This window comes from Stenotrophomonas sp. 24(2023) (genome assembly GCF_030913365.1).
GTDB lineage: Bacteria > Pseudomonadota > Gammaproteobacteria > Xanthomonadales > Xanthomonadaceae > Stenotrophomonas.
In genome coordinates this window covers 1,647,013-1,703,392 of the sequence record NZ_CP133160.1, presented here as the reverse complement: position 1 = coordinate 1,703,392, position 56,380 = coordinate 1,647,013, and the positions used below count along the sequence as shown (strand labels likewise).

The window sequence follows — 56,380 nt, the reverse complement described above, 5'->3', positions numbered from 1 at the left end:
CGCCACTTCGAGCCGGTGTCGGTGCATGGCGGGCGCGCATGTCCGGGTGATGACTGGGATGGGCACTATCTGAACTGGGCAACCACCCAGACCATCGACCCCTTCCGCAAGGCGCTGACCGGTGGCTACCGCGTGCGTGACCTGCCGGGGGAGACATGGCTGGAAAAGGCCGATTTCACCCCGCGCGTGACGGTGTTCTTCCCGCCGACCCGCATTCCCGCAGGGATGGCGGTGGATCCGCTGCTGGTACGAAGTGCCACACCTGCACGATGGCCCAGCTTCATGACACGCGTCGATGGCCTGGGCGCGCGGTTGTACTTCACCGCCATCGGCAATCTGGACGCGGCGAACACCGCCACGGCCTACGACCCTGCAAACCCTGCCCACCGGCTGCAGCCCACCGGGCCCGGTGGGCCGGGCGATGAAGCCGTCATCTATGAACTCAGTGTGCGGGTGAAGGTGTGCGTGGCGGGCGTGGGTCTGGAACGCAACTGCGTACCGTACGCCACCGGCGCAAAGCCTGAGGGCCTGCTGCAACGCCATAGCCGCCAGCTTCGCTATTCGGTGCTGAGCTACATCAACAACGGGATGAGCTATCCCTTCAATGCCGGCGGCCATGAGACAGCCCCGGATGGGGGCGTGCTGCGCGCGCGGCAGAAGTTCATCGGGCCGATGACACCGGACCCCGTGAAGCCGGACGTCGTCAACGCGGCAGCGGAATGGGACCCGACCACGGGCGTCCTGTACCGCAACCCGGATCCGGCCGATGCAGCCGCCACCGGCGCCGGGGTCGCTGACAGCGGAGTGATCAATTACATCAACAAGTTCGGCCAGATGAAGACAGGCCGTTCGCCGAAGAATTTCGACAATGTCAGTGAGCTCTATTACGCAGCGGCCCGCTACGTGCGGGGAATCGGCAACGTCCCCGAGTTCAGCGCGCTGTCATCCGACCCGGTCACGCGTTACCGCCAGGCCGATGGTTTCCCGGTGATACAGCACTGGGATGACCCGATGACCTATCACTGCCAGGGCACCACCCTGCTGGGCATCGGTGATACCGGCACCTGGGAGGACAAGAACCTGCCCGGCCCCACCAGCAGCGCGGGAGAGCACTGGCCAAAACCCGCCGCGGTGGCCGCTGACCTGGACTACGACGTGGTCCGGGCCATGACCCAGCTCTGGAGGATGGAGGGGCACGCGCCTGCCGCTGCAAGGGCACGGGCCGTGGCGCCCAGTTTCGGCACGCCGGCACAGCACAATTCCGCTTACATCGCCGCCCTGGCCTACCTGGCCAACACCACCGACCTGCGGCCGGACAACGCGCCCAACGGCATGCCGGGCATGCAGACCATGCGTACCTACTGGGTGGATGTTGTCAGCAACAAGGACTATGCAACGGGCAGGAACCAGTACGTGCTGGCCACCAAGTACGGTGGGTTCCACGTGCCCGAGGGCTTCGATCCCTTCGATCCGGCCGCGCCGCCGCTCAAGGATGCGTGGTGGTGGAACGGCAAGGACTTGGTCAACGGCGATGCCCGCGAAAAGCGCCCGCGGACCTTCTTCGCCGCCGCCGATGCATCGCGGATGGTGGCCAGCCTGGAAGAGGCGTTCGGCATGATTACCCAGCCCAGGCGGGGGTCGGGCTCGGCCCTGGCCAGCAATGGTGGCGCGCTCGACGCCGACGGACGGGTGTTTTCCGCGTCCTATCGTACCGGCGTCTGGCGTGGTGACCTGGTGGCCCACGCGGTTGACGCAGCCACCGGCACCCCTTCCTCCGGGGCAGCGCTGTGGAGCGCGGCAGCGCGGCTGGATGCCCGCGATTGGCGTACCCGCACGCTGTATACCAGCCGGGGCGGGCGCATGCTGCCGCTGGAATGGTCGGCGTTGGACCAGCCCGCACGGACCGCGCTGGGCAGCCAGGACGTGCTGGACCATCTTGCCGGTGACCGCAGCAAGGAAGGCTCCCAGGGCCTGCGACTGCGTGCCAGCGTGCTGGGTGACATCGTCAACTCGTCACCGGTGCATGCCGGTGCGCCCAACCCGCGCCTGTACGCGCAACGGCGTTTCCAGGGCGCGGACCGTTATGGCGCGTTCGCCGATGCGCAGGCCTCGCGCAGGGCGATGGTATACGTCGGTGCCAATGACGGCCTGCTGCACGCTTTCGATGCCGCTACCGGTGAAGAACGGTTCGCCTTCATGCCGGCCACGGCCATCACCCCGCACCTGCGTGCCTACACCCGCGAAGGGTATGAGCACCATTACAACGTCGATGGCGAACTGACCGTGGCCGATGCGTATGTGCGTGGTGCGTGGCGCACGGTCCTGGTGGGTACGCTGGGGCGGGGCGGGGCCGGCGTCTTCGCGTTGGATGTCACCGATCCCGACCGCCCGGCCCTGTTGTGGGAACGGGGAGCCGCGGATGTCCCGGGGCTGGGCAGGGTGCTGGGCAAGCCGATGGTGGCCCAGGTGGCCGACGGTGATTGGCGCGTGTTGCTGGGCAACGGCGTGGATGCCGATGACGGCAGTTCACGCCTGGTCAGCATCAGCCTGGCGGGGGGCGAAGTGCGGAGCCTGCTGCTGGATGCACGCGGGAACGGCGCGTCGGCTGTCCGCCCTTGGGATGCCGATCGCGATGGCTTTGCCGAAACCGCCTATGTCGGCGACCGGCAGGGGGGTGTCCACCGGGTGGATGTCGTGGCCGGCCGCAGCCAGCGCCTGTTCAATGCAGCTGCCGGCGGCAGGGCGCAGCCCATCACCGCCGCACCGTTGGTCGCGCGCGATCCGGCCACTGCCGAAACCTGGGTGTTCATTGGTACCGGTGCCCTGCTGGAGGTGGCCGATCTGGGCAGGACCGAGGTGCAGTCCTGGTATGGCCTGCGTGACCATGGGCAGATGATCGCCGGGCGTAGCGGGTTGTCCACCACCCGCATCATCGCCGAAACCGGCAACGGGCGCGTCCTGGACAGGCATGCCACGCCGGGCAGGGAGGGCTGGGTGATGGATCTGGTCTCGCCCGGCGCAGGCGCCCGCGGTGAGCGCATGCTGGTACCGGCGCAGTTCCGTGGCCGGGTGCTGCTGGGCACCACGCGCATTCCCGATGCCAGCAACCCGTGCAACCCGGCCGGCTCGGGCTACTACATGGCCCTGGACCCGTTCACCGGTGGCCGGCTGGACAGCAGCTTCTTCGATATGGATGGCAATGGCACGGTGGGCAACCCCGACGACCTGGTGGGCGGTGGCGGCCCGCCGGTGCCGTCGTCCGGCTATCTCGTGGGGCAGGGACCCAATGCGCCGGGCTTCCTCGGCGACTGGCTGGGCGGTGTCGCCGAGGACGGCACCCTGCATGGCCTGGTGACCCAGCCGATCGGCAACCGCATCCGCCGGGCGAGCTGGCGTGAACTGCGGCAGCTGGGCGAAGGAGGGCAGTGACATGGGCATGTCGTCGCAGAAGGGATTCACACTCATGGAAGTGATCATCACCTGCGGGATCATCACCATGCTGGTGGCGATCGCGCTGCCGTCCTATCGGCAGCATGTCGTCAAGACGCACCGCGTGCAGGCGCAGGCCTGCCTGGTCAACCAGGCCAACGTGCTGGAACGGCACTACACGCGCGTGCTGGACTACCAGGGCGCGCCTGTGGCGCACTGCGCCGCCGAAATCAAGGCCTACCAGGTGCATGTCGAACTTGCGCCCGGTGGCTACACCGTTGTCGCCACGCCGGTATCAGGCCATGCCGACCATGCCTGTGGCCCGTTGGGCCTGGACCAGGCGGGCCGCCGGTCACCGGCCGATACGGCCTGCTGGTGACCGTGGAGGGAAGCGCTGCCACCGCGCGCCGGTCGGGGGCGTACCGGTGCTGCGCCAGGCCGTGTCATCTGGCCGCCAGTGCCTGCTGAAGCCTGCCGATGGCTGACTGGCGCACCGGGCGGGTGCGCGCAACGCCCGGGACAGGCGTAAAACAGCGCGCTGGAGCCCCGGGCAGTGCCCGGGCCACGACCGCAGACCGGGGTGTGCCATGCAGTGGACGATGAGGATCGGGGGCGGTGCCGCCGTGTGGATGCTGGGCCTGCTGCTGGCGGCCAGCGCCCAGGCCGCGCCGGTGGTGCAGACGCTGCCGCTGTGGCCGGCCGGGCAATGGCCGCCGGTGGTCCAGGGCCCGGAACAGTCACGGGCGCATGCGGGCAAGCCCGGCGTGGTGACCGGCGTATCGGCGCCGCGCCTGGAGATCTACCGCCCGCAGCACCCCAACGGCATGGCGGTGCTGGTGTTCGGCGGGGGCGGTTATGCGCGCATCGAAGTGGGTGCCGAAGCGCAGCCCGCCGCGCAATGGCTGCAATCGCAGGGCATCACGGCTGCGGTCGTCTACTACCGCCTGCCCGAGGACGGCTGGGCACCGGCAGCGCCCTTCCAGGATGGCCAGCGCGCCATGCGCCTGCTGCGGGCGCGGGCCGGTGAACTGGGCATCGATCCCGCACGCATCGGCGTGATGGGTTTCTCTGCCGGCGGCAACCTGGCCGGTATTGTCGGCACCCGCTTCAATGGCCATTTCTACGCCCCGGTCGATGCGACCGACCGGATCTCCGCGCGCCCGGATTTCATGGCCCTGCTGTACCCGGTGGTATCGCTGCAGCCAGCCCTGGGGCATACCCATGCGCAGAAGGAGCTATCGCGCCAGCCCGATGCGGTAGAGGCCTATTCGGTGGAACTGCACGTGCACCGCGACTCGCCGCCGATGTTCCTGGCCCAGGCCGAGGATGACCCCATCGCCAGCGTGGACAACAGCAAGGTCCTGGACGCCGCGGCCCGCGCGGCGGGCGTACCGGTGGAACTGCACCTGTTCCCGCACGGTGGCCACGGCTGGGGCCTGGGCAAGGCGGGATCGCCGGAGGCGCAATGGCCGGCGATGTTCATGCGCTGGGCCCGCCAGCGCGGCCTGCTGGAGGCGCGCCCCTGATCCTGCCGGTGCGGGCAGGATCGCGCGGAAGGGCCCACTGCGTGTAAGTTGGTCACATCCACCGCGCGCTGTCGTCGTGGTGGCATGAACGTCCACGAGGGGGAGCACCGCACGATGCATGTAAACCACCTGAAGCTGGCCGGGTTGCTGGCCAGCGCGCTGCTGGCCGGCTGCAGCGCCACGCCTGCACCGGAAGCGGGCCGGGATGCCGCCGCCGGGCGCCGCCAGGGCCAGATCGATTTCCAGCCCTGCACGCTGACCAGCAGCCAGGCCAGCGCCAATGTCGAAGCCCTGTGCGGCACGCTGAGCGTGCCGGAAAACCGGGAGGCCCCCCAGGGCCGGAAGATCGACCTGCGGATCGCCTGGCTGGAAGCCGGCGAAAGCGGCAACAGCGCACCGGACCCGGTGTTCTTCCTGGCCGGTGGCCCTGGCCAGGCCGCCAGCGAGGTGGCCTTCGTGGTCGACAACGCGTTGCGCCAGGTACGCAAGCAGCGCGATATCTTCCTGATCGACCAGCGCGGCACCGGCGGTTCCAATCCGCTGACCTGCCAGGACGCACAGGGCAAGGAGCTGCCGTTCGATGAAGAGGCCGCACCGAGCGAAGCGCTGCTGCGCGACTACGCGCAGCGTTGTGCGGCATCGCTGGAAGGACGGGCCGATCCGCGCTTCTACACCACCGGCGAGGCCATCGCCGATCTGGATGCCGTACGCCAGGCCCTGGGCGCGGACACCATCAACCTGATCGGCGTGTCCTACGGCACGCGCGTGGCCCAGCGTTACGCCGGCACCTACCCGCAGCACACCCGCAGCGTGGTGATCGATGGCGTGGCACCGAACGACCTGGTGGTGGGTGGCGAATTCGCCAACACCTTCGAAAACGCCATCACCCTGCAGTCGGCGCAGTGCCGCACCGATGCGGCCTGCAGCAAGCGCTTCCCGACCGATACGCGTGAACAGCTGCGCACCGTGGTGGACACCCTGCGCCGCGCACCGGTGGCGGTGGACTACCGTGACCCGGGCACGAATGCCCCGCGCCGGGACGTGCTGACCCCGGACAGCGTGGTCGGCCTGGCGTTCGCCTTCTCCTACGTGCCTGAGTTGTCCTCGCTGCTGCCGCTGGTACTCGATGAAGCCGCGCACGGCCGGTACTCACCGTTGGCCTCGCTGGCGCGCGGCGCCACGCGCACGATGGGCTTCCAGATCAACCGGGGCATGCAGTGGTCGGTGATCTGCAGCGAGGATGCGCCGCGCTACCAGCCGCCGGCCGCAACCGGTGACACCCTGGTCGGCCCGGAAGTGGCGCGCGCCTTCTTTGCCGCCTGCCCGGTCTGGCCGCACCAGCCGGCGCCGGCCAGTGCCGCTGCGCCGCTGCACAGCGACCTGCCGGTGCTGCTGCTGTCCGGCGAACTGGACCCGGTTACTCCGCCGCGCTACGCCGAGCAGGTCGTGGCCAACCTGCCCCATGGCCGCGCGCTGCTCGCCCGCGGGCAGGGCCACGGCACCTTGAGTGCCGGGTGCATGCCACGCCTGGTCGGCCAGTTCATCGACAAGACCGATGCCAAGGCGCTGGATGCCAGCTGCCTGGACACGCTGAGCAACGTGCCGGCGTTCACCTCGTTCAATGGATGGGAACCATGATCGTCGCCGACAACCTGCACAAGGCATTCAATACCCGCACCGGCCGCGTCCAGGCCGTGGACAACGTCGGTTTCCGCGCCGAGGACGGACGCATCACCGGCCTGCTCGGCCCCAACGGAGCGGGCAAGACCACCACCATGCGCATGCTGTACACGCTGATGCAGCCGGACAGCGGCAGCATCCAGGTCGACGGCGTGGATGCGGCGGTCGATCCGCTGGACGTGCGCCGGCGGCTCGGCGTGCTGCCCGATGCGCGCGGCGTCTACAAGCGCCTGACCGCGCGCGAGAACATCGCTTACTTCGGCCAGCTGCACGGCCTGTCCGACGCGCGCATCCGCGAGCGCACCGAGATCCTGTCGCATGCGCTGGACATGGGCGACATCCTGGACCGGCAGACCGATGGCTTCTCGCAGGGCCAGCGCACCAAGACCGCCATCGCGCGCGCGCTGGTGCACGATCCGCGCAATGTCATCCTCGACGAACCGACCAACGGGCTGGACGTGATGACCACGCGCGCGCTGCGGCGCTTCCTGCTCGGTCTGCGCGAGGAAGGCCGCTGCGTGATCCTGTCCAGCCACATCATGCAGGAGGTGGCGGCGTTGTGTGACCACATCGTGATCATCGCCAAGGGCACCGTGGTGGCCGCTGGCAGTGCCGATGCGCTGCGCGCGCAATCGGGTGAAGCCAACCTGGAAGACGCTTTCGTCAAACTGATCGGCAGCGAAGAGGGACTGCACGCATGAGCCTGGCCACCCTGATCACGGTGATGCGCAAGGAACTGCGCGACATCTCCCGCGACCGGCGCACGCTGGCGCTGACCCTGCTGCTGGGGCCGCTGCTGTACCCGATCCTGCTGCTGGGCATGGGCAAGCTGGCCGAGAGCCGGGTCAAGACCCAGATCGAGCAGCCACTGTCCATTCCCACCATCGGGGCCGAGCATGCGCCGAACCTGGTGCGCTTCCTGGCAGCGCAGGGCCTGAATGCCACGACGGCACCGAAGGACCTGACCCAGGCGATCCGTTCGCAGGACATCGATGTCGCGCTGCGGATCAGTGATGACTTCGGCCAGGCCTGGGCCGAAGGCCGCCCGGCGCTGGTGGAAGTGATCCGCGACAGCACGCGGCGTGCCGGGGAAGTGCCCACCGCCCGCCTGCAGGCGGCGCTGCAGGCCTACAACGGCCAGGTCGGCACCCTGCGGCTGATGGCACGCGGGCTGGATGCACAGGTGGCACGGCCGCTGGACGTGGCCAGCCAGGACTTGGCCACCGCCGAAGCCAAGCGCGGCATGATCCTGTCGATGCTGCTGCCGGTGCTGCTGACGCTCACCTCGTTCATCGGTGGCGCCTACCTGGTGATGGATGCCACGGCCGGCGAGCGTGAGCGCCAGTCGCTCGAACCGCTGCTGGCGACGCCGGCGTCGCGCAGTGCGATCGTCAGTGGCAAGATCGCCGCCGCCTGCGTGATCGGTTTCATCTCGCTGCTGCTGACATTGCTGGCCTTCAAGGTGAGCGCGCAGATCGCCCCGGGCAACATCGGGCGCCAGTTCAACATGGGCCTGCTGTCGATGCTGCAGATGCTGTTCGTGATGCTGCCGATGCTGTTGATCGGCACCTCGCTGCTGACCTACCTGTCGGCCAGCGCCAAGAGCATGAAGGAAGCCCAGAGCCATATGACCTGGCTGGTGCTGCTGCCGATGCTGCCCGGTTATGCGCTGATGGCCTACCCGCTCAAGAGCGAGATCTGGCAGTACGCCATCCCGTTCCTGGCGCAGAACCAGATGCTGCTGAAGGTGATCCGCCACGAGGCGATCAGCCCGCAGATCTGGGGCGTGTACCTGGTGGCCAGCGTCGGCCTGGCCGCAGTGCTGTGGTTTGCCGCCGTGCGCCGCTACCACAACGAGCGGTTGGCGATTTCGGGTTGACCGGCCGTAGGTAGTATTGGCGTGCAATGGCACGGGGCCCGGTTATCCGGGCCCCGTTGCGTTCAGAGGCTGCCATTCCATCGTGGGGCGTCAGCCACGCTTCATGGCCGAATTCGCGAGCGACCCGGCCATCTACGCGCGTGCGCTTGAACGGCACAAGGATCGGGTGATGTGGCGATAGCGCCTGTATGCGTCACCTGTCGTGGTGCATGGCGCGTGTGTAGCCCGTCGGTGTGAGCCCCAGTTCCCGCTTGAACACGGCGATGAATGCGCTGGGCGTGTCATAGCCCAGCGACAGCGCCACCGTGGTTACCGCTTCGCCCTCCAGCAACCGTGGCAGTGCCAGCAGCACCCGCAGGCGCTGTCGCCATTCGGCCAGGCCCATGCCGGTGCTGGCCTGCCAATGGCGGGCCAGGCTGCGCGTGGACAGTCCGGCCAGTGACGCCCAGGCATCCATGCCGCGGTTGTCATGGGGCGTGCGTGCAAGTGCCGTGGCGATCCGCCGCAGGCGACGGTCGGCGGGCTGCGGCATGGCCAGGGGCAGTGGCGTGCTGGCGGCGATCTCGTCGGCCATGACCCCGAGCAGCCGGTGGTGCGTGCTTTGCAGGGGACCGGCAGGCCAGCCCAGTACGCGGGGAATTGCCGCCTGCAGCAGCGCGCTGGGCTGGAAGAGGCGGGCGGTATCCGGCAGCGCCGCACAGCGGTCGGCGCTGAAATACAGGCTCCAGCCATCGAAGGCCCCGATGCTGGCCAGGGCGTGTGGCAGTGCCGGTGGCAGCCACGCCAGATGGCCGGCGGGCAGCAGCCAGTGCAACGGGCCGGCCTCGATGCGCAACAGGCCGCTGGCCGCACCCAGCAATTGGCCACGTGCATGCTGGTGGCGGGGGGTACGCCGGCTGCCGGCCATCGTCAGCCGCGCGCCCACGACAGGGGGACCGCCGGGCGTGTCGGCCAGGCCAGGATCGATCAATGGTGCGGGATTTGGCTGATCTGCCATATTGGTTGGCAGTTATACGGCAGAACGGACGATGGCGGGGCCTCACACTGTGCCCCTACACCTTTGGAGGTACGTTGCCATGCAAGCACAGGACATCCTGCCCGATCACCAGAACCACGTGCAGATCGATGGCGTCACCGTCCGCAAGGGCAGTGTTGGCGCCTTCCTCGCCAACGTACGTCAGTGGCAGGACCCGGCCAGCGATGCCACGGCCCGTGCCACCGCCGAAGCCGATCTGTGCGCATTACTGCCGGCCCTGCGGGCGTTGGGGCTGTTCGAGGTGTTCGCCGTGCGTGATCCGCAGCTGCAGCGCCTGATCGACAGCGGTACCTGAAACGCAACGGGGCCCGGACAGACCGGGCCCCGTGCCGTGCGTGGGGGTGCTTCAGTTGCTGGGTTCGAAGACCAGCGTACGACGGGTCGTGACGGGTGCACCGACCGGCTCGAAACGCCAGCGCTTGACGGCGTTGAGGGCTTCGCGGTCGAAGATGCGGGCGGGCGTGGCTCGCAGCACGCGCGAACTGGTGACCGAACCATCGGTACCCACGGTGATTTCCACCAGCACTTCGCCCGAGGTACCGGCGCGCAGGGCCTCGGCCGGGTAGCGCGGCGCCGGGGTGCTGACCGGGCGCAGCGTCGGTGCTGCCGCCGGCGCCGCCTGGCGTGCCGCCGCCGCCTGCTGTGCGGCGGCCTGCTGCTGCCGGGTTTCGGCTTCGCGGCGGGCGCTGGCCTGGCGTTCGGCTTCGGCGCGTTCGTTGTCGCGACGCGCGGCATCCTGCTGTGCGGCAATCTGCTGGGCCGCTGCGGCCTCACGGGTGCGCTGCTCGGTCAGGCGCTGCTGCTCGGCCTGCTGGCGGGTGCGGTTCTCGGCATCCTTGCGGGCCTGCTCGGATTCATCCTGGGTGCGCTTGGCCGCGTTCTGCTGGCCCTTGGCCAGGCTCTCTTTCAGGCGCGGCAGCGCGGGCGCGGCCGGGTCCATCTTCTCGATCAGCGCCACCAGCCGCTGGGCTTCGGTGAAGTCCTCGCGGGCCAGGTGCTGCTCGGCGGCGATCAGCGTGTACGGCAGCAGATCGGTCAGGGCGCTCTTCACCGCCGCGTCGTCCGGGGTCTTGTCACGCAGCGCCAGGTAGTACTCGATGGCGTTGTCACCGGCCGGCGCGTACATGCGGTTCTCGCGCAGCGCCTGGCTGGCCGATTCGCGCAGCTGCTCGGTGCCCATCGACTGCACCTTGGCGGCCACGACCGGGGCAGCCGGTGCGGCGGCGGTGCTGGCCGGTGCCGCGCCCTCGGCGGCGGCAGGTGCGCTGTCGTCCTTGCCGGAACAGGCGGCCAGCGCCAGCGCCAGGGCAACCGGCAACCACCGGCGTGCGCCGGCATGAAGATTCACGTGCGACATCTTTCTCCCCTATAGAGACGACGGTACGACGGGCCCGGGCACAGCGCCGCGGGCAGTGGCCGGTGGCGTTTCCCGACGCCAGCGGCTGCAACGGCGAGGATGCAATCTAGCATCCCCGCGCGGCCGGTGGGCAAGCGGCCCGGGCGGTACCCCACCGCCGGGCCGGCCGATCAGTGGGCTTCGCCCTTGCCCTTGGCGTGGGCGTTGGACATCAGCTTGTCGGTCCAGGCGATGCCGATCGCCGACAGGATGAACACGCAGTGGATGATGGTCTGCCACAGCACGCCATCGGCGGTCATGGTCGTACAGGTATCGGCACCAGCACCATAGAAGCTGGTCGACGCCGATGACGCCGCCGCAGCCCATTGCTCCGGCTTGCACAGCGGCAGGCCGCCCAGTGCGCTGGTGGCGATGAAGGTCTTCAGCAGGTGGATCGAGGAAATGCCGATGATCGCCATGGCCAGCTTCACCTTCAGCACGCTGGCGTTGACGTGGCTCAGCCACTCGGGCTGGTCCGGGTGGCCTTCCAGGCGCAGGCGCGAAACGAAGGTCTCATAGCCACCCACGATGACCATCACCAGCAGGTTGGAGATCATCACCACGTCGATCAGCCCCAGCACGATCAGCATGATCTGCTGTTCGCCCATGGAAACCGAGTGCGAGATCAGGTGCCACAGTTCCTTGCCGAACAGGAACACGTAGACGCACTGGGCCACGATCAGGCCCAGGTACAGGGGCAGCTGCAGCCAGCGCGAGGCAAAGATCAGCGAGGACAACGGGGACAGGGGTGGGCGGTTTGCACTCATGCGAAGGATGCTGCGTTGCGGGGAAGCGGCGAGGTTACCGGCCCTCCAGGGCGGTGCCAAGCCAACCGACGCACTAGACTGGGCCTTTCCTGAACGCACCGAGCCGCCGCCATGATCGACCTGTATTACTGGCCTACCCCCAACGGCCACAAAGTCACCCTGCTGCTGGAAGAACTGGGCCTGGAGTACCGCATCCACCCGGTCAACATCGGGGCCGGTGACCAGTTCAAACCTGAATTCCTGGCCATCTCGCCCAACAACAAGATGCCGGCCATCGTCGACGCGGCCCCGGCCGACGGCGGTGCGCCGCAGAGCGTGTTCGAGTCCGGCGCGATCCTGCTCTATCTGGCCGAGAAGACCGGCCGTTTCCTGCCCAGCGACCCGCGCGGCCGCATCGCCACCCTGGAGTGGCTGTTCTGGCAGATGGCCGGCCTGGGCCCGATGAGCGGCCAGATGGGCCACTTCAACGTGTACGCACCGGAGAAGATTCCCTATGCGATCGAGCGCTACGACAACGAAGTGCGCCGCCTGCACGGGGTGATGGACACGCGCCTGGCGCAGCACGCCTTCCTGGCCGGTGACGACTACACCATTGCCGACATGGCCAGCTACCCGTGGATCGGTGCCTATGACAGGATCCCGGTCGATTTTGCCGCCTTCCCGAACCTCAAGCGCTGGCACGAGGCCATTGCCGCACGCCCGGCCACCCAGCGCGCCTATGCGCTGCGCCAGCAGGTGAACCCCAATGCGGGCAAGCCGTTGAGCGAGGAAGAGCGCAAGCAGCTGTTCGGCAAGCGCTGAGGGCCGGCCCGGGCCGGTGCGCCCGCCGGGCCATGCCCGGCGGCCTGCGCGCATGGGCAGAAGGTCATGCTGCCTTCCCGCACGGCCTTGGTTAGGATGGGCCGACCGCCGCCGCGCCAGGCGTGGTGGCGGACCTGCCGTTTGCCGGGACCTTCCATGCGCCACCTGTTTGCCTCGCTTGCCCTCATGCTCGCCACCAGCACCGCCGCCCACGCCGAAAAACTGAGCCTGGAAGCCATCACCGGGCCGCTGCCGCTGTCCGGGCCGACGCTGATGAAGCCCAAGGTCGCGCCCGATGGCTCGCAGGTCAGTTTCCTGCGCGGCAAGGACACCGACCGCAACCAGCTGGACCTGTGGAGCTATGACATTGCCAGCGGGCAGACGCGGCTGCTGGTGGATTCGAAGGTCGTGCTGCCGGGCAGCGAGACCCTCAGCGATGAAGAGAAGGCACGCCGCGAGCGCCAGCGCATTGCCGCGATGACCGGCATCGTCGATTACCAGTGGTCGCCGGATGCGCAGCGCCTGCTGTTCCCGCTGGGCGGCGAGCTGTACCTGTATGACCTGAAGCAGCAGGGCACGGCCGCCGTGCGCCAGCTCACCCACGGCGAGGGCTTTGCCACCGACGCCAAGCTGTCGCCCAAGGGCGGCTTCGTCAGCTTCATCCGGGGCCGCAACCTGTGGGTGATCGACCTGGCCAGCGGCAGGCAGCTGCAGTTGACCGCCGATGGCAGTGCCACGATCGGCAACGGCGTGGCCGAGTTCGTTGCCGACGAGGAGATGGACCGCCATACCGGCTACTGGTGGGCACCGGATGATTCGGCCATCGCTTTCGCCCGTATCGATGAAAGCCCGGTGCCGGTGCAGAAGCGCTACGAGGTGTATGCCGACCGTACCGACGTGATCGAGCAGCGCTACCCGGCTGCCGGTGATGCCAACGTGCGCGTGCAGCTGGGCGTGATCGCGCCGGCGGCCGGGGCACCGCCGCGCTGGGTCGACCTGGGCAAGGAACAGGACATCTACCTGGCCCGCGTGGACTGGCGCGATGCACAGCACCTGACCTTCCAGCGCCAGTCGCGTGACCAGCGCCAGCTGGACCTGGTCGAAGCCACCCTGGCCGATGGCCGCCAGCGCGTGCTGGTGCATGAAACCAGCCCGACCTGGGTGCCGCTGCACAACAGCCTGCGTTTCCTGGCCGACGGCAGCTTCGTGTGGTCGTCCGAGCGCACCGGCTTCCAGCACCTGTACCGCATCGACGCCAAGGGCAAGGCCACCGCGCTGACCCACGGCAGCTGGCCGGTGGATGAGCTGCTGGCGGTCGACGAAGCCGCCGGCAAGGTGTACTTCCGTGCCGGGGTGGAATCGCCGCGCGAGAGCCAGATCTACGCCGTGCCGCTGCAGGGCGGTGCACTGCAGCGCCTGTCTGCCGCGCCGGGCATGCACAGCGCCAGTTTCGCGCGCAACGCCAGCGTGTACGTGGACAGCTGGTCCAACAGCACCACCCCGCCGCAGATCGAGCTGTTCCGCGCCGATGGCGGGAAGATCGCCACCCTGGTCGAGAACGACCTGGCCGATCCCAAGCATCCCTATGCGCGCTACCGCGAGGCGCAGCGCCCGGTCGAGTTCGGCACGCTGCTGGCCGCCGATGGCCGCACGCCGCTGCAGTACAGCCTGATCACGCCGGCCGGTTTCGATCCGGCCAAGCGTTACCCGGTGGCGGTGTATGTCTACGGCGGCCCGGCCAGCCAGACCGTCACCGACAGCTGGCCCGGCCGTGGCGACCACCTGTTCAACCAGTACCTGGCGCAGCAGGGGTACGTGGTGTTTTCGCTGGACAACCGCGGCACCCCGCGCCGGGGTCGTGATTTCGGCGGCGCGCTGTACGGAAAGCAGGGCACGGTGGAAGTGGCCGACCAGCTGCGCGGCGTGGCGTGGCTGAAGCAGCAGCCGTGGGTGGATCCGGCACGCATCGGCGTGCAGGGCTGGTCCAACGGCGGCTACATGACCCTGATGCTGCTGGCCAAGGCATCGGACAGCTACGCCTGCGGTGTGGCGGGCGCGCCGGTGACCGACTGGGGCCTGTATGACAGCCACTACACCGAGCGCTACATGGACCTGCCGTCGCGCAATGACGCCGGTTACCGCGAGGCACGCGTGCTGACCCACATCGACGGCCTGCGTTCGCCGCTGCTGCTGATCCACGGCATGGCCGATGACAACGTGCTGTTCACCAATTCGACCAGCCTGATGAGCGCGCTGCAGAAGCGCGGCCAGCCGTTCGAACTGATGACCTACCCCGGTGCCAAGCACGGCCTGTCCGGTGCCGATGCACTGCACCGCTACCGGGTTGCCGAAGCGTTCCTGGGACGCTGCCTGAAACCCTGATCCCCACCCCCGGGAAGGAGCCCGACGATGCCACTGCCTCCGCCGATTCCGCAGCACGTCGCCCGTGGCCGGGGATGGTGGCAGCGCCACTGGCGCTGGGCCATGCCGCTGGCGGTGGTGCTGGTGGTAGCCAGCGCGGGGGCGACCGGTGGCTGGACGCTGTGGCGATGGCACATCAGTGCTCACGCCAGCCCACCGATGCAGGAAGCCATGCGCCGCGCCGGTTGCAGCATCGACCTGGTGGCCGATTTCGGCGAGCCGCTGCGTGCGGGCTGGCTGCCCATCGGCAGCATGCAGACGGCATTGGATGGCCGCCGTGATGTCGCCCTGGTCGTACCGCTGCAGGGCCCGCAGCGCCAGGGCCAGCTGTTCGTGCAGGCCAGCCGCAGCGATGGTCTGTGGGACTACCCGGTGGTGTACGTGCTCGGCCACGATCGCCAGACCTATGATCTGAGCGCGCTTGACGATGAAGAAGCCGCGCAGGAATGCGCGCTGCGCGCATGCCGTGAAGGCGGTGGCTGCGTGGCGCTGTAGGGGACGCGGCGGCGCCTGTGCGCCGTGGCCGGCGCATCGGCCATGACCTCCCGCAGATTGTCCTGCACCCGCTGAGCGCGTAGGGTGCTGGCAACCCTTTCCTGGAGTGCCCCATGAAGCCGATCGCGCTGGCCGTTGCCCTGGCCCTGACTGCCGCCCCGCTGCTGTCCGCCCCGCCGGCCCTGGCGGCACCGGCCGCCAAGGCGGCCCCGGCCAGCCCGGCCTGGGTGGCCCGCAGCAATGCACTGGCGCAGATCCTGCTCGACGCGCAGGGCCCGTTCCAGCCGGAGGAAACCGGCTTCTTCGGTGTGCCCGGCTACGACGACAAGGTGGCCGACCTCGGCCCGGACAACGGCAAGCGCTACCGCGCGGCGATGGCCAAGGCACGCAGCGAACTGCAGGCCAAGCTGGCGGTGGAAAAGGATGCCAATGTGCGCCAGGACCTGGAGATCCTGATCCAGGCCGCCAGCCGCAACATCGAGGGCAGCGAACTCAACGAGAAGTACCTGCTGCCGTGGAGCGACGCCCCGCAGACCGTGTTCAGCGGCCTCAACCTGCTGCTGTCCGACCAGGTGCCGGCCGAGCGCCGCGCCAAGGCGCTGGACCGCCTGAAGGCCTATGCCGGCCTGCAGCCGGGCACCACCGCCCTCACCACGCTGGCACGCCAGCGCTACGAAGAGCGGTTGAAGGATGGCAGCCTGCTGCAGCCGACGAAGATCGAAGTGCAGCAGTCGCTGGACAACGTGGATACCTACGTCCAGGGCATCGAGAAGCTGCTGGCCAAGTACCAGATCGCCGGCAGCGAGGCGGCGATGAAGACCCTGGCCGGGCAGCTGAAGGACTACGCGGCCTGGACGCGTGCGCAGGTGCTGCCGAAGGCGCGTACCGATACCCGCCTGCCGGCACCGCTGTATGCCTACCAGCTCAAGCAGGTGGGCATCGATATCGATCCGAAGCTGCTGATGCAGCGCGCGCAGCTGGAATTCATGGAGACCCGCTCGGCGATGGCCCAGCTGGCGCCGCTGGTGGTGCAGGCCAAGGGCCTGAAGGTGGCCGATGCGGCCGACCCGGTGGCGGTGATCCGCGCGCTGAAGGCCGACAAGATCGCCGACGACCAGCTGGAAGGCCACTACCGCAAGGTGATCGATGCGATCGATCCGCTGATCCGCGAACACCGCATCGTGGATGTGCCGCAGCGTGCCATGCAGATGCGCCTGGGCTCGGCCGCCGAGAGCGCGGCCAGCCCCGCGCCGCACTTCCTGCCGGCACCGCTGGTCAACAACACCGGGCAGCAGGGCACGTTCGTGCTGCCGCTGGGCAACCCGGCCGCGGGTGCGGGCGCACAGTACGATGACTTCAACTTCGGTGCCGCAGCATGGACGTTGAGCGCGCATGAAGGCCGCCCGGGCCACGAACTGCAGTTCACCGCCATGGTCGAACGGGGCGTGTCGCTGGCACGCAGCATGTTCGCGTTCAACTCGGTGAACGTGGAAGGCTGGGCTCTGTACGCCGAAGCGGAGATGGTGCCGTACGAGCCGCTGGAAGGGCAGCTGATCGCACTGCAGTTCCGCCTGCTGCGCGCAGCGCGCGCCATGCTTGACCCGATGCTCAACCTGGGCCTGATCGAGCGCGCCAATGCCGAGCGCGTGCTGATGGACCAGGTCGGCCTGTCCAAGGCCATGGCCACGCAGGAGCTGGACCGCTACACGGTACGCATGCCCGGGCAGGCCGGCAGCTACTTCTATGGCTACACGCGCATCCTGGAACTGCGCATGCAGACCGAACTGGCGCTGGGTGCGAAGTTCGACCGCCTGGCGTTCAACAACTTCCTGCTCGACCAGGGCCTGCTGCCGCCGGACCAGCTGGCCGAAGCCGTGCAGCAGCAGTTCGTGCCGAAGTACAAGTGATCCCGGCGCCGGGTACGCCCGGCGGCCATCACGGTAGCGCCGGGCCGTGCCCGGCGCTATCCACGTTATCGTTGCGGTGGCGGGGTGATGGTCTGCGTCGGCAGGCGCGGCGGCGGCGGCGGGTTCGGCACCCAGATGGCCACACCGGCTGCGCGCTTCTGCGTGGTGGGAATGCCGATGCCCAGGCCACCGCCGACGTGCGACCCGTAGCTGCCGGCACCGACCGACATGCCGACCGGCGAACCACTGCTGCCCACGCCCATCAGCACCACGCCGTTGGCCCCCAGCGCAGCGGCTTCACGCTTGAGCCGCGCCAGGGCCGCATCGGTCTGGCCCTGCGTGCCGAAGCCCACGGCCGAGGCCGATTCGAGCTGGGCGATTTCCACCGACCCGGCCGGCGGCGTGGAATAGACCTGCACCAGCGCCGGGTCCACCGGCGGCCGTGCCTGGCCCAGCATCACCTTGGACGTGCTGGCACAGCCAGCGGCGGCGAGCACCACGGCCGCCACGGCGGCCAATCGAAGTTTCATGGCAGGTACCCCTTGGGACTGGTTGGGATCATCGGTGGGGCCGTCTGAATAGGCGCCAACGCGGGCTGGCGTGGGCGTGGATGCACGCTAGCACGCCCCGGGTGAGGTCGCCGCGACGCTGGCCCGGGCCGTACCGGCGGCGGGTTTGCGCCGGCCGGTGGAACGGCTAAGGTGGGGGCAGGCCAACCGTGGGAGCAGGGCGTGGGCGTGATCAGTCTGTTGTGGGGCGTGCTGGCGCTGGTGTGGATGATCCTGGCGCTGATTCCATTGCTGGGCTGGGGCAACTGGTTCCTGATTCCCTTCGCTGCCGTCGGTGCGGTCATCGCCGCGCTGGGCATCCTGTTCACCCACCCCAGCAAGCGTGGCCGTGCCTGGACCGGCCTGGTCCTCAACGGCATCGTGGTGGTGGTGGGCATCATCCGCCTGAGCCTGGGCGGCGGCGTGATCTGAGCCGTGTGCACGGGTGCGACCGCCTGTCGCAGGTGCGCGGGCGGGGTGCCGGTGCAGGCGTACAATGAGCCGTTGCGCGGGTGTCCCGCGCGTGTGCACCTGCGCCCGGCGCGTCCGTTCCGATGATCATTCGTCCCCGCCCCCACGGCTGGCAACTGCTGTACATCCTGCGCGGCTCCATCGTCCCGGCGGTGGCACCGAAGGTGCTGTCGATCCTGGTGCTGGCCATCGCCGTGGCTGCCGTGGTGGAACTGGCCCGCCCGCCGGGCATCGAGCGCATTTCCGCCGCGCCGTTCACCCTGCTCGGCCTAGTGCTGTCGATCTTCCTGAGCTTCCGCAACAACGCCTGCTATGAGCGCTGGTGGGAAGGCCGCAAGCTGTGGGGGCAGCTGGTGTTCGAGTCGCGCTCGCTGGCCCGCCAGCTGCAGCTGCTGCTGCCTGACGACGGCCCGCGCCGGCAGCGCGTGGCCTATCTGGCCACGGCGTTCGCCCATGCCCTGGCCGCCCGCCTGCGTGGGCGTGATGTGGCGCTGGCGGCGGTGCCGTGGCTGGACGAGGCGCAGCGGGCGGTGCTGGCCCAGCGCCAGAACGTTCCCGATGCCCTGCTGGCGATGATCGGCGCCGAGCTGGTGCAGCCCCTGCGCGCGGGCACGCTCGATCCCATCCTGTATGCGCAGTTCGAAGAGCGCCTGCATGCGATGTCCTCCATCCAGGCCGGCTGCGAGCGCATCCTCAGCACGCCGCTGCCGTTCGCCTACACCCTGCTGCTGCACCGCTGCGCGTGGATGTTCTGCGTGCTGCTGCCGTTCGGCCTGGCCAGCTCGCTGGGCTGGGCCACGCCGGTGCTGTCGGCGGTGCTGGCCTATGCCTTCTTCGGCCTGGACCAGCTGGGCGAGGAAATGGAAGACCCGTTCGGCCTGGAGCCCAACGACCTGCCGCTCGATGCCCTGGTACGCACCATCGAGATCGACCAGCTCGATGCGCTCGGCCAGCGTCCCCTGCCCGACCCCCTGCTGCCGCAGGGTTACCTGCTGCAATAGCCACTCCCCGGAGCCTGCCATGCCTCATCCCCATTACCGCCCGCGGCGCATGCGCCATGACGCGTTCTCGCGTCGGCTGATGCGCGAGAACACGTTGACCACCGATGACCTGATCTACCCGGTGTTCGTGCACGAACGGGCCGGGCGCGTGGCGGTGCCGTCGATGCCGGGGGTGGAGCGGCTGTCCATCGAGGAACTGCTGAAGGTGGCCGAAGAGGCGCTGGAACTGGGCATTCCGGTGATCGACCTGTTCCCGGTCCTCGATGCCTCGCAGAAATCGCTCGATGCCGCCGCCGCCTGGGCCGAGGATGGCCTGGCACAGCGCGCCATCCGCGCGCTGAAGTCGCGCTTCCCGGAACTGGGCGTGATGACCGACGTGGCGCTGGACCCGTACACCACCCATGGCCAGGACGGCATCATCGACGACACCGGTTACGTGCTCAACGACATCACCGTCGAAGCACTGGTCAAGCAGTCGCTGTCGCATGCCGAAGCGGGCGCGGACATCATTTCGCCGTCGGACATGATGGATGGGCGCATCGGTGCCATCCGCCGCGCGCTCGATGCCGATCACCACATCAACGTGCGCATCATGGCCTACTCGGCCAAATACGCATCGGCCTTCTACGGCCCGTTCCGCGATGCGGTCGGCAGTGCCGGCAGCCTGGGCAAGGCCGACAAGAAGACCTATCAGATGGACCCGGCCAACGGCGATGAGGCCCTGCGCGAGATCGCGCTGGACCTGGAAGAGGGCGCCGACATGGTGATGGTCAAGCCGGGCATGCCGTACCTGGACGTGGTGCGGCGGGTCAAGGACACCTTCGGCGTGCCGACCTTCGCCTACCAGGTCAGCGGCGAGTACGCGATGCTCAAGGCTGCGGCCGCCAACGGCTGGCTGGATGAACGTGCCTGCGTGCTGGAGTCGCTGATGGGCTTCAAACGCGCAGGTGCCGATGGCGTATTGACCTATTTCGCGCCGCAGGTGGCGCGCTGGCTGCGTGAGCGCTGACAATAGCGCCCACGATCAAGCGAGGAACACGTGATGGCACCCGAAATGGGCTGGATGCAATGGTTGATCTGGGGCACCGGCACGCTGGTGTTCGGGGCCATCATCGTGGGCGTGTTCATTGCCGCCTGGCGTGCCGGCAGGCGCGCGCCGGAGCAGCTGTCGGCGGCCAGGCACGTGGCCCGCGAACAGGCGCTGCCCGAGGCCGTGCAGGCTGAGCTGGCCGCACTGAACCAGGCCAAGGACAACGGCCGCATCAGCGAAACGGACTACGAACAGCAGCGGGCCCAGGTACTGGCTCGGCCGCGCGGACCAAGCACGGCTGCCTGAACCGGTAGAGTCGACTGTCAGTCGACTGCTGTTCTATTGGATCACCGCACGCACGCCGCCACCGCTGCCACCTTCGGCGCGGCCATGCGGTAGACATCCACGCTGCCGGCGCGTGGCGCCTTCGCGGAACTGCTGGTCAGCAGCAGCTCGGCGGGCTTGGCGTTGTCGATCACCGGTGCGGCGGTGAAACCCGCTTCAATGTTGAACGACAGGCGCAACGGCTGCAGGAAGTCACCCTGCCATGCACAGTCGCTCTGCCAGACCTGCGCGTGGTCGCCCCGCACGCGGGTGAACACCACCGCGCCATTGCTGCCCAGCCAATCCCCATCGGTTTCATCGTCGACGCTGTTGAGCGCGTCCAGCGCACGCGCGGGCCCGCGCTGGCCATCGGCCGTGACCGGAGCCACGAACAGATCCCAGCCTGCGCCGTGCCCCTGCTGGCGGGCGAACAGCAGCGAGCGGCCATCGGCACTCAGGGCCGGCCCGCGTTCGGCGCGGCGCCCACCATCGCCGGTCCACGGCTCGGCCGTGCCGGGCGTGCCATCGGCCTGCAGCGCCGCGCGGTGCAGGGTCCAGCGGCCCTCGCCACCGGCGGCGAACAGCAGCCAGCGGCCATCGTGGCTGAGGTAGGGATCGCGTGTTTCACCCGGTACGCCCAGCGCCAGCGCCTGGGCCTGCTGCCAGCGGCCGTCGACCACGCGGGCCTGCCACAACGCCCAGCCCTGTTCGCCACGACGGGCGAACACGATGCGCTGGCCGTCCGCACTCAGTGAGGCGCGGCCTTCCTCGGCGCGGGTGGACACCACGCCCATGCCTTCGATGCCGTACTCATTCAACGCCACCGCCACGGGGGGGGGGAGTAGACTGGCGGCGAGCACCAGCAGGGGGAGGGCGGTCCGCATCGTCCGGTTCCTTGCAGGAAAGCGTGCAGTCTAGCCAGCCTGAGGATTCCATGACCGATCGTTACGCCGTCTTCGGACACCCCATCGTCCATTCGAAGTCGCCGCAGATCCATGCGGCGTTCGGTCGCCAGGAAGGCATCGCGGTCGATTACCGGGCCATCGACCTGGCGCCGGATGCGTTCCTGGCCGGCCTGGAGGCCTTCGCAGGCGAGGGCGGCGTGGGCGCCAACGTGACCCTGCCGCACAAGGAAGCCGCGTTCGCGCTGTGCACCACGCTGACCGCGCGCGCGCGCCGTGCCGGTTCGGTCAACACCCTGCTGCGCAAGGGCGAGCGCTGGCACGGCGACACCACCGATGGCATCGGCCTGGTGCGCGACCTGACCGACCGCCACGGCCTGGACCTGCGTGGGCGCCGCGTGCTGCTGCTGGGTGCCGGCGGCTCGGCCCGCAGCGTGGCGCCGGCGCTGCTGGATGCCGGCATCCTGGAACTGGTGGTGGTCAACCGCACCCCCGAACGCGCCGATGCGCTGATCGATGCGATGGGCGAGCCGGGCCGCGCGATCAGCCGGTACTGGGAAGACCTGCGTGAACTGGGCGACTTCGAACTGATCCTCAACGCCACCTCGGCCGGCCGCGACCGTGCCAACGAGTTCAAGCTGCCGCTGTCGCTGGTCAATTCGCTGACCACCGCCGTGGACCTGAACTACGGCGAGGCCGCGATCGCCTTCCTGGCCTGGGCGCGCGCGGCGCAGTGCCGCAACACCGTCGATGGCCTGGGCATGCTGGTGGAACAGGCCGCCGAAAGCTTCCAGCAGTGGCATGGCGTGCGCCCGCAGACCGATGCGGTCTACGCGCAGCTGCGTGCCGGTGCGGGCAGCCTGGCCGGGGAGGACTGAGCCATGGACAGCTCGCTGCTGTTGTCGATGCTCAGCCTGATCGGCGTGCGCCTGCCGGCGCTGATCGCCATCACCATCGGCCTGGTCTGGGTGGTCACGGCCCCGCGCAGCAATGTCCGCACCGGGGCGCTGGCCGGCCTGGCCCTGCTGGCGGTGGCCAGCCTTGGCAGCCTGGTACTGTCGGTGCTGCCGATCTGGCTGGTGCAGTCCGGTGATTTCGGCTCGATCAGCCGCCTCAGTGCGCTGCTGGGCATTGGCCACTTCGGCCTGGGCCTGCTGGATGCGTTCGGCCTGGTGCTGGTGATCTGGGCGCTGGTCCGCCTGCTCAGGCAACAGGCTACGCCGTCGCGCTGACCGTACAGGCAGCGTTGGACGTGGCACGACGGCACTGACCCTGTTCAGCCATCGCGCCACGGTAGCGCTGGCCGGCCATGCGACAATGGCCGGCCTGATCCAGCCACGGTAGTTTCCGGCGTGAGCGAAACCGTCGCCGCCCCCCGCCAGCTCGACGATGCCTTGAAGGACGCGATCCGCAAGGCCTACACCGCGCTGCAGGCCAATACCCCCGGCTTCGCCACCCGCCGCTCGCAGAGCCAGATGATCGGCGTGGTCTCGCGTGCGCTCTCGAAAAGCGGTGGCGTGGGCGTGGTCGAAGCCCCCACCGGCGTCGGCAAGAGCCTGGGCTACCTGACCGCCGGCGTGCCGATCGCGCTGGCCAGCAAGAAGAAGCTGGTGATCAGCACCGGCACCGTGGCGCTGCAGTCGCAGCTGGTCGAGCGCGATATTCCCAACTTCCTCAAGGCCACCGGCCTGGACGCCACGGTGGCGCTGGCCAAGGGCCGCACCCGCTACCTGTGCACGCGCAACGCCGCCGAAGCGCAGGGCGAAGGCGCGCAGGGCGGCATGTTCGACGATGAGCAGCCGCTGTTCGACCGGCCGCTGGCACCGATCGAAATGGATATCGCCAAGCGCCTGACCGATGCCTTCACCGGCGGCACCTGGGACGGCGACATCGACAACGCACCGGAAACCATCAGCCCGGGGCTGCGCAGCCGCATCACCACGCCGGCCTCGGCCTGTGCGGGCCGCCGCTGTGCCTATTCGGCGCAGTGCGCGGTGCTGCGCTCGCGCAACGTCGTGCGCGATGCGCAGATCGTGGTGACCAATCACGCCCTGCTGCTGTCGGCGCTGTCCATCGGCGAGAGCGACAACGGCCAGCCGATGATCGCCCCGCCGTCGGACATGCTGCTGGTGCTGGACGAAGGCCATCACATCGGCAACGTGGCCATCGACCAGGGCGCGGCCAGCCTGGCCCTGGACGAGATGGCCAAGCGCACCGGCCGCCTGCAGATCCTGATCGCCGGCGCCTACCGTGCGGTGGACAAGGACCGGCTGGGCAACCTGCTGCCCAACGAGGCCATCGATGTGGCCAGCAACGTGGCCAAGCAGCTGCGTGCCTTCCGTGACCACGTCGAGGCGGTGTGGATGCCGGCACCGGCCGACGAGGAACCGATGTGGCGCGCGGCCAACGGGCGCCTGCCCGAGGCGTGGCGCGAACCGATCGAGGCGCTGGCCGACGACACCCGCAGTCTCTACAACTGGGCCCATGCCGCTACCAGCCAGGTGGCCAAGGGCAAGCCCGATGATCCGGCGCGCGAGCGCCTGCAGCGCAATCTGGGCATGGCGCTGGAAATGATCGAGCAGCAGTACGGGCTGTGGCAGGCCTGGCGGCGCGAGGACAAGGACGGCGCACCGCCGATGGCGCGCTGGGTCACCGCCACCCGCGATGGCGACCTGGTGCTGCACGGCTCGCCGGTGTCGGCCGCGCACGTGCTGCGCAAACTGCTGTGGGATGAGGTCGACTCGGTGGTCATGACCTCGGCCACGCTGACCGGCGGAGGCGATTTCCAGTCGCTGGCGATCGATAACGGCATTCCCGAAGAAGCGGAAATGGTGTCGCTGTCCTCGCCGTTCGACCTGCCCAACCAGGCCGAGCTGATCGTGCCGCCGTTCCCGGTCACGCCCGACGACCGCGAAGGCCATCCGCGCGAAGTCGCCCGCTACCTGGGCAAGGAGCTGGACTGGACGAAGGGTTCGATGGTGCTGTTCACCTCGCGCTGGAAGATGGAAAAGGTCGCTGGCCTGATGCCGGCTGCGCAGCGCAGGCAGGTGCTGGTGCAGGGCGAGATGTCCAAGACGCGGTTGATCGATGAGCACCTGCGGCGTGTGGCCGCGGGCGAGGGCTCGGTGCTGTTCGGCCTGAATTCCTTCGGCGAAGGCCTCGATCTGCCCGGCGAGGCCTGCACCACGGTGGTGATCACCCAGGTGCCGTTCGCGGTACCGACCGACCCGCAGACCGCCACGCTCAGCGAGTGGTTCGAGGCGCGCGGGCTGAATGCCTTCAACCTGATCGCCATTCCGCACGCGCTGCGCACGCTGACCCAGTTCGCCGGCCGCCTGATCCGCACCTCCACCGATACCGGCCGGGTGATCATCCTCGACTCGCGCCTGCTGACCCGCCGCTACGGCAAGCGCATCATCGATGCCCTGCCGCCGTTCAAGCGCGTGATCGGCTGACGGCCGGCAGCGGCTGCCTCGTTCAGAAGGCGGCGGGGCGCAGGCATTCCTCGCTGCTGTAGGCCTGCAGGTAGGGCTTGTCGAAGCAGCGCAGGAAGCCGTCGAGCCGGTCCAGATTCGGCGGCCAGGGCATGTCCACCGCCTGGCCCCCTTCGGTGACGAAGTGGTAGCGACCTTCCTTCACGTTCGCCGCCAGCGCCTCGGGCAGGGGAATGGCCAGCAATGCCGAGCGCGCGCGCTCCAGTGCGGCCCGGTCGTGGCGCAGGAATGCCAGGGTGCCATCGACGTAGGCGTTCCAGTAGCCCGGGTCGGTGCCATCGTTGGGCTTGTAGCTGCGCTGCATCAGGGTGATGGCCTGCGCCGTCTGCCCAAGTTCGGCGCGCAGCTGGGCTTCGTGCCAGATGATGGTGGTGTTGCCGGCGGCCTTGGGCAATGCGCTGTAGGCGGCCAGCAGGTCGGCCGCTTCGCGCCTGCAGCCGCGGTCGGCCAAGGGACGCCAGCCGCCGGCCAGGTCCTGGTCGAACGCGCCCGGTGCCAGTGCGAGCATCGCCGCCCGGTCGAAGGTGCAGTCCGGCGCGGCCGGTCCACTTGTGGTGGTGGCCGCTGCCAGGGCCAATGCGATGAGCATCATTGAAACCTCCGTGTCCCTGGATCCATGCGCACCATAGCGCAGGCGGTGGTGGCGTGGCCGATCAGCGCCGCATCGGCAGGGCACGGCCTTCGCTGGCGCTGCGCCATACCCATTCCACCGGACCGAAGTAGTGGCCGCGCAGCCACCAGGCGCTGGCCCACAGCTGCAGCGGGAACACCAGCGCCGCCACCAGCAGCACCGGCCACAGCCCCTGCCAGGGCCCGATGCCAGCGCCGAAGCCGGCAAACAGCGGCACGCAGATCAGGCTCTGCAGCAGGTAGTTGGTCAACGCCATGCGCCCGGCCGGAATGAACACGCGCAGCACGCGCTCGGCCCAGGGTCGCAGGTAGAGCAGGGTGAAGATCGCGGCGGCGGCCAACCCCAGGGCCAGCGGTGCCACGCGGTAGGACACGCGCAGCAGATAACCGGGCACGCCGCTGCGCAGCGCCGGCCAGGCCTGCTTGAGCAGGTCCGCATTGGTATCCACCCACAGGAACACCGCCGCCAGCACCAGGCCCCACAGGGCGATTCCGCGCAGCAGTGGCAGGTGCTGCGCCGGCTGCTGCAGCACGCCACGGCGGCCGGCCCAGTAACCCAGCAGGAAGCGCCCCAGCACGAACAGCAGCAGGGCCCAGTTGCTCAGCCGCAGCCAGCCGGCCATCTGCAGGTTGTGCCACCACGCCTGGCCCAGGCTGCCGGCCGACAGGGCCTGCAGCGCCTGCGCGTTCATCTGCGCACGCGGGGTCAGCAGGGCCACCCACTCGCGGATCCACGGTGACAGCAGCGGGGGCAGCAGCAAGGCGAAGAACAGCCCGGCCAGCAGCAGGCCGCGGTCGCTGAAGCGGCGGAACAGCGGCAGCAGCAGGCCGACCAGCGCATAGGTCAACAGGATGTCGCCCCACCACAGCAGCGCCGAATGCAGCAGGCCGATCAGCAGCAGCACGCCCATCCGGCGCAGGTGCGCGGCCACGCTGCCGGGCCGGCGCTCGTCCAGCTGCATCGCCACGCCCATGCCGAACAGCAGCGAGAACAGCGCGATGGCTTTCAGGTCCACCAGCCATTCCATGCTGGTGCGGATGGCCTGGTCCAGCAGGGGGTGGGGCAGGCCCTGCTGGGCGGTTTCAGTCAGCAGCGCGTCCAGCGAGAAAAAGCGCAGGTTGACCAGGAAGACACCCAGCAGCGCGAATCCGCGCAGGGCATCGATGAGGGGTTGGCGGGGCGTCCGTGCGTTCATGGCGGCGACCGTAGCGGTCGCCCCTGCATGGCGGGGAGTGCCGATGGTTGGCCAACCACAGGGCAACGGCGGCACCGTTTGTGGTGGGTTCAGATCGGCGGCATGAAGGGCCGCCTGAACCCGGCCCCGGTGCGCCTTCAGTCCCCCAGCAGTGCCGTATTGCGCACCGCACCCTTGTCGGCGCTGGTGGCCAGCAGTGCATAGGCCTTCAGCGCACTGGTGACCTTGCGTGGGCGCGGCAGCACGGGTTTCCAGCCGCGCGCATCGGCCTCGGCGCGGCGTTGCGCCAGCGTGGTGGCGTCCACCAGCAGGTCGATGCGGCGGGCGGGAATATCGATGCGGATGCGGTCGCCATCGTGCACCAGGCCGATCGTGCCGCCACTGGCGGCTTCCGGGGAGACATGCCCGATCGACAGGCCCGAGGTGCCGCCGGAGAAGCGGCCGTCGGTCAGCAGCGCACACTGCTTGCCCAGCCCCTTCGATTTCAGGTAGCTGGTGGGGTACAGCATCTCCTGCATGCCCGGCCCCCCCTTGGGGCCTTCGTAGCGGATCACCACCACCTCGCCGGCCTTGACCTCGTCGGCCAGGATGCCGGCCACCGCCGCGTCCTGGCTCTCGTACACGCGTGCGCGGCCTTCGAACACGTGGATCGATTCATCCACGCCAGCGGTCTTCACCACGCAGCCATCGTCGGCCAGATTGCCGCGCAGCACGGCCAGGCCGCCTTCGCGCGAATAGGCATGTTCCAGGGCGCGGATGCAGCCTTCGGCGCGGTCCAGGTCCAGCGACGGCCAGCGCGTGGCCTGGCTGAAGGCCTGCTGGGTGGGAATGCCGGCCGGACCGGCCTTGAAGAAGGTGTGCAGCGTTTCGTTGTCGCTGCGCATCACGTCCCAGCGGTCCAGGGCTTCGCCCAGGGTGGCGCTGTGCACGGTGGGCACACTTGTATCGAGCAGGCCGGCGCGGTCCAGTTCGCCCAGGATGCCGTACACGCCGCCGGCGCGATGCACATCCTCGATGTGGTACTTGGGCGTGTTCGGGGCCACCTTGCACAGCTGCGGTACGTGCCGCGACAGCGCATCGATGTGGGTCAGGTCGAAGTCCACGCCGGCTTCCTGCGCAGCGGCCAGCAGGTGCAGGATGGTGTTGGTGGACCCGCCCATGGCGATGTCCAGGGTCATCGCGTTGGCGAACGCGGCCGGCGTGGCGATGCCACGTGGCAGGGCGCGTGGGTCTTCGCCGCCGTACCAGCGGTGGCACAGCTCCACGATCAGGCGGCCGGCGCGGCGGAACAGCGCCTCGCGATCGGCGTGGGTGGCCAGCGTGGTGCCATTGCCGGGCAGCGACAGGCCCAGTGCTTCGGTCAGGCAGTTCATCGAGTTGGCGGTGAACATGCCCGAACAGGAACCGCAGGTCGGGCAGGCGCTGCGCTCGAACGCGGCCACCTTTTCGTCCGATGCGCTGTCATCGGCGGCCACCACCATGGCATCGACCAGGTCCAGCTTGTGCTCGGACAGCCGGGTCTTGCCGGCTTCCATCGGCCCGCCGGAAACGAACACCACCGGGATGTCCAGGCGCAGCGCGGCCATCAGCATGCCCGGGGTGATCTTGTCGCAGTTGCTGATGCACACCAGCGCATCGGCGCAGTGCGCGTTGACCATGTACTCCACCGCATCGGCGATGATCTCGCGGCTGGGCAGCGAATACAGCATGCCGTCATGGCCCATCGCGATGCCATCGTCCACGGCGATGGTGTTGAATTCCTTGGCCACGCCACCGGCCTGTTCGATCTCGCGCGCCACCAGCTGGCCCAGGTCCTTCAGGTGCACATGGCCGGGCACGAACTGGGTGAAGGAATTGGCGATGGCGATGATTGGCTTGTGGAAATCGCCATCGGTCATGCCGGTGGCACGCCACAGGGCGCGGGCGCCGGCCATGTTGCGGCCGGCGGTGGAGGTGCGGGAGCGGTATTCAGGCATGGCTGGCGGAACGGGCGGGCCGTACGACGTGGGGGTCGGCCGATCATGGCGCATTTTCTCGGTTGCGTTTGCAACCACCGCGCGGACTGCGGCACCTGCCGGGCGGGCCCTGGTGCCACCGGGCAGCGCGGCTTCCTGAAACAACGTTCATCTTCCGTGCTTTGCCGATTCGGGTTTTCCGCGTGGATGGGGCATCATTGGGCGGTTGATCCGATGACCGAGGCATGAGGCCATGAAACGTTCCCGTACCACCTCCCTGCTGCTGATGAGCGCCGTACCGCTGCTGCTGACCGCCTGCCAGAAGGAACCGGAGGTGAAGGTGCAGGAGGGGTTGTACACCTCGGTGCAGGCCTGCACCGAAGCCACGGGCGATCCGTCTTCCTGCCGCAATGCCTTTGCCGAAGCGCAGAAGCAGGCTGCCGACGCGGCGCCCAAGTACGCCACCAAGGAAGCCTGCGAGCAGGACTACAAGCCCGAGCAGTGCGTGCAGCAGCACACCTCGGCCGGTACCTCGTTCATCGGCCCGATGATGATGGGCTTCTTCATGTCGCAGATGCTCAGCAACCGCGGCGGGCTGGCCCCGCAGCAGCCGGCGGCGGCCCCGGCCTACCAGGACAAGAACGCCGGCTGGGCGCGCTCGGCGCCGGGCGGCAGCGGCGGGCTGAACACCGCCAGCGGCATCGGCGCCGGCAAGGCCGGCCTGGCCCCGGTCAGCAGCGAGCCCAACCGTGCGGTCACCGCCAGCCGTGGCGGCTTCGGTGGCAGCAGCACCGCCCGTTCCAGCAACAGCGTGGGCGGCTGATACCGGCATGCAGCGCATCCGTATTGCCGAGCGTGCCCAGTGGCGGGCACGCGCGGCTGAAGCGGGTTTCCGCTTCCACACCATCGATGGCCAACCGTACTGGGATGAGCGCGCGTACTACGCGTTCACCCTGCGCCAGATCGAGCAGGACATCGAGGACCCCAGCGCCGAGCTGCACCAGATGGCGCTGGACCTGGTGGGCGAGGTCATCGGTAGTGAACGGTTGATGGACCAGCTGGCCATCCCGGCCTATTACCGTGACTGGATCGCCGGGAGCTGGCACCAGCGCCAGCCGCACCTGTACGGGCGGCTGGACCTGGCCTATGACGGCAACGGCCCGGCCAAGCTGTACGAGCTGAACTACGACACGCCCACATCGCTGTTCGAGGCCAGCTTCTTCCAGTGGCAATGGCTGGAAGACCAGCGCAACAGCGGCCTGCTGCCGCAGCATGCCGACCAGTTCAACGGCATGCACGAGGCACTGGTGGAGCGCTTCGGCGAGTTGACCGCGTCCCTGCCGCCGCCACTGTATTTCAGCGCGGTGGGCGCGTCGGAAGAAGATCGCGGCACGGTGGATTACCTGCGCGACTGTGCCGCCCAGGCCGGGTTGCACGGCACGCCCATCGCCATCGAAGACATCGGCCTGTCCGAGGATGGCCGCTTCACCGCGCTGGATGACACGGTGATCGGCACGCTGTTCAAGCTGTACCCGCTGGAAGACCTGATGGCCGAGGAATTCGGCCGCGCACTGCCGGGTTCGGGCGTGCAGCTGCTGGAACCGGCATGGAAGGCGGTGCTCAGCAACAAGGGCATCCTGCCGTTGCTGTGGCAGCGCCATACCGGGCACCCGAACCTGCTGGAAGCACATTTCGACGATGGCGGCACGCTGGGCGCGGGCTGGGTGCGCAAGCCGCTGTTCTCGCGCGAAGGCGCCAACATCGAGATGCACCTGGCCGATGGCCGGGTGGAGCGCAGCGACGGCCCGTATGCCGGTCCGGCGATCATCCAGCGTGCGCATCCGCTGCCCCGCTTCGAGGGCGGGTATCCGCTGATCGGCAGCTGGGTGATCGGCGACCACGCCTGCGGCATCGGCATCCGCGAGGACGACAGCGCGATCACCCGCGACAGCGCGCGCTTCGTGCCGCACGCGATCATCGACGCAGCGCCGACACGCATCTACGTCTGAGCTGGCGGCCCCAAGATACCTGGGGTGGCGCCGGGCGATGCCCGGCGCCACCGCTCAGAGCAGCCCTTCGCGCTTCACGGCCAGGTAGCGGTCGACCAGTGCAGCGGGCAGCTGGTCGGCGGTGACATCGAGCACCATCACCTTTTCGCTGCGCAGGGCGTCGTGGGCCTGCGCGCGCTGCTGCAGGTACAGGGCGGCGGCACCGGCCTGCACCGCGTCCTCATCGCTGCCGGGGTCCTGCTCCAGCACCGCGTCCAGTTCGCGCTCGCGCAGGCTGGCCACGCAGACCAGGTGGCGGCGTTGCAGCTGGCGTACCGCGGCCAGCAGATCCTCGATGTCCTCATCGCGCACGTTGGTCACCAGCATCACCAGCGCGCGGCGGCGCTGGCGCAGTGACAGTTCCGTGGCAGCGGCCAGATAGTCGGTGGCCACCCCCTGCGGCTGCAGATCGTAGCTGGCGCGCAGCAGGTGCTCGACCGTACCCATGCCCCGCTGCGGGGCCACCCAGCGGCGCTGGTCGCCGCCGGTGGCGAACAGGCCGGCGGCATCACCCTGGCGCAGGGCCAGGTAGGCCACCACCAGCGATGCGTTCAGTGCATGGTCGAAGTGTGAGAGCCCGCCTTCGGTGGCCAGCATGCGGCGGCCGGTATCGAGCAGCAGCACCAGCTGCTGGTTCTTTTCGTCCTGGTACTCGCGCGAGACCAGCTTGCGCGCCCGTGCGGTGGCCTTCCAGTCCAGCTGGCGCAGGCTGTCGCCGATGCGGTACTCGCGCATCTGGTGGAAATCGGTGCCTTCGCCACGGCGTCGCTTGATGTGCGCGCCGACCAGGCGTGAGGCCTGGTCGGCACTGAACAACGCGAAGCGGGTCAGCGGCACGAAGTTGGGGTACACGCGCACGTCCAGTGCCGGCGGCAGCGTGCGCCGCTGCCACCACAGGTGCCACGGCGCGCGCAGGCGCAGCTGCACGCCTTCGAAGCGGAAGCGGCCACGCTGCTGTGGCTGCACGTGGTACGTCACCTCGCTGCTGATGCCTGGCCGCAACCGCAGGCGGCGCGGCAGGCCCTCCAGCGGCCAGGCGCCCGGGGCCAGGTCGAACACCTGTACCTGTACCGCACGCGGGGCATGCAGGCGCAGGCCGACCTGGCGGCGTACGCCCAGCGCCAGTGCTTCGGGCACCACGCGCTGCACCTCCGGCGAGGGCAGCCGCCACAGCCGCATCAGGTCCAGCAGGGCCAGCACTGCCAACGCCGCGCCCGCTGCCGGCCACGCCCAGCGCGGCAGCCAGCCGCCCAGCACGGCGCCACCCAGCGCAGCCCAGGCCATCAGCAGCACCAGCAGCAGCGGGGCCGGTGTCATCGGCGCGGGGCTTCCACCTTGGTGAGCACGGCAGCCAGCACATCGTCGGCATCCTGGCCTTCGATCTGCAGTTCCGGGGCCAGCGCGATGCGGTGGCGCAGTGCCGGGCAGGCGATGTCGCGCACATCATCGGGGGTGACGAAATCACGCCCGGCCAGCACCGCCTGCGCACGCGCCGCGCGTACCAGCGCGATGCTGCCACGTGGGCCGGCGCCCACCGCGATACCCGGCCAGGTGCGGGTAGCGGCGACGATCCGCACCGCGTAATCGATCACTTCCGCGTCCACGGCGATCGCCGCGGTGGCCTGCTGCAGGGCCAGCAGTTCGCCGGCGCCGAGCACGCGTGGCACCCGGCTCAGGTCGAAGTCGCTGGCCGCACGGCCGCTGGTGATGGCGGTGACCATGCGTTTTTCATCGTCCAGCTGCGGATAACCGATCAGCACCTTCAGCAGGAAGCGGTCGAGCTGGGCTTCGGGCAGCGGGTAGGTCCCTTCCTGCTCCAGCGGATTCTGCGTGGCCAGCGCCATGAACGGTGCGGCCAGGGTGAACGCCTTGCCTTCGATGGTGACCTGGCCTTCCTGCATCACTTCCAGCAGTGCCGACTGGGTCTTGGCCGGCGCGCGGTTGATCTCGTCGGCCAGCAGCAGGTTGGTGAACACCGGGCCACGGCGGATGCGGAAGCTCTCGCTCTTGGGGTCGTACACGGCATGGCCGCTGACATCGCTGGGCATCAGGTCCGGGGTGAACTGCACGCGCCCGTAGTCCAGCTCCAGGGCCTGCGCCAGCGCGCGTACCAGCAGGGTCTTGCCCAGGCCGGGCACGCCTTCGATCAGCACGTGGCCACCGGCCAGCAGGGCCACCAGGATCTGGTCCAGTACCTCGGCCTGGCCGATGAAGGCCTGGCCCACGGCATCGCGGATGGCCTCCACGCGGTCGATCAGATGCTGCGCATCGGGCGAGGTGGACGCGGCAGCCGTATCGGTGAGGTCGTTCATAGCAGGGATCTCATCTGGAGCAGCAAGCGGATGCGCTCGCGCAGGGCGGAGGAATCATGGGCACGCGGGGATTGCAGGGCCAGGCCGACACGGCTGATCGGCCACTGCAGGCGCTCGGCGATGGCGCGGTCGCGGGCCGGGCCGTCCAGCGCGGCCAGCAGGGGGGCGCGCAGCTGCAGGCGGTGCAGGAACAGCGCGCGTACGGCCGCGTGCAGGCGCGGCCCCTGGCCGAAGCGCAGCAGCAGCTCGCCACTGGCGCGCACGTGTTCCAGCAGCGAGCGCCGTTCCAGCGCCGGCGCGGGCAGGGCACTGCCAAAGCGCGGCGCGCGCGCCCACAGCCAGCCCAGCAGCGCCAGCAGCAATGGCACCCACACCATCCACGCCTGGAAAAACACGCGCGACCACAGCGACGGCGTGCGGCTGGCATAGACCAGCCACACCGTGCCCTTGCCGTAGTTGGGGGCGAGCAGGTAGCGGGTCAGGTCGCGGTGGGCGCGGTCGTGCAGGCCATCACGGGCGGGACCGGTGCGGCGCAGGGAAGGCAACAGGCTGGGCACGCTGTTGCCGGCACCGGTCATGAAGTCCATGTCGGCCAGTACATCCACCCGCCCCTGGCCGTGGCGCAGGCGCGCGAACACATAGCCCTCGTCGCTGCCCCAGTCGCGCTCGAGCGCGTCGAACGCCGCATCACCCAGGTCGAAGCGGCGTCCCCCGCAGAACTCCCCGTGGCCGGAATCGTCGCGCACATGGAAGGGCTGGCAGCTGGCGCCAAAGCCGATGCTGTCCACGCCGAGCTGGTCCAGCAGCGGGCCCTGCACGGTGGTGTCGTCCTGCTCATCCTCGTCGTCCGCCGCGGGTACCGGTGGCGGCGTGCGCAGCAGCAGATGGCCACCACGCGCGACCCAGGCCAGCAGGGCGCGTGCGGTGCCGGGCGGCAGCTCGCTGCTGTCCTGCAGCAGCACCACGGTATCCCCGGCCTGCAGGGGCATCCGGGTCAGGTCCAGGCGTTGCTGCGCATGTACCTCGATGCCATCGGCGCGCAGGGCCTGGCCAAGCACGTACAGCGGGTTGTAGCTGGCTTCGCCCTGCGGTGGCAGCGGCGTGGTTTCGGTGACCTGCTCATGCGTGCGCAGGAACACGATCACCAGCGGTGTGCCCAGCAGCAGTACCAGGGCCAGCACCAGGACGCCGATCACCTTGCCGTTCATGCCTGCCACCGGTAGCGCTGCTGCAGCGCGCCGGCCAGCGCCTGGAAGGCATCGGCATCGGGCAGGCGACCGGCATAGGCGGCGTACTGCCACATGCGCACCACGCGGGTGAACAGCTCGCGGTCATCGGCATCGGGCATGCGCCGGGCGGCGCGCAGGCACTGCGCCTCGGTCGCGCCCGGGGGCAACAGCACGCCGGAACGTTCGGCCACGGTCTGCACGCTGGCGCGGTACAGCAGTGCCAGCGCCTGCCGAGGGCGTCCGTCCTGCCACAGCCGCCCGGCCTGGGTGGCCACATCCGGTGGCAGCACGTCGGGCAGCACGAGCGTGTCTTCATGGATCACCGCGGGGGCGGCGGCCACGCGGCGGCCGGAACCGCGCAGCCACCGCAGCCAGCGCGGGGCGGTGGCCAGGACGATCAGCGCCACCATGCCCAGCAGCGCCCACAGGCCCCACTCGGCGATGCGTGCCACCCACGACACCGGGCCACTGTGCGCGGTCCTGCTGCTGCCGTCGCCACGGCTGTCCAGCCGCTTGTCCTGTTTCGCATCGGTGCTGCCTTCCTGCCGTGCCTTCCAGCGCGTGGTGGTGCGGGTGGGCGACTGCAGGGGATCTTCGTAGGCGCGCTGCACGGCCTGGCGGAAGCCGGCCGTGTCCACCGGCGGGTCGCCGAAGATCACCGCCGGGGTGTTGCCCGGGTCGTCGTCGAACCCGGGCGCAGGCCCATCCTGCGTGTCGGCCGCATCGTCGGTCACGGCGGCCGGCGCGCCGTCCGCAGGCAGGGCCGGCTGGGCCCGCAGCGGTGCCAGTGGCAGCAGCAGGGCCAGCAGCACCGCCAGGCTGGCGCTGGACCGCAGCAGCCGTTCGCGCAGGCGCCGCAGGCCGATTTCCACGTCCCACGCCTCCATCTGCGTGCGCCGGTTGAGGTACAGACCGAAGCCCGCGCCGACCTGCAGTGGGCCAACCAGCGCGGCCGCCAGCCAGCACAGGGTGTTCAAGCCCAGCCGCATCCAGTGCGGGGTGTCCTGGCGTGCCAGCTCCCAGGCCGCGCGCCAGGAATCGGACATCAGTTCCAGCGGCACGAACAGGAACAGCAGCGCGATGCTGCCGATGACCAGCACGGCCTGGAAGGCCAGGCCGGCCAGGCTGAGCACCAGCGCGCTGCCGCCCGCGCCGGCCACCACCGCGCGCCGGCGCTGCGCGCGCAGGCGCGGTTCGGTGCCTTCCAGCAGGTTGACCGGCAGGCAGACACTGCGCAGTACGCTCGGGCGGCGCCAGCCCAGGTAGCCCCAGAAACCGGTGCCGCCCCAGTGCCGTTGCGCGCGCAGGGCCTGCAGGGCGGTCACCGGTTCGCCGAAGATGCCGCGGGAGAGCACGTACAGCGGTGCACGCTCGAACAGCGGCGTGCACCACCACAGCAGCAGCAGCGCCCAGCCGAACGCATCCAGCCACCAGGCCAGCGCGTTGAACAGCACGAACAGCGGCGCGCTGGCCAGCAGCCAGCTGCCCCATACCGCGCGCGCATGGCGGCGGCTCAGGGCGGTGCCCAGCTCCAGGGCTTCCCAGTTGCTGCGGGTACGCAGCGCGACGTTGAGCAGCTCAATGCGCATCGCCGCTCCCGCGTCCACCGCGCCACAGCCACAGCAGCACCCCGGTCCACAGCACGCCGGCCACGCTGTACTTGCCCCAGGCGGGAATGGCGGCGATGGAGGACCAGAAGGCTTCGATGAACGCGGCCACCAGCAGCATGAACGCCACGCCCAGGCACAGCCGTGCCCCGATCTTCCCGCCTTCCACCAGTGCATCGATGCGCCGGCGCCGGCCGGGTGCGAGCAGGCGCATGCCCAGCTGCAGCCCGGCGCCGCCGGCGATGACGATGCCGGTCAGCTCGAATGCGCCATGGCCGACCACGAAGCGCCAGAACGGGTCGCCATGGCCGATGCGCTGCAGGTGGCCGGCCACCGCACCGATGCCCACCCCGTTGAACAGCAGCACCAGCAGCGTGCCGACGCCGGCCAGCAAGCCACTGGCGAAGGTGCGCAGGGCGATGGTGATGTTGTTCATGATGTAGTAGCCGAACATCATCCAGTCGGTGCCGCTGTCCCGGCCCAGGCGTTCGGCGGCCGGGTCGTACATGCGCTCCATCTCGGCGATGCGCGCGTTGTCCATCAGTGCATGGATCAGGTCCGGATGGCGCTGCACCAGCACGAAGCTGGCCACCAGCGGCACGGCGAACAGCGCCAGCGCCACCCACATGCTGCGGGCCTGGCTGCGCACGGTCTGCGGGAAATCGGCGACCAGGAATTCCATGGCCCGGTGCAGCCGTGGGGCCCGCGTGCGGTACAGCACGCCCTGGCCCTGCTGCATCAGCCGTTGCAGGCGCGCGACCAGCGGCGGGCTGTAGCCCCGTGCACGGGCCAGCGCCAGCTGCTGGCACAGGCGGCGGTAACGGGGCGGAAAATCAGCATCCTCCAGCACCCCGGTACCGGGAACCGGGGGCGGCAGCGGCTTGCGCTGGCGTCGCCGTGACAGGTCCGCACGCTGTTGCAGCCACTGTTCCAGGGCCAGCCACTCGTGCTGGTAGCGGGTGACGAACTGCTCCTGCTTCATCGCCGCCCCAGCAGCCAGTTGGCCATGGCATACAGGCGCAATACCCCCACCTGGCCCTGTGCCCCGGTCAGCGGCGTGGCCAGGTCGGCCAGCTCCTGCTGGCGGGGGGGCGACAACCGCGGGGCGCGTTCGGCGAACGCCACCAGGGCGGCCTGCTCGTCCGGCTGCAAGGGTTGCGGTGGCGCCAGCACGCTGTCGATGGTGGCCGGCGGTGGATCGTGGCGCAGCGGCGTATGTACCACCACCGTACCGGCGACCAGGTCGCCCAGGCGCCGGCCGTGCGGATCGAACAGGCTGCTGAGCAGGCCCAGCATGTAGCCGAACGGCAGCATGTCCACGGTGCGCAGCAGGTTGCGGGTGATCGCCGCCATCCAGCCCACCGGCGCCCCGTCGCGCGACAGCACGCGCAACCCCAGCACGCGCTTGCCCGGCGTGCGGCCCCAGGCCGCTTCCAGCACGATGGGATACGCCCAGAACACCAGGAACATCAGGGCCAGATGCAGGCCGCAGCCGAATTCACCCAGCAGTGCCAGCGGCATGGCCATCACCACCAGCACCCCCGCGCGGATGCCCAGGTCGATCAGCCAGGCCAGCGCGCGCGGTACCGGGCCGGCCGTGGGCAGCTGCAACGGCACGCCCTCCGGCGTCACCACCTCGCGGTAGGTGTCGAGCATCGGTGCGCGGGTCACGGCGAGGGTGACGTTGGCAGTGCGCAGCGGGGTCCTCTCCGGCATGCGTCCACGGGCATGGGGCTCTCGACGGTTCCTGGTCGGGAGCCGACTGTAGCAGAGGCGGGCGACCGCCTGTGGCTTCAGCCCAGGTACTGGTCCTTCAGCCGCACGTAGTGGTCGGCCGAATAGTGCAGCGATTCGATGTCCTTGTCGCTGAGCATGCGCGCCGGGCGGGCCGGGTTGCCGACCCACAGTTCGCCCTCGCCGACCACCTTGCCCGGGCCGACCACCGCACCGGCACCGATGAAGGCGTGCTTCTCCACCCGCGCACCGTCGAGGATGCAGGCGCCCATCCCGATCAGGCTGTAATCACCGATGCTGCAGGCGTGGATGATGCAGCCATGGCCCACGGTCACGCCTTCACCGATCAGGGTCGGGTAGCCGGCCTTGTTGTAGGGGCTGTGGTGGCTGACGTGGATGATGGTGCCGTCCTGCACGTTGGTGCGTGCACCGATGCGGACGAAATTGACGTCGCCGCGGATGATCGTGCCCGGCCAGATCGAGACGTCCTCGCCCAGCGCGACATCGCCGATGATCGTGCAGGCTGGATCGACATACACACGGTCCCCGAGCACGGGCATCTTGTCGCGGAACGGGCGCAGCGGGTTCATCGGTGTCTCCGGAATTCAGGGCAATCGCGTCGATGATACCTGCGCGGTTGCCCGTCATCGTCGCACGGGCGCAGCCATGGCCCGGCGGCCACGGTCACGGCTCGTAGCTGTAGCCCATGCCGTAGATCGAGCGGATCGGCTCGTTTTCCAGCCCGGCATCGGCCAGCTTGCGGCGCAGGTTGCGCACGTGGCTGTCCACGGTGCGATCGACCACCACGCGGTGGTCCAGGTACAGGCGGTTGAGCAGCTCATCGCGCGCCCAGATGCGCCCGGGGGTGGCCAGCAGGGTGCGCAGCAGGCGGAATTCGATCGGGGTCAGGTCCAGCGGGCGGCCGTTGTAGGTGGCACGGGTGGCCGGTTCGTCGATCATCAGGCCGCTGTGGGCGCGCTGGCCGTCCGGGCGGTAGCGCCGCAGTACCGCGAACACGCGCGCGACCACCTCGCGTGGGCTGAACGGCTTGCAGATGTAATCGTCTGCGCCAACCTCCAGGCCGAGCAGGCGGTCGATCTCCTCCACCCGCGCGGTGACCATGATCACCGGTACGTCGCTGCGGTCGCGCAGTTCGCGGCACAGTTCCACGCCGTTGCGCTGCGGCAGCATCAGATCCATCAGCACCAGGTCGGGGCGATAGCGCGCGAATGCGTCCATCACCTGGCCACCGTCGTCCACCCACTCGCTGTCCAGGCCGGCGGCGGCCAGGTAGTCGCGCAGCACCGAGGCCAGGCGCGGCTCGTCTTCCACCACCAGGATCCGCGCAGGGGGGGCAGGGATAGGGTTCATGTGGTCTCCGGCAGCTCGATCACCACGCGCAGCCCACCCAGCGGCGAGGGTTCGGCGTGGATGTGGCCCTGGTGGGCGTGGACGATGTTGCGGCTGATGGCCAGCCCCAGCCCGCTGCCACCGCTGGCGCGGTTGCGCGAGCTTTCCACGCGGTAGAAGCGCTCGAACAGCAGGGCGCATTTGTCGGCCGGCACACCGGGCGCACTGTCTTCCACCACCAGCCGGACCAGGCCAGGCGGGTGCTCGGCATGGATGCATACCGTGCCACCGGCCTGGGTGTAGCGCAGGGCGTTTTCCAGCAGGTTGGCCAGCAGCTGCTGCAGCCGGCGCTCATCACCGGACACGGTCAGCGGCGGTGCGGGTACCTCGACCTCCAGGGCCAGCCCGGCCGCCTGGAAGCGCCCACGCATGCTGTTGAGCTCGCTGTGCAGCAGTGCCACCAGGTCCAGCGGCGCAAAGCGGTAGGCCATGCCACCGGACTGGGTCATCGACAGGTCGTGCAGGTCGTCGATCAGCTTGCCCAGCTGGCGGATCTCGCCCTGCAGCGCGCCCAGGTTGGCGCGGTCCAGCGGCCGGATGCCATCCTCGATCGCTTCCAGCTCGGCACGCACCACCGCCAGCGGCGTGCGCAGTTCGTGGGAGATATCGGCGATGAAGGCGCGCCGGTTGCGTTCGGTGTCATCCAGGGCCTGCGCCATCTGGTTGAAATCGGCGGCCAGCGCATCGAGTTCGTCGTCGCTGGTGCGGGCGATGCGGATGCCGTATTCGCCGGCGGCCAGCTGGTGGGTGGCCGCTGCCAGCGTGGCCAGGCGGCGCTGCAGCGCCCGCGAGACGATCCAGGCCAGCACGGCGGTGACCAGCAGCAGGGCGATGCCGATCACCCACCAGGCGCGCAGCTGGGTGTTGTAGAAGTTCAGGTCGTTGGCGGCGATCACCCGCTGGAACGGCACCATGCCCAGCCAGCCCACGGTCTGGCCGTTGACCACCACCGGATGCGGGTCGTCGTCATTGCGGGCATCGGCGTTGCCGGCCACCCGCCGCAGCTGCGCATCGAACAGGCCCAGGCGCGAGGGCACCCCGGTCTGGTCGGACAGCGGCGGCGAGACAGGGCCGAGGCCATGGCTGTGGCCCAGGTCCGGGCGCAGCAGGCGATCCCAGCCCTCACGGCTGCTGCGCAGGTGGTCCCAGCCCTGGTGCTGCTCATACTCATGGGCCAGGTGCGGCAGCAGGTGCTGCATGCGCACGTCGCCCTGTTCGTTGAGGTAGTCCAGGAAGCCGAGCTGGAAGCTGACCCGCGTGGCCACACCGTTCACCGCCAGCACCAGCAGGCAGGCAGTGAAGATCGCCAGGAAGCTCTTCGCGGTCAGTCCAAATTTGAGACGTATCGTCGCCATCGCCGGGCCATTAGCCGCTCCCGGCGGCCTGAAATCAAGCGCCAGCTGAGCCGGTAAGCCAATCTCCATATTCCCTGCACACTTTCCCGGCAGCGTGGCAGCGTCCATCAGTCCCCCCGACGCCCCCATGACCCGACTGTCCACCCCCACGTTCCGCCCGTTGCTGCTACCGCTGTTGTTGGCCCTTGCCGCCTGCTCGTCGGGCCACCCGGAGGCGGCGGCCACGCCGCAGGTCAGCGTGCTGGCGGTGACCGCGCAGCCGTTGGCGCTGCAGCGCACCCTGCCGGGCCGCGCGGTGCCGTTCATGGTGTCCGATGTGCGCCCGCAGGTCGGTGGGCTGGTCCGTGAACGCCTGTTCACCGAAGGCGCGCACGTGAAGGCCGGGCAGCTGCTGTACCAGATCGATCCGTCCCCCTACCAGGCGGCCTATGACACCGCCAATGGCCAGCTGGCGCAGGCCGAGGCCGCCGTGCTGTCGGCGCGCCCGAAGGCCGAGCGCACCCGTGCGCTGGTCGACGTGGATGCCGCCAGCAAGCAGGATGCCGACGATGCCGGCTCGGCGCTGAAGCAGGCCCAGGCCAACGTCGTGGCCGCCCGCGCCGCGCTGCAGGCCGCCCGCATCAACCTGCAGTACACCCGCGTGACCGCGCCGATCGACGGCATCATCAGCACCTCCAGCGTGACCCCCGGTGCGCTGGTCGCCGCTGGCCAGGACGCGCCGCTGGCGACCATCCAGCGCCTGGACCCGGTGTACCTGGACGTCACCCAGTCCAGCACCCAGATGCTGGCGCTGCGCAAGCAGCTCGACGCCGGCCAGGTGAAGGCGATCGACGGCAAGGCGCAGGTGCAGGTGCTGCTGGAGGACGGCAGCAGCTACGCGCATGAAGGCACGCTGGAATTCGTCGGCAGCGCGGTGGACCCGGGCACCGGCAATGTCACCCTGCGCGCGATCATTCCCAACCCGGACGGGCTGCTGCTGCCCGGCATGTACCTGAAGGCGGTGCTGCCGATGGCCACCGATGCCAGCGCCATCCTGGTGCCGCAGAAGGCGGTGGTGCGCAACGAACGCGGTGAACCGATGGTGCGCCTGCTCGATGCGGGCAACCACGTGCAGGAACGCCGCGTGGCCACCGGCCAGGTGGTCGGCAACCAGTGGCAGATCACCGAGGGCCTGAAGCCGGGCGAACGGGTGATCGTGGCCAACGGCAGTGCGGTGACGCTGGGCCAGAAGGTCAACGCGGTGGCGGCCAAGGCGGCCGAGCTGGCGGCGCTGCCGGCCATCGACCCGAACGGCAACACCGACGAAAAGACCCGCTGAGGGCCGCCCTGACATGGTTCGTTTCTTCATCGACCGGCCGATCTTCGCCTGGGTGCTGGCCATTTCGGTCAGCCTGCTCGGCCTGCTGGCCATCCTGATCCTGCCGGTGGACCGCTACCCGCAGATCGCCCCGCCCACCATCACCATCCGTGCCGTCTACACCGGCGCCTCGTCGCAGACCGTGGAAAACGCGGTCACCCAGGTCATCGAGCAGTCCCAGCAGAGCCTGGACCACCTGATGTACATGACCTCCACCAGTGCCTCCGACGGCTCGGCACAGGTGAACCTGGTGTTCGCCACCGGCACCAACGCCGACACCGCCCAGGTGCAGGTGCAGAACCAGCTGCAGGCGGCCATGGCCACCCTGCCGCAGGCGGTGCAGCAGAACGGCCTGACCATCACCAAGTCCAGCGGCTCGATCTTCGAGGTGATTTCCTTCACCAGTGAAGACGGCAGCATGGACAACTTCGATGTCGCCAACTTCATGGAGTCGCGCATCGATGACCAGGTCTCGCGGGTAAGCGGCGTCGGCAACATCCAGCCGATCGGCCAGGAATACGCCATGCGCATCTGGCTGGACCCGGAAAAGCTGCGCCAGTACGCGCTGATGCCCTCGGACATCGAAAGCGCGCTGCAGGCCCAGAACACCGACGTGTCCGCCGGTGAACTGGGCGGGCAGCCGGCCCTGAAGGGCCAGCAGCTGGACGCCACGGTGACCGCCCGCAGCCGCCTGCACACGCCCGAGCAGTTCGCACAGGTGGTGCTCAAGGCCGATGCCAACGGCAGCGTGGTGCACCTGGGGGATGTGGCCCGCATCGGCCTGGGCCCGGAAAGCTATGACAGCCTGAGCACCTTCAACGGCAAGCCGTCGGCCTCGCTGGGCATCGAACTGAACTCCGGCGCCAATGCCATCGCGGTGTCCGAAGCGGTCGACGCCCGCCTGCAGCAGCTGAAGAAGTACTGGCCGCATGGCTATGAATACCATGTGGCCTTCACCACCACGCCGTTCGTGACCATCTCGCTGAAGGAAGTGGTGATCACCCTCATCGAGGCCATCGTGCTGGTGGTGCTGGTGATGTACCTGTTCCTGCAGAACTGGCGCGCCACCCTGATCCCGACCATCGCCGTGCCGGTGGTGCTGCTGGGCACCTTCGGCGTGCTGGCCGCGTTCGGCTACTCGATCAACACGCTGACCATGTTCGCGCTGGTCCTGGCCATCGGCCTGCTGGTGGACGATGCCATCGTGGTGGTGGAGAACGTCGAACGGGTGATGACCTTTGAAGGGCTGGCACCGAAGCCGGCCACGGAAAAGGCGATGGGCCAGATCACCGGTGCACTGGTCGGCATCGTGATGGTGCTCACCGCGGTGTTCCTGCCGATGGCCTTCTTCAAGGGCGTCACCGGCGTGATCTACCGCCAGTTCTCGGTGACCATCTCGGCGGCGATGATCCTGTCGGTGCTGGTGGCCATGACCATCACCCCGGCCCTGTGCGGCAGCCTGCTGGCGCCGATCGCCAAGGGTGGCCATGGCCATCATGGCGAGGGCAAGAGCGGCCTGCTGTCGCAGTTCTTCGTCTGGTTCAACCGCCGCTTCGAGCGCACCGCCAACCGCTGCCGCCAGCGGGTGGGCGTGTTCGTGGGCCGCCGTGGCATGGGCCTGGTGCTGTTCGTGCTGCTCAGCGCGGTGACCGGCGTGCTGCTGTGGCACCTGCCTGGCGCGTTCCTGCCCGATGAGGACCAGGGCATGCTCAATGCGCTGGTGAAGCTGCCGGCCGGTGCCACCCTGGAACAGACCAAGGCGGTGATGGACCGCCTCAGTGCCGAGGCGACCAAGGACGAGAGCGTGCTCTCGATCCAGGCCACCGCCGGCTTCAGCGTGACCGGCAGTGGCCAGAACGTCGGCCAGGCCTTCATCCGCCTGAAGGACTGGGACGACCGCACGGACAACGCCGATACCATTGCCGCGCGGCTGACCGCTGCCGTGGCCGATGTGCCTGACGCGCAGGTGTTCATCACCTCGCCACCGGCCATCCTCGGCCTGGGCGATGCGGGCGGTTTCACCCTGGAACTGCAGGACGAAGCCGGCCTGGGCCACGCGGCCCTGGTCAGTGCGCGCGACCAGCTGCTGAAGGCGGCCGCCGCCGACCCGAAGCTGGTCAACGTGCGTTACGCCAGTCTTGAAGACGCCCCGGTGTATGCGGTGAAGGTGGACGACGCCAAGGCGCAGGCGATGGGGGTCAACCCACAGGACATCAATGACACCCTGAACTCCGCGCTGGGCGGTGATTTCGTCAACAACTTCATCTACAAGGGCCGCATCAAGAAGGTCTTCATCCAGGGCACGGCCGAGGCGCGCATGCAGCCGCAGGACATTGAGCGCTGGAGCGTGCGCAACCAGGCCGGGCAGATGGTGCCGCTGTCGTCGCTGGTCAGTGCGCACTGGACCAGTGCACCGGCGGCGCTGCAGCGCTACAACGGCGTATCCACCATGGAGATCACCGGCCAGGCCGCCCCCGGCGTCAGCTCCGGTGAAGCCATGGCCGAGATCGCCCGCCTGGCCGACCAGCTGCCGGAAGGCTTCGGTCATTCCTGGTCGGACATGGCCTACCAGGAACAGCTGTCCGGCAACCAGGCGCCGATGCTGTATGCCATCTCGCTGCTGTTCGTGTTCCTGTGCCTGGCCGCGCTGTATGAAAGCTGGGCGGTGCCGTTCGCGGTGATGCTGGCGGTGCCGATCGGCGTGTTCGGTGCCGTGGTGGTGATGAACCTGCGCGGCCTGAACAACGATGTGTACTTCCAGGTGGGCCTGCTGACCACGATTGGCCTGGCCGCGAAGAACGGCATCCTCATCGTCGAATTCGCCCGCGCGCTGGAAAAACAGGGCAAGCCGACGCTGGAAGCGATCCTGCAGGCGGTGTACCTGCGCCTGCGCCCGATCGTGATGACCTCGCTGGCCTTCCTGATGGGCGTGCTGCCACTGGTGTTCGCCAGCGGTGCCGGCTCCGGCGCACGCCATTCGCTGGGCACCGGCGTGGCCGGTGGCACGGTGGCCTCGATGGTGCTGGGCATGTTCTTCGTTCCGCTGTTCTACGTGCTGGTGCGCCATTTCTTCCCGGGCCGCCCGGCCGCCCCGGAAGCCGCCCCGGTGGAGGTGACCCCATGAAGCAGATGCTCCTCAACGGCCTGGCCGCCGCCACGCTGACCGTCCTGCTGGGCGGCTGCGTGAGCCTGGCCCCGCATTACCAGCAGCCGGCGGCCCCGGTGCAGGCGCAGTTCGGCAATGCCGCCACCGCCAGCGATGCCGGTGCGGCACCGTCTGGCATGCCGGCCTGGCGCGCGGTGTTCCTCGATGCACACCTGCAGCAGGCCATCACGCTGGCGCTGGACAACAACCGCGACCTGCGCGTTGCCGTGCTGCAGGTGGAAAAGGATCGCGCGCAGTACCGCATCCAGCGTGCGGCGCTGCTGCCGTCGGTGGATGCCAGCGGCAGCGTCAACCGTGCGCGCAGCAGTGCATCGGCCAGCGACACCGGCACCGCGCAGGTCAGCGAGACCGACACGCTGCAGGTGGGCATCAGCAGCTGGGAGCTGGACCTGTTCGGCCGCGTCCGCAGCCTGAAGAACGAGGCGCTGCAGAACTGGCTGGCCAGCGCCGAGAACCAGCGCGCCGCCCGCACCAGCCTGGTGGCCGAGGTGGCCACCGCCTGGCTGTCCCTGGCGGCCGACCAGCAGGCGCTGGGCCTGGCCCAGCAGACCCATGACAGCCAGCAGCAGACGCTGCAGCGCACGCAGGCGCGGCACGCGCAGGGCCTGGCCTCGGGGCTGGACCTGTCGCAGGTGGAAGGCAGCGTCGAAGCCGCCCGCGGTGCGGTGGCACGCCTGCAGACACAGGTCGCGCAGGATCGCGATGCCCTGCAGCTGCTGGTCGGTGCCCCGCTGCAGGACGACCTGCTGCCGTCGGCGCAGGCGCTCGATGGCAGTGTCGCGCTGGCGGCACTGCCAGCCGACCTGTCCTCCACGGTGCTGCTGCAGCGGCCGGACGTGCTGGCTGCCGAGCACACCCTGCAGGCGGCCAACGCCGATATCGGGGCCGCGCGCGCGGCGTTCTTCCCGACGCTGACCCTGACCGCCAACCTGGGCCGCAGTTCCGATGCGCTGTCCTCGCTGTTCTCTGCCGGCAGCCGTACGTGGTCGTTCGTGCCCAGCATCACCGCACCGATCTTCCATGCTGGTGCGCTGAAGGCATCGCTGGACGCCTCGAAGATCGGCAAGGACATCGGCGTGGCGCAGTACGAGAAGGCGATCCAGCAGGCCTTCAGTGAAGTGGCCGACGCGCTGGCCGCGCGCGATCACCTGGCCGAACAGCTGGCGGCGCAGCGCGCCCTGGTGGCAGCGGGCCAGCGCAGCTACACCCTGGCCGACGCACGCTATCGCACCGGCCTGGATGGCTACCTGCAGGCGCTCGATGCACAGCGCAGCCTGTATGCCGCGCAGCAGGACCTGATCGCCCTGCAGCAGCAGGAGGCCGCCAACCGGGTGACGCTGTTCAAGGTGCTGGGAGGCGGCGCCGACGCCCGATGAGGGACCGCGCCATCCACGCATGGCGTGGATCTACCTGATGCGGCGGGATGCATCCACGCGTGGCGTGGATGTACCGGAATGCCGGCCGTGATCGGCATCCATCCTCGGTAGATCCACGCCATGCGTGGATGATTTACGCCACGCGGCCGCGGCGCTGCCGTTCCAGGTGCACCAGCAGCAGCGAGATCGCTGCCGGGGTCATGCCCGGGATGCGCTGCGCCTGGCCGATGGTCTGCGGGCGCACACGTTCCAGCTTCTGCAGCACTTCGGCCGAGAGGCCACGCACCGTGGCGTAGTCGAAGCCTTCGGCGATCGGCGTGGCTTCGTGGCGCTGCTGGCGCTCGATCTCATCACGCTGGCGGTCCAGGTAACCGGCGTACTTCACGCCGATCTCCACCTGTTCGGCCACCTTGGCATCGGCCACGGCCGGGCCCAGCGACGGCACCTGCATCAGCTGCGCGTAGTCCAGCTCCGGGCGCTTGATCAGGTCCAGCACGTTGGTCTCGCGGCTGACCGTCACGCCCAGCGTGTCCTGCACTTCGCGGCCCAGCGCGTTGGCCGGCGTCGCCCACAGCGCGCCCAGGCGCACACGCTCTGCCGCCACCGCGGCCTGCTTGGTTTCGAACGCGTGCCAGCGGCGGTCGTCGACCAGGCCCAGCTCGCGGCCGGCCGGGGTCAGGCGCTGGTCGGCGTTGTCCTCGCGCAGCTGCAGGCGGTACTCGGCGCGGCTGGTGAACATGCGGTACGGCTCGTTGGTGCCGTGGGTGATCAGGTCGTCCACCAGCACGCCCAGATACGCTTCGTCACGGCGCGGGCACCAGCCGTCCAGCCCGCGCACCTGGCGTGCGGCGTTCAGGCCAGCCAGCAGGCCCTGCGCGGCGGCCTCTTCATAGCCGGTGGTGCCGTTGATCTGGCCAGCGAAGAACAGGCCGTTGACCAGCTTGGTTTCCAGTGATGCCTTCAGCCCGCGCGGGTCGAAGAAGTCGTACTCGATCGCATAGCCCGGGCGGGTGATGTGCGCGTTCTGGAAGCCGACAATGCTGCGCACCATCGCCAGCTGCACGTCGAACGGCAGCGAGGTGGAGATGCCGTTGGGGTAGATCTCGACGATGCCCAGGCCCTCGGGCTCGACGAAGATCTGGTGGCTGGCCTTCTCGGCAAAGCGCACCACCTTGTCCTCGATGGACGGGCAGTAGCGCGGGCCGATGCCTTCGATCTGGCCGCTGTACAGCGGCGAGCGGTGCAGGGCATCGCGGATGATCTGGTGCGTCTGTTCGGTGGTGTGGGTGATCCAGCAGCTGACCTGCGGCGGGTGCTCGTCCACCGAGCCCAGGAAGGACATCACCGGGCGCGGGCTGTCGCCGGGCTGCTCGTCCATCACGCTGTAATCCAGCGAGCGGCCGTCGATGCGCGGCGGGGTACCGGTCTTCAGGCGGTCGACCTGGAACGGGCGCTCGCGCAGGCGCGCGGCCAGCGTGGTGGCCGGCGGGTCGCCCATGCGGCCGGCGGCGTACTGGGTCGGGCCGACGTGGATCTTGCCGGCCAGGAAGGTGCCGGCGGTCAGCACCACGGCCCCGGCGTCGAAGCGCAGGCCGGTCTGGGTGATGACCCCGCGCACGGCGTCGCCTTCGATCACCAGGTCATCGACGGCGGCCTGGAACACGGTCAGGTTGGCCTGGCCCTCGACGATCGAGCGGATCGCCATGCGGTACAGGTTGCGGTCGGCCTGGCAGCGGGTGGCGCGCACGGCCGGGCCCTTGGAGGCGTTGAGGGTGCGCCACTGGATGCCGGCGCGGTCGGCGGCATGTGCCATGGCCCCGCCCAGCGCATCGATCTCCTTCACCAGGTGGCCCTTGCCGATGCCGCCGATGGCCGGGTTGCAGCTCATCGCCCCCACGGTTTCGATGTTGTGGGTCAGCAGCAGGGTACGCACGCCGGTGCGGGCCGCGGCCAGCGCGGCCTCGGTGCCGGCGTGGCCGCCGCCGATGACGATGACGTCGTAACGATGGAAGGAATCGATCATGGGGGCAGGTCACAAGGGGCAGGTACCGCCGGAGGGCGGACCGGGGTGGCGATTTTAGCGCCAATCGGGGGGCGGGCTGCCGTTGCGGGCCGGCTGACGGGAAACCGACCCTAAAGTTGGCAGGTTTTTTGCAGATAACCCAATAGCACCCATCGTGGCTGGCGCCAGCAGGCGCTGCGGACCGGAATTGGAACAGGGGCCGGTCCAGGCGCACGGCGGGGAAGCAGAGGGGCCGGCAGTCGGGGGACTGCCCGGCCCTGTTTTTTTGGGCGGAGTGCGGTGGCGACGCTGCGTGGCCCGCCGTGCACAACGCAGACGGCCCCGCATGCGGGGCCGTCTGCCTTGAAGGTGCCGACATCCGACAGGGCCGGAACAGGGGGGATCCAGATGTTCCTGTCGGATATCGACGTAGCTTGTGCGGGTACGCGTTACGGGCGGCGTACCCATCGTTGGCCGCAGAAGGTCACTTTCTGACCCGGGCGGTCACTGCCCGTCTAGAGTGGGCCTTGGACCGAATGAAATGCAATACGTCCTAGTGTCAAAGTGAGCGCTGCGTCGCACGATCCATGTTGCGCCAGGGGGAACCGTTCATCCTGGGTGCACTCGGTGCCGACGGCGCCTGGGCCGGGGGATTCGGCCGTGCCGGGCGTGTCAGCGAATCCATGTTCCGCCAGGGCGACCCACCGTTGTAGCCGGGACGGGGCGGGCGCGGCGGCGGCGGGCGGTTGTCCGGACGCGGCGGTGGGCGATGGATGGGGCGGTAGTACGGGCCGTTGTAGCCGTAATAGCCATAGCCGCCGTAATACGGGTACCCACCATACCCATAACCAGGGTAGCCGTAGGGGTAGTTGTACTGCACCGACGGCGCGCCGCGGTAATAGCCGCTGCCCCCGCCGACATAGTCGTAGGTGGCACAGCCGGACAGGGCCAGCAGCAGGCCCCCCGCAAGCAATAGACGCATCTTCATGTTCGTGTCCCCCCTTCGGGTATGTCGCCAGCTTCTGCGCGGCGCATTGAATCGGCCCTTAACTCGGCCGGTCCAGGATGAATGGCGGTAAAGGGCGCCATGCTGGCATGACCGGCGGCGGGGGTGCCAGCCGGGCCGGTACGTTAATCTTGCTTCATGAACGCCGCTTCGCTGCCTTGTCCCGCCGATGTCCTGGCCGCCGCCGCCCGGATCGCCCCGCATGCCACGGTCACCCCGGTCCTGCAGTCGCGGCAGCTTGATGCGCTGGCCGGCGCCCGCCTGCATTTCAAGGCCGAACACCTGCAGCGCGGCGGCGCCTTCAAGTTCCGCGGGGCCTGCAACGCGGTGTGGGGCCTGGATGCGGCCCAGGCCGCAGCGGGCGTGGTCACCCATTCTTCCGGCAACCATGGTGCGGCCCTGGCCCTGGCCGCCCGCACCCGGGGCATCGCCTGCCATGTGGTGGTGCCCGAAGGCGCCGTTGCCGCCAAGCTGGCCAACATCGCCCGCCATGGCGCCACGCTGTGGCAGTGCGCGCCGACCATTGCCGCCCGCGAAGCCACCTGTGCCCAGGTGCAGGCCGACACCGGCGCCACGCTCGTGCACCCCTATGCGGATGCGGCAGTCATCGCCGGCCAGGGCACGGCCGCGCTGGAACTGCTGGGGCAGGCCGGGGCGCTGGACGTGCTGGTGGTACCGGCCGGTGGCGGCGGGTTGGCCAGCGGTACGGCCCTGGCGCTGCAGCACGCCGCGCCCGGCACCCGGCTGGTACTGGCCGAACCGGCGGGTGCGGCCGATACCGCCCGTTCCCTGGCGGCGGGGGAGCGGCAGATCGACTTCGTGCCCGACACGGTCTGCGACGGCCTGCGTGGCACCTTGGGCCAGCCCAACTTCGAACTGCTGCAGCAGGCCGGCGTGGAGGTGATCGTGGTCGACGACGCGGCCACGGTGGCCGCCATGCGCCTGCTGTGGGAGGTGCTCAAGCAGGTGGTGGAACCGTCCTCGGCGATCACCCTGGCCGCGGTGCTGGCCCAGCCGGCACGGTTTGCCGGGCAGCGCGTGGGCCTGGTGCTGTCCGGCGGCAACGTCGACCTGGACGCCCTGCCATGGGCGCGGGCATGAGCCGGCACCGGGCAGGGCCACTGGGCTGGTTGTGGCGGCTGCTGGTGCTGGTGCTGCTGTGGCTGCTGGGTGTCACCGCCTGGATCGTATGGGTGGGTGAGCGTGACCAGGCCGCACGCGCCGATGCGATCATCGTGCTGGGTGCGGCCGCCTACGATGCAAAGCCCTCACCGGTGTTCGAAGAGCGCATCCGGCATGGGCTGGATCTGTACAACGCCGGTTATGCGCCGCTGCTGATCTTCACCGGCGGCTACGGTGGCAGCAGCGCCCGCTTTTCCGAATCGCAGGTGGCGCGGCGCTATGCACTCAAGCATGGCGTGCCCGACAGCGCGATCATGATCGAGACCGCCTCGCGCAACACCGTGCAGAACCTGGTCGAAGCCAAGCGCTTGATGGACCAGCGTGGCCTGCACCGGGTCATCATCGTCAGCGACCCGCTGCACATGGCCCGTGCCCTGCGCCTGAGCAAGGCCATGGGCATCGAGGCACTGGCCTCGTCCACGCCCAGCACGCGCTTCCGCAGCTTCCACACCAGCTGGCGGTTCCTGGCGCAGGAAATCTATTTCTTCCACCGCGACCTGTTCGTCAGCGCGACGAACGGGTAAGGCCGCCTCAGGGCTGCTTGCGCCGGATCGGAATGGCCGAGACCGGGACAGCGGCGATGTCCTGCCCACGCTCGCGGATCGGGGCACCCGGGTCCGGGGCCCAGGCATGGGCGTACAGCACTTCCCAGCTGCTGGGCAGCTTGCCATCGTCACGGCGCAGTGCCTCGTAGGCGGTGGCGGCGGCGGCGAAACGGCCACGCCCGGTAAGGGTATGGCGGCGGTCCTGGCGGGCGTTGGTCGCGCCCAGTGCACGCAGCTCGCGCATCAACGCCGGCAGGTCATCGTAGGTCAGGGTGAACAGGTCACGGTCCAGCACCGGATCGCGGAAGCCCGCCATCATCAGCGCATCGCCGAACTGCGCGATGGGCGGGAATCGACTGACGTGCGGGCGGTCGTCGGCGGCAGCGAACGCTTCGTTGAGTTCCACCAGCGTTTCCGGGCCGAAGGTGGAACACAGCAGCAGGCCGCCGGGCTTGAGCACCCGACGGAAGCCGGCAAACACCGCCGGCAGGTCTTCCACCCATTGCAGGCACAGGTTGCTGAAGATCACATCGATGCTGTTGTCGGCCAGTGGCAGCGCCGCCGCATCGGCGCATACGCGCTGGAACGGCTTCCACCAGCCCGCCTGGCGCTTGGCCTGGGCCAGCATCGGCAGCGCCAGGTCCAGGGCGATCACCTGCGCCTTGGGCCAGCGCTTCTTCATCAGCGCCGCGCCATGGCCGGTGCCGGTGCCCACGTCCAGCACCACGGCCGGCGTGCGTGCCTCCAGGTAATCCAGCGATTCCATCAGCCGGCCCTGCACCTCGCGCTGCAGCGCGGCGGCGGCATCGTAGCTGCCGGCGGCACGCGAGAACGCGCGACGGATATGGTGGGCATCGAACGGGGTGGTCATGGCTTCACACTCTCACTGCAGGGCCGCACGCGGCCTCAGAACGTACCCGGGTAGGCGCCGCCGTCGATCAGCAGGTTCTGCCCGGTGATGTAGCCGGCGCGCGCGCTGCACAGGAACGCGCACGCGGCACCGAATTCGTCGGCCTGGCCGAAGCGGCCGGCCGGGATCGCCTTGCGCTTCTGCTCGGCAAAGGCCGCATCGCCGATGCCCTGCTGGGCCGCGGCATGGGCGAAGTTGCCGCGCAGGCGGTCGGTGTCGAACTGCCCGGGCAACAGGTTGTTGAGGGTCACGTTGTGCGCCACCGTACGCCGCGACAGGCCGGCCACGAAGCCGGTCAGGCCACTGCGCGCGCCGTTGGACAGCGCCAGGCTGTCGATCGGCGCCTTCACCGCCGAGGAGGTGATGTTGACGATGCGACCGAAGCCACGCGCGATCATCGCGTCGACCGTGGCGCGGATCAGCGCGATCGGGGCCAGCATGTTGGCATCGATCGCGGCGATCCAGTCGGCGCGTTCGAAGGTGCGGAAGTCACCCGGTGGCGGGCCGCCGGCGTTGGTCACCAGGATGTCCACCTGCGGGCAGGCTGCCAGGGCCAGTGCACGGCCTTGTTCGGTGGTGACATCGGCGGCCACGGCGCGCACCTCGCCCACGCCGGGCACGGTGCGCAGCTGCGCGGCGGCGGCCTGCAGGGCTGCTTCGCCACGGGCAACGATGACCAGGTTCACGCCTTCGTGGGCCAGCGCCTGCGCGCAGCCCAGGCCAAGCCCCTTGCTGGCGCCGCAGACCAGCGCCCAGCGGCCGGAAATACCCAGATCCATGTTCAGTCCTGCAGCGAAGGGGAAAGGACGCTCATTGTCCGCGATCACTGGCCGACAGGCCGGCAACGAAGTGTTGCAGCGCCTGTGCCACCTCGTCGGCATGGCCGAGGAAGGGCGCGTGGCCGCCCTGGGCCACGGTCAGTACCTGTGCCCCGGGCGCCAGTGCCGCAGCGGCCTGCATCGCCGCCGGTGACACCAGGCGGTCGCGCTGGCCGGCAATCCACAGGCTCGGCTTGCCCAGCGTGGGCAGCGCACCGCGCAGGTCGGCCTGCTCCAGCAGCTGCAGGCCTTCGTGCAGGGCACGTTCGGTGGGTGCACCGCGCTCGACCAGGCGCTGGCGCAGGGTGCGCAGTTCCTCGCGCGCATGCGCCGAACCCATCACGTCCAGTGCCAGGAAACGGTCCAGCGTGCCACTGAAGTCCGTCGCCAGCTCCTGCCCGAACTGCGCGAACACGCTCGGCTCCACCGCATGGGGCCAGTCATCCCCGCGTACGAAGCGCGGCGTTGCCGCGATCATCGCCAGCCCGCGTACCTTCGGCAGGGTGGCTGCCGCATGCAGGGCGAACAGGCCGCCGAGCGACCAGCCGCACCAGACCGCCGGCGGCGTGGCGGCGGCAATGGCGTTGACCACGTAGGGCAGCCGCAGCGGTGTGCTGTCCTCGCGGCTGTGGCCATGCCCGGGCAGGTCGACACAGTGCAGGGTGAAGCGATCGGCCAGGCGTTGCACCAGCGGTGCGAACACCCCGCCCTGCAGCGCCCAGCCATGGATCAGCACCAGGTCCGGCCCCTGGCCGGTGACATCGATATGCATTGCAGCGTCCGTACAGCGTCAGGCGGAAACCGGCAGCGGCGGTGGGCTGGGCAGCGCTGTGGCCGTCGCTGCCAGGCGGTCACGCGCGCTGGCGATGGCGTCCACCAGGCCACGCACCTGTTCGGGGGTGTGCAGTGCCGACAGGGTCACGCGCAGGCGTGCCTTGCCGTCCGGCACAGTGGGCGGACGGATCGCACCGACCAGCCAACCGGCCTGCTCCAGCGCCTGCGACAGCGCCATGGCATCGGCATCGCTGCCGCACAGCAGCGGTTGGATCGGTGTATCGGAGGCCATCAGGGGCAGGCCATGCGCACGGGCACCGCTGCGGAACAGGCCGATCAGCTCGACCAGCTTTTCGCGGCGCCAGTGGTCGCGGCGTGCCAGGCGCACCGCTTCCAGCGCCGAGGCTGCCAGCGGTGGCGGCACCGCAGTGGTGTAGATGTAGGGGCGCGCCGTTTCGGCCAGGTGTGCGATCAGGTCTTCGCTGCCCAGCACCAGCGCGCCATGGCCGCCCAGTGCCTTGCCCAGCGTGACCAGCTGCAGGGGGACCTCGGCCACGCCGAGCCCGGCGGCGGCCACCGAACCGCGCCCGCACTTGCCGACCACGCCCACGCCATGGGCATCGTCCACGTACAGCAGCGCCTGCTGCAGGCGCGCGACCAGGGACAGGGCGCGCAGCGGCGCCACGTCGCCGTCCATGCTGAACACGCCGTCGGTGGCCAGCATCGCCGCACCTTCCGGCGCATGCTTGAGCTGGCGCAGCGCGCCTTCACTGTCCAGGTGCGGGTAACGGCGCAGGCGCGCGCCGGCCAGGCGGGTGGCGTCGATCAGGCTGGCGTGGTTGAGCTTGTCCTGCACGCAGACATCGTTCTCTTCGCTCAGCAGGGCCTGCTGCACGGCCAGGTTGGCGGCAAAGCCGCTGCCGAACAGCAGCGCACGCGGGTACCCCAGCCAGTCGGCGACATCGCGTTCCAGCGCTTCGTGCAGGGCATGGTGGCCACAGACCAGGTGCGAGGCACCCGAACCCACGCCCTCGCGGGCGGCGGCATCCTGCAGGGCGTTGACCACGCCGAACTGCTGGGCCAGGCCCAGGTAGTCGTTGCTGCAGAAGCCGGTCAGCCAGCGCCCATCCACCTCCAGGCGGACGCCGTCGCGGCGGTCCACCGTGCGACGGGTGCGGCGGCGGCCCTGGGCATCGCGCAGGGCACGCTGGGCAAGCAGGCGGGCGGTCAGGTCGGGGCGGGCCATGGTGGCTTCAGGCGACGACGGGGCAGCTAGGGTAGCGCGTTGCCGGGGCCGGCGCTCGTGGCTCAGGCCGCGTGCGCGCAACCGCCCCCGCAGCCGTCCCCAGGCGCCCCGCCGGCCTCGGTGATCTGCGCGTGGACCGTGCCGGGGTGGTCATGGTCGGCGGCATCGACGGCTACCGCCATCGGCACCAGGCCGAGCCGGGCGAACAGGGCCTGGTCGCGCGCGGTATCCGGGTTGCCGGTGGTCAGCAGTTTCTCACCGTAGAAGATCGAATTGGCACCGGCCAGGAAGCACAGCGCCTGCAGTTCATCGCTCATCGCCTCGCGGCCGGCCGACAGCCGCACCATCGAGCGCGGCATCACGATGCGCGCCACGGCGATCATCCGCACGAACTCGAACGGGTCCAGCTCCGCGCTGCCATGCAGGGGCGTGCCGGCCACCTGCACCAGCTTGTTGATCGGTACCGAATCGGGGTGCGCCGGCAGCGTGGCCAGCGCCAGCAGCAGGCCGACCCGGTGCGCGCGGGTTTCGCCCATGCCGACGATCCCGCCGCAGCAGGTCTTCAGCCCGGCATCGCGCACATGGCCCAGCGTATCCAGGCGGTCCTGGTACTGGCGGGTATGGATGATCGAATCGTAGTAGTCCGGCGAGGTGTCCAGGTTGTGGTTGTAGTAGTCCAGCCCTGCCTCACGCAGCGCCTGGGCCTGTTCGCCGCTGAGCATGCCCAGCGTGGCGCAGGTTTCCAGGCCCAGCGCCTTCACCTCGCGGATCATTGCCGCGACCTTCGGGATGTCGCGGTCCTTCGGCGAACGCCACGCCGCGCCCATGCAGAAGCGCGAGGCGCCGGCATCGCGCGCGGCACGTGCACGGGCGACCACCGCCTCGGTATCCATCAGCTTCTGTGCCGACACGCCGGTGTCGTAGCGCTGGGCCTGAGGGCAGTAAGCGCAGTCCTCGGGGCAGCCCCCGGTCTTGACCGACAGCAGGGTTGAGACCTGCACCTGGGCCGGGTCGAAGTGCTCGCGGTGGACAGCGGCGGCGCGGAACAGCAGTTCCGGGAACGGGAGCTCGAACAGCGCCTGCAGTTCGTCGTGCTGCCAGTCGTGGCGGATGGCGGTGGCCATGGCGGGACCTTGGGGAACGATGGTACGAAGCGAGGGAGTGTGGGGAGGCAGGTGCGGACTGTCAACCTGATTCAATTTAATAAAGTTTACGGAGGGGGCCCGGCTGGGGCGGGACCATGGCGGCATCGGCAATGATCGACCGCTGTTCCTCTGAAGTCCTCACGGTTGACACCCCCGCACCCGCGGCAGATCCTCTTGGCTTCATGCAAGGAAGCAAGAATGCAAACATCGCTCTGCCGCGCGCTGCTGTGCGTGCTGACCTCACTGCCGTTGTTTGCCGCAGCCGCACCG

The 56,380-nt window shown here is 69.3% G+C and carries 50 protein-coding genes (2 of these 50 running past the window's edge); 26 read left to right on the top strand and 24 right to left on the bottom strand.

The window, feature by feature from the left end; all coding sequences use genetic code 11:
- From Q9R17_RS07535 to Q9R17_RS07510, 6 genes are all read left to right on the top strand, one after another.
- On the top strand, nt 1–3,429 hold the 3' portion of the coding sequence (locus Q9R17_RS07535; RefSeq protein ID WP_308157802.1) for a PilC/PilY family type IV pilus protein. The gene continues 285 nt to the left of window position 1, outside the view; only the last 3,429 of its 3,714 coding nucleotides appear in the window; its start codon lies off the left edge, out of view; its stop codon occupies nt 3,427–3,429.
- A 1-nt stretch (nt 3,430) separates the two neighbouring features.
- On the top strand, nt 3,431–3,808 hold the full coding sequence (locus tag Q9R17_RS07530; RefSeq protein ID WP_308157801.1) for a type IV pilin protein: 378 nt from the start codon (nt 3,431–3,433) through the stop codon (nt 3,806–3,808).
- A gap of 220 nt (nt 3,809–4,028) precedes the next feature.
- On the top strand, nt 4,029–4,955 hold the full coding sequence (locus Q9R17_RS07525; protein ID WP_308157800.1) for an alpha/beta hydrolase: 927 nt from the start codon (nt 4,029–4,031) through the stop codon (nt 4,953–4,955).
- A 114-nt stretch (nt 4,956–5,069) separates the two neighbouring features.
- Entirely contained in the window at nt 5,070–6,593 is a 1,524-nt protein-coding gene (locus Q9R17_RS07520; RefSeq protein WP_308158306.1) for an alpha/beta fold hydrolase, read from the top strand.
- Complete coding sequence (locus tag Q9R17_RS07515) at nt 6,590–7,336, top strand: ATP-binding cassette domain-containing protein (protein WP_308157799.1); 747 nt, start codon at nt 6,590–6,592, stop codon at nt 7,334–7,336. The genes Q9R17_RS07520 and Q9R17_RS07515 overlap by 4 nt, the downstream gene beginning before the upstream one ends.
- Nucleotides 7,333–8,514, top strand: coding sequence for an ABC transporter permease (locus Q9R17_RS07510; RefSeq protein WP_308157798.1), 1,182 nt, complete (start codon nt 7,333–7,335; stop codon nt 8,512–8,514). Before Q9R17_RS07515 ends, Q9R17_RS07510 begins: the two co-directional genes overlap by 4 nt.
- 193 nt (nt 8,515–8,707) lie before the next feature.
- Here the strand turns inward: Q9R17_RS07510 and Q9R17_RS07505 are convergent, their stop codons facing one another.
- A complete protein-coding gene (locus Q9R17_RS07505) occupies nt 8,708–9,511 on the bottom strand; it encodes a helix-turn-helix transcriptional regulator (RefSeq protein WP_308157797.1) in 804 nt (267 codons plus the stop codon).
- Nucleotides 9,512–9,590: 79 nt separating this feature from the next.
- Here Q9R17_RS07505 and Q9R17_RS07500 point away from each other — a divergent pair, with 79 nt between their 5' ends.
- Complete coding sequence (locus Q9R17_RS07500) at nt 9,591–9,845, top strand: hypothetical protein (RefSeq protein ID WP_308157796.1); 255 nt, start codon at nt 9,591–9,593, stop codon at nt 9,843–9,845.
- Nucleotides 9,846–9,896: 51 nt separating this feature from the next.
- Here the strand turns inward: Q9R17_RS07500 and Q9R17_RS07495 are convergent, their stop codons facing one another.
- Both Q9R17_RS07495 and Q9R17_RS07490 read right to left on the bottom strand, forming a co-directional pair.
- Nucleotides 9,897–10,907 (bottom strand): energy transducer TonB, encoded by a 1,011-nt coding sequence (locus Q9R17_RS07495; RefSeq protein ID WP_308157795.1) that lies wholly within the window; start codon nt 10,905–10,907, stop codon nt 9,897–9,899.
- A 170-nt stretch (nt 10,908–11,077) separates the two neighbouring features.
- Nucleotides 11,078–11,713, bottom strand: a complete 636-nt coding sequence (locus Q9R17_RS07490) for a TIGR00645 family protein (protein ID WP_308157794.1) — start codon at nt 11,711–11,713, stop codon at nt 11,078–11,080.
- Between the two features lie 111 nt (nt 11,714–11,824).
- Between Q9R17_RS07490 and Q9R17_RS07485 the strand changes: the two genes are divergently transcribed.
- The 4 genes from Q9R17_RS07485 (at nt 11,825) to Q9R17_RS07470 (ending at nt 17,337) form a co-directional block, all read left to right on the top strand.
- Entirely contained in the window at nt 11,825–12,514 is a 690-nt protein-coding gene (locus tag Q9R17_RS07485) for a glutathione binding-like protein (protein WP_308157793.1), read from the top strand.
- Nucleotides 12,515–12,670: 156 nt separating this feature from the next.
- Nucleotides 12,671–14,896: a S9 family peptidase gene (locus Q9R17_RS07480; protein ID WP_308157792.1), complete on the top strand. Its 2,226-nt coding sequence runs from the start codon at nt 12,671–12,673 to the stop codon at nt 14,894–14,896.
- Between the two features lie 27 nt (nt 14,897–14,923).
- Nucleotides 14,924–15,430, top strand: coding sequence for a cytochrome c oxidase assembly factor Coa1 family protein (locus tag Q9R17_RS07475; protein ID WP_308157791.1), 507 nt, complete (start codon nt 14,924–14,926; stop codon nt 15,428–15,430).
- Between the two features lie 113 nt (nt 15,431–15,543).
- On the top strand, nt 15,544–17,337 hold the full coding sequence (locus Q9R17_RS07470) for a DUF885 domain-containing protein (protein ID WP_308157790.1): 1,794 nt from the start codon (nt 15,544–15,546) through the stop codon (nt 17,335–17,337).
- 65 nt (nt 17,338–17,402) lie between these two features.
- Here the strand turns inward: Q9R17_RS07470 and Q9R17_RS07465 are convergent, their stop codons facing one another.
- Nucleotides 17,403–17,867, bottom strand: coding sequence for a hypothetical protein (locus Q9R17_RS07465; RefSeq protein WP_308157789.1), 465 nt, complete (start codon nt 17,865–17,867; stop codon nt 17,403–17,405).
- Nucleotides 17,868–18,074: 207 nt separating this feature from the next.
- Here Q9R17_RS07465 and Q9R17_RS07460 point away from each other — a divergent pair, with 207 nt between their 5' ends.
- The 4 genes from Q9R17_RS07460 (at nt 18,075) to Q9R17_RS07445 (ending at nt 20,693) form a co-directional block, all read left to right on the top strand.
- Complete coding sequence (locus Q9R17_RS07460) at nt 18,075–18,317, top strand: hypothetical protein (protein WP_308158305.1); 243 nt, start codon at nt 18,075–18,077, stop codon at nt 18,315–18,317.
- Nucleotides 18,318–18,439: 122 nt separating this feature from the next.
- Entirely contained in the window at nt 18,440–19,357 is a 918-nt protein-coding gene (locus Q9R17_RS07455; protein ID WP_308157788.1) for a bestrophin family ion channel, read from the top strand.
- A gap of 19 nt (nt 19,358–19,376) precedes the next feature.
- Nucleotides 19,377–20,366: a porphobilinogen synthase gene (gene hemB / locus Q9R17_RS07450; RefSeq protein ID WP_308157787.1), complete on the top strand. Its 990-nt coding sequence runs from the start codon at nt 19,377–19,379 to the stop codon at nt 20,364–20,366.
- Between the two features lie 33 nt (nt 20,367–20,399).
- On the top strand, nt 20,400–20,693 hold the full coding sequence (locus Q9R17_RS07445) for an SHOCT domain-containing protein (RefSeq protein ID WP_308157786.1): 294 nt from the start codon (nt 20,400–20,402) through the stop codon (nt 20,691–20,693).
- A gap of 41 nt (nt 20,694–20,734) precedes the next feature.
- Here Q9R17_RS07445 and Q9R17_RS07440 read toward each other — a convergent pair whose 3' ends face one another.
- Complete coding sequence (locus tag Q9R17_RS07440) at nt 20,735–21,595, bottom strand: hypothetical protein (protein ID WP_308157785.1); 861 nt, start codon at nt 21,593–21,595, stop codon at nt 20,735–20,737.
- A gap of 50 nt (nt 21,596–21,645) precedes the next feature.
- On the opposite strand from Q9R17_RS07440, the gene aroE reads away from it, so the two are divergent.
- The 3 genes from aroE (at nt 21,646) to dinG (ending at nt 25,068) form a co-directional block, all read left to right on the top strand.
- Entirely contained in the window at nt 21,646–22,491 is an 846-nt protein-coding gene (aroE, locus tag Q9R17_RS07435; RefSeq protein WP_308157784.1) for a shikimate dehydrogenase, read from the top strand.
- Between the two features lie 3 nt (nt 22,492–22,494).
- A complete protein-coding gene (locus tag Q9R17_RS07430) occupies nt 22,495–22,845 on the top strand; it encodes a hypothetical protein (RefSeq protein WP_308157783.1) in 351 nt (116 codons plus the stop codon).
- A 120-nt stretch (nt 22,846–22,965) separates the two neighbouring features.
- On the top strand, nt 22,966–25,068 hold the full coding sequence (gene dinG, locus Q9R17_RS07425) for an ATP-dependent DNA helicase DinG (RefSeq protein ID WP_308157782.1): 2,103 nt from the start codon (nt 22,966–22,968) through the stop codon (nt 25,066–25,068).
- Nucleotides 25,069–25,090: 22 nt separating this feature from the next.
- Here dinG and Q9R17_RS07420 read toward each other — a convergent pair whose 3' ends face one another.
- The 3 genes from Q9R17_RS07420 to ilvD all read right to left on the bottom strand — a co-directional run bounded on the left by Q9R17_RS07420 (nt 25,091) and on the right by ilvD (nt 28,909).
- Nucleotides 25,091–25,696, bottom strand: a complete 606-nt coding sequence (locus Q9R17_RS07420; RefSeq protein ID WP_308157781.1) for a hypothetical protein — start codon at nt 25,694–25,696, stop codon at nt 25,091–25,093.
- 64 nt (nt 25,697–25,760) lie between these two features.
- A complete protein-coding gene (locus tag Q9R17_RS07415; protein ID WP_308157780.1) occupies nt 25,761–26,933 on the bottom strand; it encodes a DUF418 domain-containing protein in 1,173 nt (390 codons plus the stop codon).
- 137 nt (nt 26,934–27,070) lie between these two features.
- A complete protein-coding gene (gene ilvD / locus Q9R17_RS07410) occupies nt 27,071–28,909 on the bottom strand; it encodes a dihydroxy-acid dehydratase (RefSeq protein WP_308157779.1) in 1,839 nt (612 codons plus the stop codon).
- Nucleotides 28,910–29,141: 232 nt separating this feature from the next.
- Between ilvD and Q9R17_RS07405 the strand changes: the two genes are divergently transcribed.
- Nucleotides 29,142–29,711, top strand: a complete 570-nt coding sequence (locus Q9R17_RS07405) for a DUF1190 domain-containing protein (protein WP_308157778.1) — start codon at nt 29,142–29,144, stop codon at nt 29,709–29,711.
- Nucleotides 29,712–29,718: 7 nt separating this feature from the next.
- A complete protein-coding gene (locus Q9R17_RS07400) occupies nt 29,719–30,897 on the top strand; it encodes a glutathionylspermidine synthase family protein (protein WP_308157777.1) in 1,179 nt (392 codons plus the stop codon).
- 54 nt (nt 30,898–30,951) lie between these two features.
- Here Q9R17_RS07400 and Q9R17_RS07395 read toward each other — a convergent pair whose 3' ends face one another.
- The 9 genes from Q9R17_RS07395 to baeS all read right to left on the bottom strand — a co-directional run bounded on the left by Q9R17_RS07395 (nt 30,952) and on the right by baeS (nt 40,583).
- The gene (locus tag Q9R17_RS07395) at nt 30,952–32,253 is read right to left on the bottom strand and encodes a DUF58 domain-containing protein (RefSeq protein WP_308157776.1); all 1,302 of its coding nucleotides are present in this window, start codon (nt 32,251–32,253) and stop codon (nt 30,952–30,954) included.
- Nucleotides 32,250–33,248: a MoxR family ATPase gene (locus Q9R17_RS07390; protein WP_308157775.1), complete on the bottom strand. Its 999-nt coding sequence runs from the start codon at nt 33,246–33,248 to the stop codon at nt 32,250–32,252. Before Q9R17_RS07390 ends, Q9R17_RS07395 begins: the two co-directional genes overlap by 4 nt.
- Nucleotides 33,245–34,456: a DUF4350 domain-containing protein gene (locus Q9R17_RS07385; protein ID WP_308157774.1), complete on the bottom strand. Its 1,212-nt coding sequence runs from the start codon at nt 34,454–34,456 to the stop codon at nt 33,245–33,247. The genes Q9R17_RS07390 and Q9R17_RS07385 overlap by 4 nt, the downstream gene beginning before the upstream one ends.
- On the bottom strand, nt 34,453–36,066 hold the full coding sequence (locus Q9R17_RS07380; RefSeq protein ID WP_308157773.1) for a DUF4129 domain-containing protein: 1,614 nt from the start codon (nt 36,064–36,066) through the stop codon (nt 34,453–34,455). The genes Q9R17_RS07385 and Q9R17_RS07380 overlap by 4 nt, the downstream gene beginning before the upstream one ends.
- Nucleotides 36,056–37,066: a stage II sporulation protein M gene (locus tag Q9R17_RS07375; protein ID WP_308157772.1), complete on the bottom strand. Its 1,011-nt coding sequence runs from the start codon at nt 37,064–37,066 to the stop codon at nt 36,056–36,058. The genes Q9R17_RS07380 and Q9R17_RS07375 overlap by 11 nt, the downstream gene beginning before the upstream one ends.
- Complete coding sequence (locus Q9R17_RS07370) at nt 37,063–37,800, bottom strand: RDD family protein (protein WP_308157771.1); 738 nt, start codon at nt 37,798–37,800, stop codon at nt 37,063–37,065. The genes Q9R17_RS07375 and Q9R17_RS07370 overlap by 4 nt, the downstream gene beginning before the upstream one ends.
- A 77-nt stretch (nt 37,801–37,877) precedes the next feature.
- Complete coding sequence (locus Q9R17_RS07365; RefSeq protein WP_308157770.1) at nt 37,878–38,408, bottom strand: gamma carbonic anhydrase family protein; 531 nt, start codon at nt 38,406–38,408, stop codon at nt 37,878–37,880.
- Between the two features lie 94 nt (nt 38,409–38,502).
- The gene (locus tag Q9R17_RS07360) at nt 38,503–39,189 is read right to left on the bottom strand and encodes a response regulator (RefSeq protein WP_308157769.1); all 687 of its coding nucleotides are present in this window, start codon (nt 39,187–39,189) and stop codon (nt 38,503–38,505) included.
- Nucleotides 39,186–40,583 (bottom strand): sensor histidine kinase efflux regulator BaeS, encoded by a 1,398-nt coding sequence (gene baeS, locus Q9R17_RS07355; RefSeq protein WP_308157768.1) that lies wholly within the window; start codon nt 40,581–40,583, stop codon nt 39,186–39,188. The genes Q9R17_RS07360 and baeS overlap by 4 nt, the downstream gene beginning before the upstream one ends.
- A 127-nt stretch (nt 40,584–40,710) precedes the next feature.
- On the opposite strand from baeS, the gene Q9R17_RS07350 reads away from it, so the two are divergent.
- From Q9R17_RS07350 to Q9R17_RS07340, 3 genes are read left to right on the top strand one after another with little or no spacing between them, the layout of a single operon-like run.
- Complete coding sequence (locus Q9R17_RS07350) at nt 40,711–41,901, top strand: efflux RND transporter periplasmic adaptor subunit (protein WP_308157767.1); 1,191 nt, start codon at nt 40,711–40,713, stop codon at nt 41,899–41,901.
- Between the two features lie 13 nt (nt 41,902–41,914).
- On the top strand, nt 41,915–45,064 hold the full coding sequence (locus Q9R17_RS07345; RefSeq protein WP_308157766.1) for an efflux RND transporter permease subunit: 3,150 nt from the start codon (nt 41,915–41,917) through the stop codon (nt 45,062–45,064).
- The gene (locus Q9R17_RS07340; RefSeq protein ID WP_308157765.1) at nt 45,061–46,482 is read left to right on the top strand and encodes an efflux transporter outer membrane subunit; all 1,422 of its coding nucleotides are present in this window, start codon (nt 45,061–45,063) and stop codon (nt 46,480–46,482) included. Before Q9R17_RS07345 ends, Q9R17_RS07340 begins: the two co-directional genes overlap by 4 nt.
- 133 nt (nt 46,483–46,615) lie before the next feature.
- Here the strand turns inward: Q9R17_RS07340 and mnmG are convergent, their stop codons facing one another.
- Together mnmG and Q9R17_RS07330 are read right to left on the bottom strand one after the other, a co-directional pair.
- Nucleotides 46,616–48,505, bottom strand: a complete 1,890-nt coding sequence (gene mnmG, locus Q9R17_RS07335) for a tRNA uridine-5-carboxymethylaminomethyl(34) synthesis enzyme MnmG (RefSeq protein ID WP_308157764.1) — start codon at nt 48,503–48,505, stop codon at nt 46,616–46,618.
- 538 nt (nt 48,506–49,043) lie between these two features.
- Nucleotides 49,044–49,472 (bottom strand): hypothetical protein, encoded by a 429-nt coding sequence (locus Q9R17_RS07330; RefSeq protein ID WP_308157763.1) that lies wholly within the window; start codon nt 49,470–49,472, stop codon nt 49,044–49,046.
- A 156-nt stretch (nt 49,473–49,628) separates the two neighbouring features.
- Between Q9R17_RS07330 and Q9R17_RS07325 the strand changes: the two genes are divergently transcribed.
- The gene (locus Q9R17_RS07325) at nt 49,629–50,591 is read left to right on the top strand and encodes a pyridoxal-phosphate dependent enzyme (protein WP_308157762.1); all 963 of its coding nucleotides are present in this window, start codon (nt 49,629–49,631) and stop codon (nt 50,589–50,591) included.
- The gene (locus Q9R17_RS07320) at nt 50,576–51,196 is read left to right on the top strand and encodes a YdcF family protein (RefSeq protein ID WP_308157761.1); all 621 of its coding nucleotides are present in this window, start codon (nt 50,576–50,578) and stop codon (nt 51,194–51,196) included. Before Q9R17_RS07325 ends, Q9R17_RS07320 begins: the two co-directional genes overlap by 16 nt.
- Before the next feature lie 7 nt (nt 51,197–51,203).
- Here the strand turns inward: Q9R17_RS07320 and bioC are convergent, their stop codons facing one another.
- From bioC to bioB, 5 genes are all read right to left on the bottom strand, one after another.
- Nucleotides 51,204–52,088: a malonyl-ACP O-methyltransferase BioC gene (bioC, locus tag Q9R17_RS07315; protein WP_308157760.1), complete on the bottom strand. Its 885-nt coding sequence runs from the start codon at nt 52,086–52,088 to the stop codon at nt 51,204–51,206.
- A 35-nt stretch (nt 52,089–52,123) separates the two neighbouring features.
- A complete protein-coding gene (locus tag Q9R17_RS07310; RefSeq protein ID WP_308157759.1) occupies nt 52,124–52,906 on the bottom strand; it encodes an SDR family oxidoreductase in 783 nt (260 codons plus the stop codon).
- A 31-nt stretch (nt 52,907–52,937) separates the two neighbouring features.
- Entirely contained in the window at nt 52,938–53,717 is a 780-nt protein-coding gene (bioH, locus tag Q9R17_RS07305; protein ID WP_308157758.1) for a pimeloyl-ACP methyl ester esterase BioH, read from the bottom strand.
- A gap of 18 nt (nt 53,718–53,735) precedes the next feature.
- A complete protein-coding gene (gene bioF, locus Q9R17_RS07300; protein WP_308157757.1) occupies nt 53,736–54,965 on the bottom strand; it encodes an 8-amino-7-oxononanoate synthase in 1,230 nt (409 codons plus the stop codon).
- Nucleotides 54,966–55,027: 62 nt separating this feature from the next.
- The gene (gene bioB, locus Q9R17_RS07295; RefSeq protein ID WP_308157756.1) at nt 55,028–56,089 is read right to left on the bottom strand and encodes a biotin synthase BioB; all 1,062 of its coding nucleotides are present in this window, start codon (nt 56,087–56,089) and stop codon (nt 55,028–55,030) included.
- Between the two features lie 219 nt (nt 56,090–56,308).
- Here bioB and Q9R17_RS07290 point away from each other — a divergent pair, with 219 nt between their 5' ends.
- Nucleotides 56,309–56,380 carry the 5' portion of a M3 family metallopeptidase gene (locus Q9R17_RS07290; RefSeq protein WP_308157755.1) on the top strand. It continues 1,767 nt past the right edge of the window, so 72 of the gene's 1,839 nt are visible here — the first part of the coding sequence; it begins with the start codon at nt 56,309–56,311; its stop codon lies off the right edge, out of view.

Bases quoted from the DNA above. Each gene is read 5' to 3' on its own strand.
- Q9R17_RS07350 (WP_308157767.1), top strand. From the start codon at position 40,711: ATGACCCGACTGTCCACCCCCACGTTCCGCCCGTTGCTGCTACCGCTG.
- Q9R17_RS07525 (WP_308157800.1), top strand. From the start codon at position 4,029: ATGAGGATCGGGGGCGGTGCCGCCGTGTGGATGCTGGGCCTGCTGCTG.
- hemB (WP_308157787.1), top strand. From the start codon at position 19,377: ATGCCTCATCCCCATTACCGCCCGCGGCGCATGCGCCATGACGCGTTC.
- baeS (WP_308157768.1), bottom strand. From the start codon at position 40,583: ATGGCGACGATACGTCTCAAATTTGGACTGACCGCGAAGAGCTTCCTG.
- Q9R17_RS07470 (WP_308157790.1), top strand. From the start codon at position 15,544: ATGAAGCCGATCGCGCTGGCCGTTGCCCTGGCCCTGACTGCCGCCCCG.
- Q9R17_RS07405 (WP_308157778.1), top strand. From the start codon at position 29,142: ATGAAACGTTCCCGTACCACCTCCCTGCTGCTGATGAGCGCCGTACCG.
- Q9R17_RS07430 (WP_308157783.1), top strand. From the start codon at position 22,495: ATGGACAGCTCGCTGCTGTTGTCGATGCTCAGCCTGATCGGCGTGCGC.
- bioC (WP_308157760.1), bottom strand. From the start codon at position 52,088: ATGACCACCCCGTTCGATGCCCACCATATCCGTCGCGCGTTCTCGCGT.
- bioB (WP_308157756.1), bottom strand. From the start codon at position 56,089: ATGGCCACCGCCATCCGCCACGACTGGCAGCACGACGAACTGCAGGCG.
- Q9R17_RS07415 (WP_308157780.1), bottom strand. From the start codon at position 26,933: ATGAACGCACGGACGCCCCGCCAACCCCTCATCGATGCCCTGCGCGGA.
- Q9R17_RS07385 (WP_308157774.1), bottom strand. From the start codon at position 34,456: ATGAACGGCAAGGTGATCGGCGTCCTGGTGCTGGCCCTGGTACTGCTG.
- Q9R17_RS07485 (WP_308157793.1), top strand. From the start codon at position 11,825: ATGATCGACCTGTATTACTGGCCTACCCCCAACGGCCACAAAGTCACC.
- Q9R17_RS07495 (WP_308157795.1), bottom strand. From the start codon at position 10,907: ATGTCGCACGTGAATCTTCATGCCGGCGCACGCCGGTGGTTGCCGGTT.
- Q9R17_RS07440 (WP_308157785.1), bottom strand. From the start codon at position 21,595: ATGCGGACCGCCCTCCCCCTGCTGGTGCTCGCCGCCAGTCTACTCCCC.
- Q9R17_RS07510 (WP_308157798.1), top strand. From the start codon at position 7,333: ATGAGCCTGGCCACCCTGATCACGGTGATGCGCAAGGAACTGCGCGAC.
- aroE (WP_308157784.1), top strand. From the start codon at position 21,646: ATGACCGATCGTTACGCCGTCTTCGGACACCCCATCGTCCATTCGAAG.
- Q9R17_RS07475 (WP_308157791.1), top strand. From the start codon at position 14,924: ATGCCACTGCCTCCGCCGATTCCGCAGCACGTCGCCCGTGGCCGGGGA.
- Q9R17_RS07310 (WP_308157759.1), bottom strand. From the start codon at position 52,906: ATGGATCTGGGTATTTCCGGCCGCTGGGCGCTGGTCTGCGGCGCCAGC.
- bioF (WP_308157757.1), bottom strand. From the start codon at position 54,965: ATGGCCCGCCCCGACCTGACCGCCCGCCTGCTTGCCCAGCGTGCCCTG.
- Q9R17_RS07465 (WP_308157789.1), bottom strand. From the start codon at position 17,867: ATGAAACTTCGATTGGCCGCCGTGGCGGCCGTGGTGCTCGCCGCCGCT.
- Q9R17_RS07360 (WP_308157769.1), bottom strand. From the start codon at position 39,189: ATGAACCCTATCCCTGCCCCCCCTGCGCGGATCCTGGTGGTGGAAGAC.
- Q9R17_RS07480 (WP_308157792.1), top strand. From the start codon at position 12,671: ATGCGCCACCTGTTTGCCTCGCTTGCCCTCATGCTCGCCACCAGCACC.
- Q9R17_RS07365 (WP_308157770.1), bottom strand. From the start codon at position 38,408: ATGAACCCGCTGCGCCCGTTCCGCGACAAGATGCCCGTGCTCGGGGAC.
- Q9R17_RS07370 (WP_308157771.1), bottom strand. From the start codon at position 37,800: ATGCCGGAGAGGACCCCGCTGCGCACTGCCAACGTCACCCTCGCCGTG.
- Q9R17_RS07505 (WP_308157797.1), bottom strand. From the start codon at position 9,511: ATGGCAGATCAGCCAAATCCCGCACCATTGATCGATCCTGGCCTGGCC.
- Q9R17_RS07515 (WP_308157799.1), top strand. From the start codon at position 6,590: ATGATCGTCGCCGACAACCTGCACAAGGCATTCAATACCCGCACCGGC.
- Q9R17_RS07390 (WP_308157775.1), bottom strand. From the start codon at position 33,248: ATGAACGACCTCACCGATACGGCTGCCGCGTCCACCTCGCCCGATGCG.
- Q9R17_RS07380 (WP_308157773.1), bottom strand. From the start codon at position 36,066: ATGCGCATTGAGCTGCTCAACGTCGCGCTGCGTACCCGCAGCAACTGG.
- Q9R17_RS07375 (WP_308157772.1), bottom strand. From the start codon at position 37,066: ATGAAGCAGGAGCAGTTCGTCACCCGCTACCAGCACGAGTGGCTGGCC.
- Q9R17_RS07420 (WP_308157781.1), bottom strand. From the start codon at position 25,696: ATGCTCATCGCATTGGCCCTGGCAGCGGCCACCACCACAAGTGGACCG.
- Q9R17_RS07345 (WP_308157766.1), top strand. From the start codon at position 41,915: ATGGTTCGTTTCTTCATCGACCGGCCGATCTTCGCCTGGGTGCTGGCC.
- Q9R17_RS07320 (WP_308157761.1), top strand. From the start codon at position 50,576: ATGGGCGCGGGCATGAGCCGGCACCGGGCAGGGCCACTGGGCTGGTTG.
- mnmG (WP_308157764.1), bottom strand. From the start codon at position 48,505: ATGATCGATTCCTTCCATCGTTACGACGTCATCGTCATCGGCGGCGGC.
- Q9R17_RS07500 (WP_308157796.1), top strand. From the start codon at position 9,591: ATGCAAGCACAGGACATCCTGCCCGATCACCAGAACCACGTGCAGATC.
- bioH (WP_308157758.1), bottom strand. From the start codon at position 53,717: ATGCATATCGATGTCACCGGCCAGGGGCCGGACCTGGTGCTGATCCAT.
- Q9R17_RS07325 (WP_308157762.1), top strand. From the start codon at position 49,629: ATGAACGCCGCTTCGCTGCCTTGTCCCGCCGATGTCCTGGCCGCCGCC.
- ilvD (WP_308157779.1), bottom strand. From the start codon at position 28,909: ATGCCTGAATACCGCTCCCGCACCTCCACCGCCGGCCGCAACATGGCC.
- Q9R17_RS07330 (WP_308157763.1), bottom strand. From the start codon at position 49,472: ATGAAGATGCGTCTATTGCTTGCGGGGGGCCTGCTGCTGGCCCTGTCC.
- Q9R17_RS07400 (WP_308157777.1), top strand. From the start codon at position 29,719: ATGCAGCGCATCCGTATTGCCGAGCGTGCCCAGTGGCGGGCACGCGCG.
- Q9R17_RS07520 (WP_308158306.1), top strand. From the start codon at position 5,070: ATGCATGTAAACCACCTGAAGCTGGCCGGGTTGCTGGCCAGCGCGCTG.
- Q9R17_RS07340 (WP_308157765.1), top strand. From the start codon at position 45,061: ATGAAGCAGATGCTCCTCAACGGCCTGGCCGCCGCCACGCTGACCGTC.
- Q9R17_RS07395 (WP_308157776.1), bottom strand. From the start codon at position 32,253: ATGACACCGGCCCCGCTGCTGCTGGTGCTGCTGATGGCCTGGGCTGCG.
- Q9R17_RS07455 (WP_308157788.1), top strand. From the start codon at position 18,440: ATGATCATTCGTCCCCGCCCCCACGGCTGGCAACTGCTGTACATCCTG.
- Q9R17_RS07445 (WP_308157786.1), top strand. From the start codon at position 20,400: ATGGCACCCGAAATGGGCTGGATGCAATGGTTGATCTGGGGCACCGGC.
- Q9R17_RS07490 (WP_308157794.1), bottom strand. From the start codon at position 11,713: ATGAGTGCAAACCGCCCACCCCTGTCCCCGTTGTCCTCGCTGATCTTT.
- Q9R17_RS07530 (WP_308157801.1), top strand. From the start codon at position 3,431: ATGGGCATGTCGTCGCAGAAGGGATTCACACTCATGGAAGTGATCATC.